This is a genomic window from Chloracidobacterium sp., assembly GCA_016711345.1.
Lineage (GTDB): Bacteria > Acidobacteriota > Blastocatellia > Pyrinomonadales > Pyrinomonadaceae > OLB17.
This window is the reverse complement of sequence record JADJTD010000001.1, coordinates 2,074,885-2,132,555: the sequence shown is the minus strand read 5'-3', so window position 1 is coordinate 2,132,555 and position 57,671 is coordinate 2,074,885. Positions and strand designations below refer to the sequence as shown.

The following is a 57,671-nucleotide window of genomic DNA, read 5'->3' as shown; positions in this document are numbered from 1 at the left end:
CTGTAATGTTGGCATTGACCGTCAGATGCATATTGCTTACAGGGTTAAATATCCAATTTCCGCTAGATGCCGTTCCGGGTAGCGAAACCGCGTAACCTGCGACCAATGCGGCATCGAATGACGAGATTCCGCCAGCACCGCTGACATCCGCCACAGTTTGCTGGGTAGCATTAAAAGGTGTGATCCCAGTAGCATACTGTGAGATCTTTGCTGCATCGAAAGAACTTATTGCGGCGTTTGTTCCGCCAGTTTTGGATGGCGTGATCGTATAAGCACCCGAACCAAATCCAGTTAGCGAATACACACCGTTCGGAAATTCGGTCAAAGCCGAGACTGGGATCGAACCTGCACCGCTGAGCAAAACATTAGAAACAAAACGCTGAGCAGGCGAACCGATCGCATTACCATAAGTGACTGTTCCCGTGATCGTAGCCGGAACAGTCGGCCTAGGTGTCGGCGTGTCGGTTGCAGTATTAGTCGCCGTACCAGTTGGTGTATCCGTAGGTTTGTTGGTTGGTGTATTGGTCGGTGTAACGGAAGGCGTACTAGTCGCGGTGCTTGTTGGTGTATCTGTCGAAGTCGGCGTGTCAGTTGGAGTTGCCGTCGGTGTATCCGCCGGCGTATTTGTGGCCGTGCCAGTCGGTGTTGGAGTTGTCTGCGCTACCGCCGGGAAGAATTCTGACGTGTTATACTCTCCATCCGTTACCGAGGCCGTCATTACATCGCTGCTTGTCCACCCACGATCTGACGCGAGGCCGAGATTGATTGTTTTCTCTCCGTTGTTAGGCCCGCTGTGATCAGGATCCAGATAGTAGTCATAACCTAGAAATATTTTTCCTTCGCCGGTCGAATCCGCAATAAAAAACTCAACATATAGCGGATAACTTGCGTTCAACGGATCGGTATCTACGCGATAAGACACTATCAGTTGACCGCCGGCATTGATACTGTAATTAATGATGTCGGGATAATTCTGCGACCGGTTTCCGCCTTCGTCAGCGTCACCGGGGTCATTAGGCGTGAATCCAGACGAGCCAAGATCAATACCAATTCCAGCGTTATTATGGATCTTGTTCGTTTCGACGAGATTTGATGGTCCGGCAGATGTATCGATCTTAACACCGGCACCGTTGTTAAATGCGATCGTATTGACCCCAGTTCGGAATGGATCTCCAACCCACGTTTGCGTGGAGGACTGGCTTATTGATATTCCACCACCACCATTTCCAAGATCGGTGCCGCTTTCATCTGTACCGATGAAATTGTTAAAAATATGACTGGCGAAACTATTTCGGATATCAATTCCTGGACCTTCATTGCCCGCGATCACGTTGGGCCAACCGGTAAATGGTCCTCCTATTCCAGTAAATGAACCGCCGTCCAGCAAAATTCCTGCAAGTCCATTGGGGCGCACAATAGTATTTGAACCGTTGCCGCGTGTCTGGTAAGTCGTGATCAAGCCAATGCGATTTCCTGTGATCTGGTTATTCGCACTCGCAGGGCCGTGAAAAGCGATCCCGTTGCTGCCGTTGCCGCCGATCTGATTGTTAGAAACCGTATTCAGCGGTGAATCGTTTATCGAGATGCCGTCAAGGCCGTTGCCCAGACCTTGGTTGCCGGATGGGTCGGTGCCGATCATCGAGTCTTTGATCGTGTTTCCCTGTCCGGCATTGGGACAGGGCGTGGAACCGTCGCCAAGCCCGTTTATAAGAATTCCTGCGCCGTTGTTGCCTGCGATCACATTTTTTAATGCACCATTGCCCGTAAGATCGCCGATATAAATTCCAGAAACGCAATTGAGCTTGATGCCGGTGCCGTTGGGAATAGCAAAATAGCTGCCATCGTATGCCTTTTGGACGCCGATGCGGTTTCCGAGAATCTCCATTGTCGAGGCTGCGACACCGTCTTGGTCACGCTTGATTAAGTCAGGACGGCTGCCGGCCGTATTTATTATCTCGATCGCGCTGTCATCGAATCCTCCTAGATCATTGTCCTCTACACGGACTTTCTCCGTTCCAATCTCCTGATACATGCGAATACCGCCAAACTGTCCACCCGGAACGATGGGCATGCCGCCCACCGGACGCGTACCGATCCAGTTAGAATCAACATCTGTCACACCGTCATTTTGTCCCTCAAACCGGATTGCGTTCTGCACGTTGCATGTAATGACGTTGCCGTGTCGAAGAATAAAACCATTGGTAGTTGTTTCGCCGATCTTGTTGGGACCGGACTGAAGCACTTGGATGCCGATATTATTCGGAATACATGTGCTCATATCCCGACTGAGGCCGATCACGTTGTCGCGAAGCCGGTTGCCCGATGGTAGAACGGTCAGATCCGGGACGCTCGACAGCGATCCGAGGAATACGCCTATCCCTAATAAAGAACCTACCGGACCGCTATGCCCAGAGATCGTATTGCCCGCTCCACCCTCGACAATAGAGGGGTCGCAGCTTCCGATGCAATTATTTTTGGCATTTTCGCCGACGATCAATCCGATCCGATTACTGAATCCCGTGTTGCCGGCAAAATCTACTCCGATACGGTTGTCGAAAATGAGATTGCCGCTGGTCGGTAAAGCCAGTGGCGACTCAGCGTTTAGCTTGCTGAGTATGGCGGAGATCGCTTGTTGGACCTCAGGTTTGCTAATACCAACCTTTGTGTACGATTCTGGCGGCACATTACCGTCGTAGACATTGCCCAAGATTAGGCCGAAATACTGATTGCCTGAAATTGTATTTGCTTTCAGGCGGTTATTTACGGCCCCACGCAGGATCATTCCCAGTGGATTTGGTATCGCGGCGTCGGTGTTAAAGTTCATCCCGATACGATTCGCCTCGAAGAGATTATTAGAAGGCCGGTCGAGGCCTGCTTGATCAGGACCTACGATCACTCCCCCAATACCGTTGCCACCGATAACATTTCCTTTGATCGTACTGCCATCGACGCGCCCTGCGATGTTCAGCCCGAACCCACCGTTTCCGATAGTAGAATGATCTAATCTGTCCGTACCGATAAAATTGAACCCGATCTTCGTAGCATCAACTTGAGCGTTGGGCGAACCGGCTGGAGCAGAAACAAGAATGCCATCGCTTTGGTTACCTGCGATCACATTCTTTTCTGCCAGGGTATCGGTGCCGTTTACTCCCGGACCGATGAGTTGGTCATCGGCAAATACAATAATACCGTAGCGGTTCGGGATCGTAAAAAATGAGTTTATGCTAACGCCAATCTGGCTCGCGACAATGGAATTCTGCGGCCCTGCATCGGGGTAAATTAATACACCGGCGGATCCGCTGTCTTGGTTGTGGCCTGAGATTACATTTTTACCTCTTACTACATTTGAATATGAGGCTCCATCGCCGATCTGATTATGATGTGCCCCTTGGTGAATATAGACGCCCCATTGTGAATTGCCAACGGCGTTGAATCCGGTAATGTCAGTGCCGATAAAATTACCTCTTATCTTGGAATAGCTCGAATTTGTGCCAAGATCAATATTCGCGCTGGTGCTTCCTGAGATAACGGTTGGCTGGGCTGTTATGTCTTTGCCAATCTCGGTATTCTGAGAATTATCGACGCTGATGCCGATAGTGTTTCCAAGCGGCGCATTTCCCGCGCGGTTTGTTCCGATGCGGGCGTTCCATATTCGTGCACCAAACGTGTTCATGACCTGGATCCCAACAAAATTGTTCGAGATCACATTTAGCTTCACCGCCTCGTCACCGCCGATCATCGCGCCAGGCGCGTTGTCAAGCCGGATGCCATTTGGCATCTGAAAATTCGGATCGGCCGTCGAACCATCGGGCGCAATACCAATGTGACAGCTCTCGATGAAAGGCACTCCTCCAGATCCGGCAAGTATGCCCGCAGCAGAGAACCCCGTAATAGCAAATCCGCGAATATATGCTGATCCGCCTGCTAGGACAAGTCCGACACTGGCGGCACTGCCCGTTCCGTTTAGCCAGATCGACGGTGTTGGTAGGCTTGGATCCTGAGTGGTTGCGTCGATATCGACGGGATCGGTAATCGTCGGCAGAAGCGATTGTGGCGAGATCGTATGAACGCCCGAACCGGGAATGGCAAAAATTATTCTCTGATAACCCGGACGATGCTGTGCCTCTTCCATTGCTGCACGAAGGCTGCACTGCAGACCGGTGTTATTGACGTCAACATCACAAAGGGCATCGTTGATATTAGCATCAGGCTCATCCGTGTCGATATTTACAACTATTGCAGCCTGACAGGTTGACGGGCTGTCGAGTGATTCTATGAGGCCGGCAATGTTCGTGCTTCCGGCAATCGCCGAAAACTCCGATGTATTTCCAAACGGGTCAGTTGCGGTGGCCATGAGAACCCAACTGGCGGGCACGGTAGCCGAGGTTGTCATATTGAATTGTCCAAACCCGTTACCATCAGTCGCAACAGTCGTCGAACCCACGTAAAGCTGTCCTTCGCCAAATCCTGACGGGTCGGCTGTTGCACTAGCGTATAAATCGATGACATACGATTCGCGAATGTGGCTCTTTATAATTCCGTCGAGGGTTTGAGTGCCGTTCTGATTTATTACGGGGGCCGCGAGCACGGGATAGTTTTGGAGGCCGTTCGGTCCCGCGTCCGAGTCGTTTTCACAGTCATCATTCGCCGTCACACCGTCGGCGTCCGTGAAAATACCGGATTGGCTGAGGTCGATCCCGAGTTGGCCGTTATTTTGGATAACATTGCCACGAATAGTGTTATACACGGACGTCGGCCCATTTAACCGGACACCAACTTTTCCATTGTTAGAGATAATATTCGAGGTCGTTGAGTTAGTGCCGCCAACTATTGTGCTGATCGCATAAAAGCCTCCGACAGTAATACCGGTGCCCGCGTTGCCCATCGCAGCGAGCGACGAATTGACTCCGATAGCATTGTTTACGATCGTTACCCCGTAACCCGAATAAATAAAGATGCCGTTACCGCTATTTCCGGCGATCACATTACGGCCTAGAGGGTCGCTGTCGCCGATATTTACTACGTTTGAAAACGACGTCCCCACATAGATGCCATAACCATTCGGCAGCGGATTGTTTCCATTCACATCGGTCCCGATCAGATTTCCCACAATATGATAATTGCCCGGGCCGCCGTTCGAATTAGCGCTGACACCGGCATTGGAACTACTGGCGACGAGATTCCCCAGCGAGCCATCGAAAGTGGTATAACCGCCGGCAATATACTCCGGCGAGGCTCCCGCTACACTCGTTGACGCCATAAAGATACCTTCACCGCTATTGCCGAGTTGCTGAGTCCCATTCCGCTTTGTGCCGACATAGTTATTGAAAACACCTGCGATGCCAGGTCCGCCGATCAGGATCCCGCCTGCTAGGTCGGCCTCGCTATCGTTACCCGAAACAAGATTGCAAAAACCAGTGCAGGCGCCGCCCGTTGTCGTCCCGCCGGGCGCTCCAATTGCCGAGAGTGAGTTGTTCGTAGATACAGACACGGCGCCACGGCCACTGGTTATCAGCAGGTCGTTGCGAGCATCGTTCGGAATACTGTAGCTCCCTGAAATATCAGTGCCAACATTATTACCCATGATCGAGCAAAACCCGCCTTCGGTTGGATTCACGGTTTCTAATGCCTCGCAAAAGACGCCGCCCCATCCGTTGCCCGAGATAATATTTCGCCCCGATTCCGAGATCGCTCCGATCGTCGTGCTCGTCAATGGGTGGGTATTTATCCCTTGCCAGCAATTGCCGAGGCCGACGCTGCCTGTCGGATCGGTCCCGATCTTATTGCCCGCGATGTTATTGTCATGGGTCAACAGTTCTTGTGTGGTCAGATCGACCAATATCGGAACTTCGATTCCGTAACCAACACACTGCGCGATGTTACTTACGACCCCGTTGCCAGATATTGTGTTCGGTGAACCGGCGATGTCGCCGCCAACTAAATTATTTGCACCGGCCAAAAACATTCCCCGAAAGTTCGGCACCTTCGCCGTTCCAGCCGCGTTCAACCCTATTATGTTGTTGGTGAAGCTATTAGTATTTCCTCCCTCGACAGCGATACCTGTGTTGTTGCCTGAAAGTGTGCTGTTGCCAACCGAGTTATTGTCGGAATCGAAGATCAAAACGCCCGTGGCCATATTCGGATGCGCAGTGGTGCCTGTCGCATCGATGCCGAGAAAGCAACTGAGTATAGTGTTGTTCGCGTTACTTGGACGGGCCGAATCGCTTTCGATCGCGATTCCGTTCCCACCCACCTGACTGCCGTTTATCGTTTGACTCTTAAAACCAGTAATGGCCAGATCAACGATGAACGCATTGCTCGTCCTGATCTTTAGTCCATCGACAGATGTTCCCGCATTGATGCCGGATATTTCAACGGTCTTTGTACCATTAGCAAGATGGTTGCCCTGTATTGTTACCGGCTGCAAAATGGCCGGAAGCGGATACAACGGCTCTATAACGGCCGGCACTGTCGGAAGATCGAAATATATAGTGCTGCTGCCGCCGATGAGATTGGCCCGACGGATGGCGTCGCGGAGACTGCACGAGCCTCCGAAATTGCAATCGGCCTCGTCAGCAGTTGTGTTTACTACAAACACGGCTGACGGAGCAGTCATGACCACCTCTAGTGAAGATGCACCCTGTCGAAGAACGACAAGATCGTGTAGGCCATCAAGATTGAGACGAATCGGCAAGATGGATTGGATTCCGCCGTTGCCTTCGACGACAGCATTTTTGACAGTTGACGTTCCGCTTTCGTCTCGAAAACGCGAGACAAACTCAACCTGACTTGTGCTCGGCGATGTGACGATAAGGTCATCAAAAGGGCTGGCGGAAACCGCTGAAGGCGTCAATTTCGCTCCATTCACCGCCATTGAGACAAAGCGGTGGTCTGTAGTTATCTGTCCAAGCGACCATTTTGCGAGTCGCGAGGTTTTTGCTGAAATACCGTGAATAAATGCCGCCTTTGTGCTCTCCTTCATCGCCGCCTTTCGTGGAGCATCTTCGGCATTTTTTCGTTTTATTTCGGCAAGATCGAGGGTTGGAACTTGGAGTGTGTCTGGCTTTTCGGCGAGTGTGTTAGCGGTATCTGTTTGGCCTGATCGGCTGGCTGTCGGGTTACCGTAAGCATTGGTTTCACTTGTCTTGCTCAAATCTTGAGATATCATCGCCATCTTTCTCCCCACGCTGCCGGCGGGTTCGAATGGACCGGCCTTTAATTCGCGAGCCATTGCGGAAGCCAGCTTTGTGGTTGGTGAAACCGCCGACTGCGAAGACTCTAAATGATAGATATTTCCGTCGACGCCCAGCAGGGCGAGAGATGTGCCGCGTTTTTCGCCAAAGCGTCCCACCGCCATCGAAGCTATCGAGAAAGGCATTCGTCGAATATCAACGACCGACTTCGGACGCTCAATGCCAGAGTTTTTGACGATGTCCCATGGATATGCATGGCCGCGTTCGTGGATGATAACTAGGTCGTTTCCGCAGGCAACGGCGATGTCTGAATAGAAGTCTTCGTCCGTATTACCGACAGCAAGCGAGCTTGCGGACGAAGGGAGTTTTATTATTTCAGGAGCATGTTTGAAGGCACTTTCGGGATGTTCGTAAACTGCTAGAAAAGCGCCATTCTTGTTTGTGTAAGCGATAGCAAGATCGGTCTGTCCGTCCGGTTTTCCGATCTCACCGGATTCGATTGAGTTTATGTTACCGCCAACTGTAATGCTTACGGGTTGTGAAAAATTTCCCAGCCCGTCGCCAACCACGACAATGATGCCGTTTGCTCCTTTGGCCGTTCCGATAATGTCTTGTTTGCCATCTGCATTAAAGTCACCTGCGAACAAGTAGTCTGGTGAAATGCCCAAAGACGCAACTGTTGCGAGCGCAGTAAACGGCTCGGGCTTTGCCTGTTCCTTTTTCGATGGATCAATCGCAAAAATAACAGGATCAACGCCTTTCAGCAGTTGAAGAGATCCACTTGTGTCCGCAGTTATCACATCAGTTATACCGTCCGAATCAAAATCCCCTGAAATGAGCGAAACCGGCTGGCCCGCCGCCGCAATGCCGCCCAGTTCAAGCGCGCGCCCGTCTTCAAAATTGACATGCGGATCGCCCTGCTTTGCTGCAAGTACCGAAGTTGGCTTGTTTTTTTCCTCAGTAGTTGACTGACTCCCAGTCGTGTTTTGCAGTCCCCAAATCAGACTTGCGGAAAAACAGATCAAAAACAAAATGGCCATTTTCTGACGGGATTTCGGAAAGTAATACATTTTTGATAACTCCTTGGAATTTGCTCGTTCACTATACAAGGCAAGAAAAATCGAAAGACCGGCTCAAAAAAAATTCAATTTTGTTTCAAAATCCTTGTTTTGGACTTATAATGACGGTTAATCTGCAATTGTTTTTATGTCCGAGCGACAAGAAGTTACAGCTTTGCTGCAAGAGATCAACAACGGAACAGTAACCGCTCCCGAAAAGCTCCTTCCGCTCGTTTACGACCAGTTGCGCAAGCTGGCGCGAAGCTATATGAAAAGCGAACGTCCGGACCATACTTTGCAGGCGACGGCGCTAGTGCATGATGCTTATATTCGGCTTGTCGATTGGGAAAACGTTTCATGGCAAAATCGCGCGCATTTCTTTTCAGTTGCGGCGCAGGTAATGCGAAACATACTTGTAAATCACGCTGTCAATCGAAAAGCGCAAAAGCGTGATTTTGGACAGCGTATCGAGCTTACTGAAGAGATAAGTTTTGCCGGCGGCAGTGAGGTGGATCTAATTGAACTCAATGAAGCACTTGAGGACCTTGCGGCATTTGAGCCGATACAAGCAAAGATAGTGGAGTTGCGTTTTTTTGGCGGTATGAATATTGATGAAACGGCACATGTTTTGAATGTTTCTCAGGCTACGGTAAAACGTGAATGGGCGATCGCAAAAACGTGGCTTTTTCGCAGGCTGAAAAGTGAATAACACCGCAAGTTGGGAAGAGATCAAAGAGATATTTTCGAGTGCCTTGGAACTGGAACCGGGCAGCAGGGCAAATTTTGTGTCTGAACGCTGCGCCGGTAATGCCGAGCTGAAAACCGAGGTTGAGTCGTGGCTCGCGTCTCATGCTGCGTCTGAAAATTTCATCGAGACGCCATTACTTTCTCAAGACGGCCTTTTCGCCGGTACCGGAATATCCGTTGGCCGCAGATTTGGAAACTACGAGATCGTTCGAGAGATTGGGCACGGCGGCATGGGCGCTGTATATCTGGCAAAACGAACCGACGGTGAGTTTGAACAGAAAACTGCTTTAAAAATTGTCAGGCAGACAGTTGCCGAAAGCCAAATGATCGAGCGGTTTCGCCGCGAACGCCAGATCCTCGCGTCGTTGAATCATCCAAATATTGCCAGGCTCCTAGACGGCGGCGTATCAGAAAATGGAGAGCCATTCTTTGTAATGGAATACGTTGAGGGTGAACCGATTACCGATTTTTCCAAACATGAGGCAATATCCTTAGACGAAAAACTACAGCTTTTTCTCCACGCATGTTCAGCTGTCGGATATGCTCATCGAAATTTAGTTGTTCATCGCGATATCAAACCTGGAAATATTCTCGTAACTGCGCAAGGCGAACCGAAATTGCTCGATTTTGGCTTGGCAAAACTGCTCGATGAAGATCTGTCAGGCGACACAACACAAACAGCATTTCGCGCTTTGACGCCGGCTTATGCCTCACCCGAACAATTAAGAAACGAGCCGATCACTACCGCTTCCGACATTTATAGTCTCGGCATTGTCTTGTATGAATTGCTGACGAGCGAGCGACCCTTTCATTTTGAAGGCAAGAGCTTGGATGAAATTATTAGAACAGTAACCGTAATTGATCCGCCACCACCCTCCTCAAATCCGGAATCAGCGATCCGCATTCCGCAGTTGAAAGGCGATCTCGACAATATTGTTTTGATGTCCTTGCGAAAGGAGCCGGAAAGGCGCTATCAGTCGGTCGAGGCCTTTGCGGAAGATATTGAAAGATATCTAAAGGGATTGCCGGTTGCTGCGCGCTCCGCAACCGTTAAATATCGCGCTTCAAAATTTATCCAGCGGCACAAGGTCGGCGTCTTTGCCGCAGGTTTGATCTTTTTAAGTTTGATCGGCGGAATTATAGCTACGATCAGGCAGACCCGTGCCGCCGAACGCGAAAAAGAAAAAGCCGAAGCTGTAAATGCGTTTCTCGAACAAACGCTCAAATATTCAAACCCTTTTTTGAATAGTTTCCGAAAAAGCGGCAACGAAACGACCGTCAATGAGGCACTGGAAGAAGTGGGACGCAGACTTGAAAACGGCGATCTTGACAGTCAGCCTGAAGTCAAAGCCGAACTAGAACGCACAATTGCCTCGATCTATTACGGTCAAGGAAAATATAACCAGGCACGCCCGTTTGCGGAGCGATATGTAGTTTTTCTGCGCGAAACATTTAGCGAAGACCATCCGAAGATGATAAATGGCATGACTGTGTGGGCAGGTATGCTCTTTGAAAGAGGCGAGTTTGATGAGGCGGAAAAACTGTTTCGCAATTATCTGCCATTGCTTAGGAACGAATATCAAAAAGGAAATGTCAACACTGAATTTTTTGGCGGGGCACTCAATAATTTTGCTTACTTGCGCCGCACGCAGGGCGATTCGCGTGAAGCCGAAATACTCTTTCGCGAGACATCGGAACTGCTTCCGCAAATGTCCAATGAAGGTCGAAACCTTCTCGCCACGACGCGCAGCACACTGGCTTCCGTTATAGCCGACCAAGGCAGATTTGTCGAAGCGCTCGAAACCGCCCGTCAAGCCATTGAAGAATACCACCTACGCAACGAAACCGATTCGCCAAGCTACGGTTTTTCGTTAAATGTTCTCGGCGGTTTTCTGACTGAAAATGGCGAGTATGCTGAAGCCGACGAGGACTTAAAGAAAGCCGAAACAATTTTTCAAAAATATATTTCGCCAACATCGCTCTGGTTCGGCGACAATTTCCGCAATCAGGCAACGTCGCTTTATTTTCAAAACAGGTTTGATGAAGCAGTAGGCAAGGCCGACGCCGCTCTGAAAAATTATGAAGAGGGCTTTGGCAAACATTACGATAATTATCCTACTGCACTTATCATCAAAGGATTGAGTCTTACAAAATCGGGCCACTCCGGCGAGGGCGAAAGGATCCTACGCGAGGCACTTAAACTGCGAACAGAGACATTAGCTGCCGGTCATTACTGGGTGGCTGCGGCTCAAGGAGCCTTGGGTGAGTGCCTTGCGACTCAGAGACGTTTTGACGAGGCCGAACCTCTTTTGGTTGAAAGTTACGAGAGTTTGAAAGCCTCCCAAGGAGACGGGAATCCGCGCACATTGTTGGCACGAAACCGCCTTAGCAATTTGTATCTCAGCCGGGGTAAATAGGATCTCAAGCTCGCTAAGCGCAGATTGACCATCAGTTAACTAAATAGTTATCTAGCATTCATGTGATATCCAATGTTACCCCATGATATCGGATGAGGGGGCAACAGAACCAAAAATGCCAATGAGGAAGGGGGTTATGTAACGTTTTCATGCGTTGAGTGTTATCTGGTGATATCGTATGTTACAAAGTTAATCTGGCTGTTAACCGAAGGGTTGTAAGTTCGAGTCTTACCTGCGGAGCCAATTTAGATAAAAATTGAGGCTGTCTGGAATCTTTGTTCCCAGACAGCCTCTTTCGTTGTGTTTGTAATTAACGAGCGATTGCGGGTATGTCGCCGTTTATACCGAAATGGTATTGTTGGAAACTTCCATCGGAGGTTCTTAGAACATACCAGTAGCCATTCGATGGACGGAATACTGCGATGTCGGTCTTTCCGTCGGCGTCGTAGTTGCCGGCAACCGGAACATCTCCGTCCATGCCGAATTGCTGTGCTTGATAGCCGCCGTCGGAACTTCGCTTGGTGTACCATGTTCCGTTCGACGGGCGAAAGACAGTGATGTCGCCTTTGCCGTCACCGTCAAAGTCTCCGCTGACTGGGATGTCGCCCGCCGTTCCGTAGTTTGTCACGACGAAGCGTCCTTGCAGGCTTCGCATCCAGTACCAGTTGCCTTCGCTCGGACGGTACACTACGAAATCGTCTGTTCCGTCGCCATCCATATCGGCAGGCACAGGAATGTCTGAGGCATTGCCGAAGTAGATGTAACGGTTTCCTGTGTTGTTGCTCTGTTGGATGCACCACAGGCCTTCAGATGGGCGATAGACCGCAACGTCGATGCGTCCGTCACCGTCGAAGTCTCCTCGAAGCGGCACGTCGGTCGACAGTCCCCAATTGACTCGGGTCACGCCTGCATCAGAACTGCGGGCGATCTCCCAGACACCTTGACCGTTTTCATTACGATAAACTGCCGCGTCCGTTCTGCCGTCGCCATCAAAGTCAGCCGATACGATCTTGTCAGATGCTGAACCATGTGACTGCGACGAGAAGCCATTGCTATTTTGCGAATACCACGTTCCTGTCGAGGGACGAAATACTGCAAAATCGTGTATACCGTCACCATCGAAGTCGCTATTACGTGAACGATTCCTAAAGCTTCCACTGATCTCGCCCGTAGGATTGTTTACGCTCGTGATTACTGCGGACCAAAGGCCTGCTCTCAACTGCTGAACCTGTGCAGGTGTTACTGCAAACGTTACGGGCGGGAAGTTGCCGTTTCGTCCACCAACAACGCCGAGGTCACGAATGGTGGTGGTTGTTCCAAATGCTGTTTCGATTCGGGCACCGGTCTGATTGCTCGACAGATTGTGAAATTCGCCAAAGACCGTTGCCTGGGTTTCGTCTGCACTGAGCGTGACCTTTAACTCACCGTTTGCAGATGTTGGGACGGGCGGAACCACTTGGCTGCCGTTCAGGTGTGTTTCAAACGATCGGCCAGACGGTGTTGAGGTCGGTGTGCCGCTTGGTGTGCCGTTTGGTGTTCCTGTCTGTGAAGGGCTTGGTGTGTTGCCGGGCGTTCCTGTTTGCGTCGAACTCGGTGTGCCGAAGCCGCTGAATGTTCCCGACAGAATTGTTGAACCGCTGCTCGTTATAGCGATAGTCGATCCAACCACGATCGTAGGAACGTTCTGGCCATCATCACTGCGCAATCTAAGTCTGCCTTCGCCACCGCTCTCCAGAGACATTTGGCCTGCGGCTGTGCCGTCAACTATAACCGTGAGCGATGTGCCGATCGCCAGATTTACCTGACGCACACGCACTTCAAGCTCGGTACGGCTGCTGTGGATTTCGTACTCTGCAAAACCCGTTGGCAGAACGCCGTTCAATGTCGGACCGGTCAACCCTGCGAAAAGTTCGCTTTCATTGTTCGGTGTTCCCGTAGCGGATGGTGTTGCCGTTCCAGTACCTGATTGTGAAGGCGAAGGTGTCGCTGTTCCTGTTCCCGACTGTGAGGGTGAAGGCGTTGAAGTTCCTGTGCCTGATTGCGAAGGGGTGACGGTTGGAGTCGATGTCGAGCCGTTGCCAAATATGCCGTTGACCAGCACAATATCGCCGTTGCGAACCTCTACAGTTGAACCGTTATTTACAAATGGAACTACCTGACCGTTTTCGGTTCTGAGTTTGAGTTTGGCTTTTTGACGGTCATCGACGATAAGTGTGCCGATATTTGCCCCATCAACGAACGCCATCAGCGCAGTGCCCTGAGCAAGGCTGAGATCTTCGACCTCGACCTCGATCTCGCGGTTGCCGTTCGAGTAAAGCTGCCATTCGGCATGTCCGTGCGGATTTACGCTTCCGGTCGGCGAGTTGAGTGATGCAGAACGAACCAAAATCGGTGTTCCGCTCGGTGATGGTGACGGCGTTCCTGTTCCTGTACCTGTACCTGTGCCTGACTGTGAAGGTGAAGGCGTTGAGGTTCCGGTTCCAGATTGCGACGGCGAAGGTGTCGCGGTTCCCGTTCCCGTGCCTGACTGTGATGGTGAAGGCGTTGCCGTTCCTGTACCTGATTGCGAAGGTGATGGCGATGCCGTTCCGCTGCCGCTTGGTGTTGGTGTCGCGCCGTCAAAGTTGCCGGCGACGAGAATTGTGCTGCCGCTTTGAACGTTAACAGACGAGCCTGCGTTGACTGTCGGTACGGCTTGCCCATCTTCGGTCCGGAGTTTGAGTTTGGCCTTCTGCCTGTCGTCCACGATGGCCTGGCCGATAAGGTTTCCATCGACGTAAACGCCGAGGCTTGTGCCCATCGAAAGATTGAGGTCCTCGACCTCGACTTCGATCTCGCGGTTGCCGCTTTGATAGAGTTGCCATTCGGCTGCTCCATGCGGATTGATACTGCCCGTCGGTGAAGATAACACCGCTGTCCGAATGAGAATGACCGGCGTGCCGTCAGCTTTGACGCTGCCTGTAAGCGCCGGTAGTGACACCCAGGCCGCGAGCAATAATGCGAAAGCAATAGCTTTCCAATAGTTCTTGTTTGTTGATCTCATGTTTCTTTTTTTCATTTTATTACCTGCTAATGTTTTCATTACCCCAGCTTTTGAGGTGTCGTCAGATATACAGTGCAGGTTGAGAATGCAAAAAGACATTAATAATGAGTTTCTTGCTCCGGGCTGTCTGAAAAATGGCGATTCTGCTCCCTTCGTTCGTACGTGTGTCCTCCGCTGTCCCAAGTGTCCCAAACAGAGTGGGACAGCTAAGTTGTTGATTTTATTGGGTGCCCCATAAAGTGTCCCACTGTCCCACTGTTTTTTTCACAAAATTTCGAGGGGTCGCGGCGGCGAGTTAACCACCCGCTGCCGCTGGTGTTTCTGACAAATCGTTCCACCATCGTTCCACTATTGAGTGGAACGGTCTAAACCTTACAGGTAAACGATTTGCGGCCACAAAATTCCGCCATTCCACTACTTTTGCAAAAAAATCGGGCATTTTCTTGAAAAATGTAAATGTTGTAATGATTGCTGTTACAGCTATCACACATCGAAAATACTGAAATCTTCGCTGGAACGAGTCTATAACTCTACCTAGAGGTGGAGCGAAGCGTAACCTATAGGGCCAATTGCGAAAACCTGAGAGCGTGTCGCCTGCAAAGCAGGGCTGGCTCGGCCATAACAGATCATTCGATCTCTCAATTCACGATCAATTTTCAAAGAGCAAAATCTTAGTAATCACAAAGATGTACGTCTCAATATAGCACATTGTTGCATCTATGGGAAACGAATCTCTTGAAAATGAATGAATGAGAAAGAGGTTGCCGGTAAACCTGGTTCACCAACAACCTCTGTCACACCTTAGAGCCAACTCCTAAAATTGACGACTATTTTATGAGAAATTGCTCAAAGCCGAAATTGGAAGGCCTCACTGAAGGTATCGGACATTTAGTATCGTTCGTAATGGCGCACAGAGCGTCAACACGATTAAGGCGGATTTCATCGGTATCACCCCATGGCGGCGGCGCAGGATAATCTTTGTCCACCGATGTTTCTTTGACATGTTCAAGCAAAAGGTGCGGCGATGCGAAAGTAGTTGGATACCTTGCTTTTACTAAAGCTGTGATGCCCGCAACGATTGGTGCTGCCATTGATGTTCCAGTCCACATTCCATATCGCCCGCCGGGAAGAGCGCTTACAATATCTTCTCCCGGAGCGGTCACATCAACCCAGTGACGCTCGTATGATGAAAAGCTGGCAAGCAAGTCGTAGCGAGTGCTTGCAGCGACCGATAACATTCCGTCACGCTGCTCGGCGGCGGGAAAAACCTTTGTCGTTCTGCCACCATTGCCGGAAGCTACTGATACAGCCAAACGTCGGGTTCCGATCTCAGGAAAAGTCGTTCCTGTCGGCGTTATTCCAACATCCACACAGTCGAGAAGATCGTGGAGAACACGGACATCTTCCGGGTAACCTAAGCTAAGATTTGCTACATCGGCGCCTTTATTTGCAGCCCATATCAGGCCTGCTGTTATGCGCCAAAGGTCTCCTGAGCCGTCACGATCGAGGATTCGCAGCGGCATTATTTTGGCGTCGGGAACCGTCAATGCAACTATGCCTGAAACATGCGTTCCGTGCCCAAACGCAGGATCCTGTCGAAGCACACCAACCTCGCTCGGGTCGTTGTCGCCATTCACAAAATCCCGCCAAGTCGAAGGGTCTGTGAGCTTTCCTGAAAATGCCGGATGTGTCAGATCAATGCCTGTATCGAGAACTGCGACGACAATGGGCTGGCCGTTGTCTACACGCAAACCTTTAGTGCCGGCCACTGCAAAGGCTTCGTTTAGGCGAATTCGGTTGGGGAACCACTGCTTTGCATAGCCTTTTGCGCTGCTGCCGATTGCCCACGAGCGACCGATAGCCCACGAGCGCCCTAGCGTCCAAGATAGTCCGGGCTGTTCTACCTGTGTGAGTTTGCGATTGACCTCTGCGAAGATAATTCGCGTATCAACGGGAGTGGTCATAGCGGTAACGACTTGAGTTGGTGTTTGTCCATTTGCGATACGCATCAAGTAAATCGGCGGCGACGCAACTTGTGATAACGGCGTTTGAACGAGGCCATACTGAGTTGCAATAGCCGGTAAGTTCGACGCATTGGTTAGTTGGACTATAACCTGATCCGGTACGCAGCTACAGTCTCCATCCGGTGTATTTGCGAAGGCCAAAGTCGCTGAGCCGACTAGCAGAACAAATCCTATGATCGATGCCAAAACACCTGTCTTCTTAAACTTACTCATAACCAAACCTCGTCAGGTCAAGCGGAAAAGACTGCCTGATATACCCACAGTGTATCGAAATCCCCGATAAATACACTTTATGCAAAAATTATTTCCCGATCGATACGAACGGCGACCAGTAGAAGGGGTGTTCGCCGCGTTGTATAAAACTTAACTGCGCCTTTCTTAAAGATGCTGAGATTGTTTCGTTGCGTTGCAGATTAGTGTAAAAATCTCGCATCAGACGTGCTGTTGCTGCGTCATCTACTGCCCATAAACTCACGACTAGTGAATCGGCTCCGGCTGTTAGAAATCCACGTGCCAAGCCCAATATTTCCTCTCCGGCAAATATTTTGTTTAGCCCTGTCTCGCATGCACTTAGGGTAACGAGTTTGGCTGTTAATTTCTGAGAACAAATGTCGCGGACTGTGATCCAACCGTCTGCCAAATGTAGGCTTGAGAACATTGGATTATCGGGGCGAAATTTTCCATGACATGCCAGGTGGATAAGGTCGAAGTCGGGAGCGTTTTTGATAAATGCCGAAAACGAGGCTTTTTTGCCGACGAAGCTGGTTGGATTTGGCACGAAGGGCTTAATTTTACGTATTTCATTTGCCACGAGCGGTATTCTTTCGTCAGCAAATCCGATAAGTAGTCCATTTTCTATCTTTTTAGTTCGCCGTTTTTGCAGTGTCGTCCAGACGCGAGCGCTTGGTGCGTAATTAACTTCAAAAACCTCGATCAAGTATTTATTGCCATCGCTCAGAGCTTGAAACGGAACATAGTTGAGACCGCCGACCGGAACGATTATCAGACGGCTTCCCGAGAGATGATCTCCTATCGGACGCACAAGCTGCTCGTAAAGTCTTTCGAGGCATTTATCAGCGCGGGATTTCAGGCCATCTAAAAATTTCGCGAGCTCCACGTTTCCGTATCGCAGCGCTCCAAATTGAAAATGCAATTCTTCGAGTGTCTCGCTTACATCCGATGTTGTGGTCAGGTCGCGAACAAATCGGATCTTGTTTCTTGTAATGATGAATGCAGAGATGCTGTCTTTGAACTCAACAAATTCTATAAGCGTAGTCGCATCGTCGAGCTGATTCTGCACAGTCTTAACGTTAAATGCCTCGCTCCGATTGCCATTGCCACGCGATCCTGATAGTTCCAGGCTTGTGATCTGCCGCATCGTGTCAGTGAGTTTTGTTTCGAGGCGATTGATGTCGGATGTGAGTCGCTGCGTTTCCGACGCATCGGCACTGTCAAATTTTTTGTAATAAAAATTTAGTTCCGCCCGCAATTCTTTTAGTTTGTCAGAGAGTTTTTTGGAGACTTTTGAGTCTTGACGGTCAACTGATGCAGAATCCAGCAAAGATCGCGCGCGGCCGCTTTCTATGACGCGGAATGCCTCGGAGAGTTTGTTTTCGTTCAACAAAAGCTGTGAGAGGTTTTCAAACGGTTCAAGCCTTGAACCAAAAAATGCCATGCTGATCTCTTCGGCGGCTAACGGCGAACGCAGATGTTCGATCGTTCGTATCGCGTCCTTGAAAAAAGACTTGGCTTTAGCATTTTCACCACGCGAGAGTGAAATTTTTCCAAGCGAATTTAATGTAAACTGCTTTGCATTTGATTGCCGATATTTTTTTGCAAGTGCATTTGCCGCGTTAAGTTTTTTGATTGCTTTATCAAATTTACCGGTCTTTCTATGCAATTCGCCTTCGAGAAGATTCACTTGAATTTGGTGTCTTGGATTCTCGCTATGCCGCAGAGCAGCGGTCGCATCGACCAAATATGAATATGCATTCTCAAAGTTCTTTTGCCGCGATGCAAATTCCGTAAGCGAGAGCAGTGCCGACGACCTGCCTGTTTGATTCTTCTCTTTCTCAAACAGTTTCAGCGCGCCCTTTAGCTCACGTTTTGCAGCCGCATCATCGCTCTGCAAAACAAGCGTACGGCCGTAATTTAGCCTTGAACGTGCCTCCTCTGCACGCAGGCCCAATTTATGAAATGCGTGCGTCACACGTTCGTATAGAGCCACAGCCTCAGCGCCAAGATTCAGTTCCGAATATATATCGGCGATCTCAAGATCGGCGATAGCAGATTCGTGCGGCAACCCAAGATCGTCATATTTTTGACGCGACAGTTCAAGAAAATTAAGTGCCTCGGCATAGCGGCCGCGAAGAAGTGCGAGATTACCCAAATTCGCTTCGATCTCGGCCTCAGTCACGCGCATTTTTTCCGCTCGTGCGGTTTCGAGCGCCACTCGATAATATCTATCTGCTTTTTGAAAATCGTTTAGTTCGGTGTAAGTATTTGCGAGGCCATTCTCGGCCATCGCCTTCCACGAATTTTCTTTTGCTTTGATAAAACGCCGCCGGGCGGAAAGACAGTATTTTTCGGCTTCGTGATGGAGCGAGCGGCGGGAGACGATGTTGCTTAGATTCATCTCTATCTTTCCGGCCGCAAGCTGATCGCCTTCTTTAACAAATATTTTTAGTGCTTTTTCGCCTGTAATGATCGCCTCTTCATAACGTCCGAGCATCGCTAGCGCGAGAAGTTTTGCGACTTGTGTTTGGGCAGAATCTCCGAATCTTCTGATTTCGGTAAAACGTTTGCCGGCATTTTCAAGATTATCGACTGCGGACTTAAATCTTGCCTTGGTGATGTCGGAAATGCCGGCAATCCACGAGTTGATTGCCTGGATCTCATCATCTTCGTTGATCTTTGCGAGGACACGCATTGCTGCGGAGCCGCGTTGAGCTTTGATCGGATCAACCGTCCACACGGCGTAGCAAGCCTTTCTGATCGCTCTTGCAAGACGCACATCGGCAAAGCGCATATTCTGAGCAAGCAGATTTTTACGCTCTGCTTGGGTTGCCGCTGAGATCAGGCTTTTTGCCAGGTCTGCTCGTCGCATATATTGTAATTATACAAGAGGAAACGACGAAGGTTCGCGACCCTTCGTCGTTTAGAGGCAGGGAAATTCTGAATTGGGGACTATTTGATATTGATTTTGTCAATCTGTATCTCTGTATTTTTTCCTGTGATCGTCAGATCATATTCGCCTGCGGCCAGTTCCGAGACACTGAACGAACTTGCTTTGTCGATTTTGACTCTTACCTTGAGTTGGACGCCTGTGATCTCGATCTCGCCATTTTCAAATCCTTCTCCGAGGATCTGCCCGCGAATATCAAATTTGTCATCGACGGCAGTGACTCGGAGATCGACCGCGTTGTCGCCGGATTCAAACAGCATTTGTCTTGCCTGACTGCTCGAAGAAGAACGCTCGCCGAATGCGGCACGGTTCGGTGCGAGATCTACTTGCATTACAGCAAGGACGCGTCTAACTATCGACGCTTTTGGTTCTAAAGCTCGTGTGCGGTAAAGGTTTCGAGCATACGTTACAGCATCACGCGGTGCGTCGACCGAACGATCCGTGAGCATACGCCGGATAATGTGCTCAATATTTTGTTCTTCCGAATTCTTCATGCCTTTTTAAGACCCGATTAATAACGATCTCCAATCAAACAGTGCCGACAAAGATAGAAAAAAGACACTGAGCATCATTTTGTCAGCATTTTTTCGAGTTTCTTTAAACACCTCGAACGTAAAGGGCTAATGCTTGTTTCGCCGACACCGATGGCCGCGGCGACTTCGGCATAAGTAGCCGACGGGTCGCATAAATAGATCATGGATAGGATTTGCTGACATCGCTCTTCTAGTAATTTCAGCGCTGTCCTTATCACATGCTGCTCTTCCAACTCGATCAGCAAGTCGTCGGCAAGAGGTGATTTGTCTTCAATTCGGGCCATCTCGGCTTCCATTTCCTCTTCCGTTCCCGGTGAATAAAGGCCTTTTGTGCCACGAATTATCGCCCAGCTTTTGAACTTAGCTGTCGTAACTATCCAAGACCGTATCCTTTCTGGCTGTTCGATGGAATCTATCTTTTCGACGAGAGTGAGGAAAACTTCCTGAAAAACATCAGCGGCTTGTTCTTCGCTCAGGCCGGCACGCCGCGGTATTGCAAAGATCAATCGCTGATAGCGTTCAACCAGCGTATTCCACGCTGTCTGGTCACCTTTCCGACACCCTTTTACGAGCGCGGCATCGGCTTTTGCTAATTCAGTACAATTGAAATTGGTCTCATTTTTTTGAGTCGGATTCATCGTGCCATTTCGATTCTGAAATACGAAACAGCATTTAGCAAGGGTCTTACTAAGGTATCGCTTTCAATTCAATGCGTCCACTGGCCGAAACAGGCCTGATATTTTCGTTGAATATCAGCCGTTCCCAAACAAGCTGCGACACCGAGCCTGTGGTTCCGACTGCTGTGAATCTGAGATTCAAAAGAAGGCCGTTTCCGGTGATCGGCGTTGGGCCGTAAACAGCGACTCTTAGTAAGCCCGGCGTTTCGGAGTTAGACACTGCGATAAGGCCGCTGCTGACCGTTTCCGCAACATCGACCGGAACCGTCTGCGGCCTTATCACGAAAGGATCATATCTGAGATCGAATTCATAGGCGATGATCCCTTTGTTAGCGGCTCCCTCAACCCGGATCGGTATCACGACTTCGTTTTTAGCAGATGCAATCATCTGCTGTGCTCTCACAGTGATGCTTCCATCCGATTCCTTGGCCGGACGAGCCCCTCCGTCGAGCCAGTTTCCGGAAACCTCGCCCATTAGGAACGCCGTGTAGTCCTCACCGACAATGCTACTATTGACCGCAACGTGGAAATTACTTAGTGGATCAAATTTCCAGTTTCCGGTCGCTCCTATTGGCGGACTTGCAACTACATAGTGTGCGATGTGCGCCGCATCGAATGAAGAAATATTACCGTTTCCACTAACATCTGCGACGCTCAATTGGTTCCCGGTCAGTTGAGGGAACGGAGGCCCAACCATATGTTGCGAGATCAGTGCCGCGTCAAATGAGGTTATCGCGTTATTCTGGCCGCCGGCCTTTGACGGCGTGATCGTGTATGCGCCGGAATCAAAGCCGCTGAGAGAATATTCTCCATTACCGCCTGTTGCTGTAGTCATCGAGATCGTCGTGCCCGCCGCGTGGACAAGAGCGTTTGAAACAAAACGCACTGCCGGAGCGTCGATGGCGTTGCCATACGTTATCGTCCCGTTTATCACAGGCTCAGGAGTCGGCGTGGACGACGGAGTTGGCGTCGGAACAAATCCGCTCGCCACAAACTCCGATGTATTGCCGTCTGCATCGGTCGCGGCGGCCGTTAGCGAATCGCCGAGCTGAAATCCTAACTGTGCAGCGTTACCGAGATTTATCTGTTTAAAACCGCCGTTATTGTAGTCGCTAATTGCCCAGAACTCACTCGATGTGATCGGGAGCCTGCCTTGGCCAGTGGCGTCCGATATAAAGAACTCAATCTTGATTCCGTTAGCGCCGTAGTTTGCGTTTGACGGATCGGTATCCACGAGATAAAAAACTATCAGGTCGCCGTTGCCGTCGATTGAAAAATTGTCTATCTCAGGATAATTCTGGCCGCGATTAGGCCCGCTATCTCCGTCACCGCCGTCATTTGGATTTACGCCCACCGGAAAAATATCGATCCCGAGGCCGGCATTGCCGAAAATAATGTTACGGGTGAAGCGGTTGTTTTGGGTTGATTGCGTGCCTTCGGTTCGGGGAGCGGGTTCACCGTCTTCGACAAAGATGCCGCTTCCGCCATTTCCGCCGATCGTGTTGCCTGCGTCCGGATCGTCGCCTCCAACGATATTGTTGCTCGCGCCGCCGGCCAGGTGAATTCCATGCAACGTATTGCCGAATGCGCTGCCGACAGGGCTATTGCCGACGAGATTGCGCCTGATAAAGTTGCCGACCGACCCTTGGCCACTGACAAAAATGCCGCTGCGCGTATTACCTGAAATTTTGTTGCCCAAGGTTAAATTGGCGCCGCCGATCGTGTTGTTCGGCGCGTTGATGATCGCGACGCCGTTCTGGCCGTTGGCAACGCGGAGATACGCGGCTCCGATATGGTTTATGACGCCTATGTCGGCGCTTAAAAGGCTGTTGTACTGAACGCCGAGTCCCTCTAACATCACGCCGTTCCCGACGTTGCCCCCGATCGTTATTCCGCCCGAGCCTTGACCGATAATATTATTGGATGAGTTCACGATCTTTACTCCGTCGCCGCCGTTGCCGATGCCGAGCGTGCCTGCGCTGTCGGTGCCGATGATCGCATTGTTGATCTGATTCGAGTAAGAATTTGGCCCTTCGATCAACACGCCCGGTCCGTTATTGCCGCTGATAATATTCTTAGGTTCCCCCGGTTGAAAGGTGCCCACAAGAACATTTTGGACGTTCGAAAGTGCAACTCCGGCGAGAACATTTGGAGCCTCTACTGGAAATTCGAACCCGAGCCCTTTGAAGATGCCTATAGTATTACCGCTGATCCGTGTCAGAGGCGTACCAAGCTCGCGCTTGACCGGCTGCTGACCGATCTCGTTGAACGCAGGAGCATTTCCGTCAACAAGAATGCCATTCGCTCCGCTATTGCCAATCGTGTTGTTAAGTATGGTCGTGTTCAACGCTTGGTTGACAAATATCCCGTCGGCTCCGTTGCCAATTGCCGTTCCATCGGGTGCGACGCCGATGTAATTAGAAACGATGGAATTATTGGCTGCGAACGCACCCTCCAGCCAGATGCCTTGCTGCGTATTGCCGCCGATGATGTTTGCGTAATCATCTATTTCGCAACCATTATCCGGAATACAGTTCTTGGTGTCACCGCCGATCAGGTTGTTATTGCCAAGTTTGATCTTGATGCCGATATTGTTTGACACCGCAGCATAACCGGATGATTTAATTCCGATCCGGTTGCCCTGTATCTTATTGCCGGTCGGATGGTCTTCTACATCGAAGTCGCCACCGAAGATAAGGGTGCCGATAGCGATGCCGATACCTGGAGTTTGATCATTGCCAGAGATAACGTTGCCTTCAAAAGCGCTTCGCTTGCCGCCTATCTGGTTATTGAATGCATCGACAGCAAGAAAGACACCCGTTTTTCCATTTCCCAACCCAAAGGATCCGCTGCTGGTTGTCCCTATACGGTTTCCGGTGACCGTATTATTCTCGATGGGCAGGGTTTTGGTCAGCTCTTCCCTGCCGAGGATGTGAGCCAAATCCAGTGCCAGCTGCGAACCAACGCCGCCGCCCCCCAACTGCAAACCACTATAGGTATTTCCTGAAATTGTGTTCCCGGATACAGTGGAGTTGTTTGTGCCTGAGAAAAGAATGACCCCGTCCCTATTTGGCAAAGGATCGGTGCCGTTTTGCTTTGTGCCGATCTTGTTATCGGAAATCGAAACGTTTGACGGCCCTACGGTGATGCCGCCGGTTAGGATTCCCTGCTCTGTGTTTCCGGAGATAAGGTTCTGTGAAATTGACGCATTTGTAACATTTTCTAGGAGAACGACGCCTTGCCTGTTAGGGATTGCATTGTTGCCGGATGGATCGGTTCCGATCCGGTTGTTAATAACATTTGCACTGCTTAAGGGTGCGCTCTCTCCTGAAAGAACAACGCCTAATTCATTACCTGAAACGATATTCGGCGGCCCTGTAGAGCTTCCAACTGCGTTACTTGTGTCAAGTAATGCCACTCCCCATTTATTCGGCAAGGCGGCTGTTCCGGCTTTATTTATTCCAATATAATTGCCGGATATCGTATTTTGGCCGGCTCCGTTCCCAATGACGATGCCGTTGTTCGGGGCATTGCCGGAGATGATATTTCGTCGGTCGTTCGACCCACCGATAGTATTGTTCGCGGCAGAGCTTAGAATTACTAGTCCCGCAAATCCATTTTTCAGTGGGGCATTGCCGGTTGTGTCGGTTCCGATCATATTCCCTTCGATGCGATTGGTGTTTGATCCCGCGGTTATGTCGATTCCGGCGGTTGTGTTTCCCGAGATCAGGTTTGTGTCCTCATCGAGAATGCCACCGATCGTGTTGCCATTAGATGCGGCGATTGCGATTCCAATGCCATTCGGCAAAGAGCCAGTTCCGATCTTGTTGGTTCCGATCTTGTTATTGATCACCGTATTTGCGTTCGCCCCGCCCTGAAGAAAAATACCGGCCTCGCTGTTTCCGATCACGTTTCCATTTTCCGATACGGCTCCGCCGATCCGGTTCCTTTGCGAGGAGCTTCCCGAAATTGCAATTGCGCTGATTGCTTGTCTGGTATTGTCTGCAGTCATCCCGTCCGGAAATATTCCGAGAAAACAAGATTCCACCACGTTGTCGCTACCCTGAATTAAAATGTCCGCTCCAACAAAACGATGTATGGCAAGGCCATTAATCGTCACATTATTGGTTTGGATAGCAATGCCGTTTCCGGAGTTGTTCCCGTCCCTGATTTCAATTAGCGGAGAATCCAAATAGCCCGGCTGAGATGTACCGTTTACCATCACGCGTTCGGTAATTGTAGGGAGAGCCGTCATCGGCTGTATGGTACGAACGCCGCCGCCCGGAATGTCGAAGTTGATTACGTCAAATCCATTGCGTGCATTCGCTTCCTGTATCGCTGCTCGAAGCGAACACTGCAGCCCTGTGTTACTTGTATCAACATCACAAAAGCCGTCCGCCGTATTAGGATCGCTTTCATCGCTGTCGATTGTTACGACGATCGGCTCGATACAAGTAACCTCAGGACTTTCCAACGCCTGTTGAAAAGTTCCGGTCGTGCAAACACCTGCAGCACACGAGAACTCTGAGGTGTTTCCAAATAAGTCGGTTGCGGTTGCGGTAAACGCCAGTTGTGTCGGTATGACCGGATTCGCTGACACGAATGTAAAGCCCGCAAAGCCATTGCCGTCGGTTTGCACATTTACCGAGCCTATATAATTTGACCCTTCGCCGTAAGTCGATGGATCGGCTGCGGGACTCTGATAGTAGTCGATCGTAAATTGGCTCGCGGGAACGCTCCTTAAAGTCGTAGGAATTGACACTGTTCCGTTGCCGTTGATCACCGCCTCAAACAACTCGGGAAAATTCTGATATCCGTTGGCTCCGTCGTCTACGTCGAAGCAATCATTCGTTGTTACGCCGGACGGATAAGGATCAGACAAAGTTGCGTTGACGAGATCGATGCCGAGTCCGCCGTTGATAGCGATGGCGTTTTTGCTTATCGTTACATTTCTTGCAGGCGATATGCCGGTCTGCGGATGAGTAAATTGTGAAACGACAACTCCTCCACGGCCATTGCCGATGATGAAGTTCATTTCGCCCGGGTTATATCCGCCGATCGTGGTCCGTCCGTCGCCAGAAGCTTCTATACCATGACCGGAATTACCTGCAAGATTTCCAGACTTGTTAAGGCCGATGAAATTATTGAAGACGGTCACCGAAGCCCCGGCGAAGGTTGATATACTAAGGCCTGTGCCTCGTGTCCCGTTGTAATATGGATCACTTGTCTCAGCCGCGATGTAATTACGCTGCAAGTTGCCGGTGCCGCCGATCGCAGCCGAAGTTCCTCCAAACGAACGGGAGCAAACGCCGCAGGAGACGGTCCCGCCAACCCCATTCCCAATCGAAGTATTTCCATCGGATGACAAACCCACTATATTGCCTCGGATCTCAAAAGTTCCACCGCCCGCGATGTGCGTTGTAGAGGCGCCGGACTGGTCGTTACCCGATGCGATATTGCCACCGTCAACCGTGCCTCCGTTGCCGTCACTTAGTTCGGCTCCGAAAACATAACTACCGTAGTATGAATTGAATCCTTGTCGATTTGGCAATGCGGCTGTTCCCGAACGGTTTACGCCGAGATAATTGTTTACCGCAAACACAAAGCCATAACCCGAGCGATAAAGACCGCCACCGCCAAAACCGCCCGGATCGTTGTTTCCGGATATAAGGTTGCACATCCCAGTGCAGTCACCACTGGGCGAGGTTCCGCCCGGCGATCCAACAATAACGAAAGCAAGATCACTCGGCGTAGTCCAAACCGTGTCGGTTATCAGACAAAATCCGACGCAGCTATTATTCCTTTGGTCGTTCCGCATCGCGGTCGTGCCGGTGATATCTGTTCCAATATTGTTTCCGATTATGTAGCAGGCACCGCTGAGTCCGAACGTACTTTGGCTGGCATATCCGCAATACAGAGCATCCCAACCGTTATCCGAAATAACATTGCGACCGTTATGGGCGATGGAACCGATGGTCGTATTAACATCGGCAGGTGAGCTAACCCCGACGCCACAATTTCCAAGAGGACCGACGCCGTTCGCGGTCGTGCCGATCTTATTACCCTTTAAAACATTAGAATCAGTTTGAAGGCTGCCGTCTTCCAGTGAGATCAGGCCGAACATGTATATGCCTCCGCCCTGACATTGGCCAAAGGTATTTTCAGGTCCACCGTTGCCTGAAACAACGTTGCCCTCGCCAAATCCATCGCCACCAAAACGATTATTAATACCGGTAAAGAAAACGCCGTACGAGTTGCCGACTTTGATATTGCCAAGCGAATTAGTTCCTATGTAATTACCATAAATAAAATTGTTATTGCCGCCGGTTATCGCGAGTCCGACACCCTGCTTGTTTTCGTCGGGATTCCCGTTACCCGATAGAATATTTCTTGCTTGCGCGGTCGTTCCGCCGATAGTGTTGTTGTCGGCGTCAAAAATATGAACGCCGTTTGCATCGTTGCCTTTCTTAATTTCGCCGGTCGGATCGGTTCCGAGAAAATTGCCTTCGATGATCACATTTCCAACATTAGGAAAACTAGATGTGCTTAACACCGTAATCCCGCTCCCGCCGATCTGTGAGCCGCTATCGTCGTCGTAATAGCTCGGGATTTGATTGATCGCCAGGCCGCGCACGAGCGAATTCGATGCTTTGATCTTTAGTCCTTCGTGGCCGCCGGCCATCAGATCACCGGAGATTTCGATGAGCGGAGAGCCGGCAAACCCCGGCTGCGTCGTGCCGTCGATCGTTGTCTGCTTATTGATGTCGGTAAAATTTGATGACGGATGTAATGTCTGTACACCTGAGCCTGGAATATCGAATACGATGAGGTTAGTACCGCCGATGTTTGTATTGGCCAGAAAGAGCGCTCTGCGAAGCGTACAAACCTGATTTGGCGTCACGCAATCACCTCCGCTGTCGGCATCGGTCGAGTTAACAGTAAACGTGGCCGCGGGCAGCGACATCATCACAATCGGTGAGCTGCCAAGCACAACAATATCGCTCAACGCGTCTGCGTTAAGACGCATTGGCACAATAGCGCTTGAGCCTGCACCGGCGCTGATCGAAACCGTGTTTGCTCTGCCCATTTGTTGAGAACTGTTCCATTTTCCAACGATATGAATGTTGTTTGTGACGGCATCAATAATCGCGAGATCATCCAGACCGGAATCGGAGAATCTGCCTTTTATGAGTTGATTCGGCCGACCGTTCGAAACAGCCGCTGCTATAGCCGGATCGGCAGCAACAGTTTCTATCCGGAATTTAGAAAACGGCACAGGCTTTGGTGCTAAGGTTGCTTCAAACGCGACCTTTCGTCGGGCGTTCGTGTCAAGTGTTTTTTGAATATCGTCGCTCAATTTTTTTGCCCGTTCGGCTGGAGTGAGCTTTGCCGATTCTTTTTGCAGAGCCGCAAACTTGTCGTTAAACACTTTTTCCCGATCTTCTTTTATCGCAGACGCATCGGCCATGAGCTGGCCTCGCTCGTCGGCTTCTGCTTCGGTCTTTGGCAGATCGTTTTTGATCATGCCATAGTTTCCAATGTCGGCATCAACAGGCCGCATGCTAGTTGCTCCGGTTTGTCGAATCTCATCGCGCGTGAGTTTATTTGTGGTAACTGCGACGTCACTTCTCCGCGGTTCAAGCAAACTGATCCTGCCGTCTGACGAAAGCAGGGCTATGCTCTCGCCGCGTTCCTTGCCGAAACGCCCAATCGCAAGATCGACGATCGAGAACGGCATTTGCTTTGATTGCAAAAAAGCAGAGGGGCGCTCTATGTCGAGGTCGGCCTTCAGATCAAGCGGGTACGCCTGTCCCCGACCGTGTATCAAGGTCAATGATGAGCCTCCAGCTGCTGCCACATCACCATAAGGGTCTTTATCAAGATTGCCGATCGCAAGCGATCTTGCGGCTGTCGGCAAAGCGAATTTCTCGGGCTTTCGCGCAAATGCTCCTTCAGGATGTTCGTATACCGCGACAAAAGAACTGCCCTTGCCCACATAGGCGACAGCGATGTCGGCTTGCTGATCCGGCCGGCCTATTTCGCCCGTCTCAAGTGCCGTGATCTGCCCATCAACGGTAATTGCACTCGGAGCTAAAAATCTGCCGTTTCCATCGCCAGCAGCGCAATATATGATGTTTGTTCCCCTAGCCGCGGCCAAAATGTCCGCCTTGCCGTCTGCATTAAAATCGCCAGCCGAAATGAAATCAGGTGAGATTGGCAGGGACCGGTCCGGCACAGCTTTCGAAAATGCCGTTGCTTCCCCGCTTTCGGCACGACGAAGCTTTGCCTCAGGAGAATTTGGATAGATCGTATCGGCGTTGCCCTTATAAAAAGTGATCTTGCCGCTTGTATCAACCGAGACAAGGTCTTGCACCCCATCAAAGTCAAAATCAGCAGTCACGCCGGCAACTGCCGGAGAGTATACAGATTTTGCATCTGCAGGCAATGAGAGCAGAGGATCATCGTAATTTACATGCGGATAACCGGGCTTGTCTTTGTCAGCGACCCTAGGCAATAAAGGAGCGTTTTCGACTGCCAATGAAGCCCGTTGAATGCCGGTGATAAATTCCATCAATCCAAATGACACATTTGGATAAACGACTTTTACCAAACCCAAGAAAGCTATGACGATAATTAAACCCGTGATTTTTCGCATGACGTTACCTCGCAAATCAATCTCTTTACTTAGTAGGGCGAGAATATTTGCCGGAAACGCTCACCAATGGTCAAAAAAAACCTATTTTTTTACGGGATAGTAAGTATAATTGGCTGTTATTCAGGATTAGTGAAATGAAAGCGGATATTGAGATAACAAAACTTCTGAACGAGATGAGCGCCGGCGACGAAGCGTCGCCCGATAAGTTGCTGGAGCTCGTTTACGACGACCTTCGCAGTCTGGCGGGTGCGTATATGCACAATGAGCGCAGCGATCACACGTTACAAGCGACGGCCCTCGTTCACGAAGCCTATATGCGGCTCGTGGATTGGAAAAATGTTTCGTGGCAGAATCGAGCTCAGTTTTTTTCAGTTGCGGCAGAGGTGATGCGGAAGGTTTTGATCGATCATGCCCGTGCTCGAAAAACACAAAAAAGAAGCGGCCACAAACTTGTCCTTGACGAGGCCATCAGTTTGCCTAATCGCCGTCCGATCGACCTGCTTGCCCTCGATGAGGCACTGCAAAGTCTCGAACAACTAGATCCGCGACAGGCAAAGATCGTCGAGCTTAGATTTTTTGGCGGACTTTCGATCGAGGAAACTGCATATATTTTGAAGATCGGCGAATCTACGGTCAGGCGCGAATGGACTTTTGCAAAAGCGTGGTTTCAACGCGAACTCGGCAAGGAATCAACGAAATAAAAAAAGAACCGGACTGAATAATCCGGCTCCTACACGAAAGAATCCCTAAAACATATTACGGCATGTAAATGGATGGAACTGGCTTATCGGTCGATAGTCCATAGTTGACGGCATACGCTTGGCCGTTTGAGCTTTTTAATATCCACCAAACTCCATTTCGATAGATTGCAATGTCCGTTTTTCCGTCGCCGTCGTAGTCTGCCGGTACCGGCACATCGGTCGATATGCCAAACTGCGTTGCGTTGAAATTCTGTGCCGGCACACCGGTTGGTTTTGCAATGTACCATGATGATGCGGACGGACGGTACACAGCGAGATCTGACTTTCCATCACCGTTAAAATCACCGCTCAAAGGAATGTCGCCGTTCTGGCCAAAAGCATCGCCTCGTGCCAAACCGTTAGAACTCTGAAGTATGTACCAAGCACCGTTGGATGGTCGGAAGACTGCCTGATCTGCCTTGTAATCTCCGTCAAAATCACCAATCAGTGGAACGTCACCGCTTTGGCCCCAACGCACTGCAATTACCTGTTGATTTGAGCTGTTCTGCCTCCACCAAGTGCCGTCCGACGGACGAAAGATGCTGATGTCCGCAGTTCCATCACCGTCAAAATCTGCCGGCACGGGAATATCATCTGCCAGGCCAAAAGTCACGGAGCGAGTACTGCTTGCGGACGACTGGAATATCCACCAGGTTCCTGCACGATAGATCGCATCATCTGGTCTTGCGTCGCCGTCGTAATCAGCCGGCACCGCTTTGTCCGTGGACAATCCCCATTGTCGGTACGATACAAAATTTGAAAATTGCGGGTTGATCGCACCTGTACTCATCGAACGAAACAAGCCCATGCGTCCGTTGCCGTCGGCATCAGGCCGAACTACGGAAAAATCGGAAATGCCGTCATGGTCAAAGTCAGCAACTGCACATTGCGATGGCGAAGTCGGATTAATGAAGGCCGCTACCGCTGTGCTTTCCTGACTGATTGATGCGTTAGTGCCTTTTCCGGCAACCATAAAGCCCCCCCCGGATGTTGCCGTGATCGCAAATCCATAGGCTGATGTTCCGGGACCGTATGTCGATATAAGGCTACCGTTACAACCAAATGATTTATCGACAGAGCCATCTGCGTTGTAGCGAGCGATCCCAGCGCGTGTATTTATCGTTCCTGCCCAATAACCCGTTGTTACGATCTTTCCGCCCGCAACAAGTGTTGCATCTTGAATTAATTCCTGACTGTTTCCAAAATAGCCGCCTGCCACGCCACTCGTTCCGAATGTCGGATCGAGGACACCGGCCGCTGTGTATTTCAACAGCAAATGACGCTCAAATCCGGTCGGGGATCTGACACCAATCCCAATCACGGCACCAGCCGCATCTACCATCACTTTTCGCAAATAGTCCGGGTTTGTAGAAACGTCATTGAATATCTTGCCGGTGCCGGCAAATGAAGTATCAAGATTTCCATTGCTCAGGTAACGGGCGAGAGCACACGCGTTACCAGAACTGCCGCCAAGTGTTATCGAGCCGGTTGTTGGATGAACCGCTATCGAAAATGCATTGTCCGTGCCGCTGTTGAAATCGGTCGTGACGACTCCGCCCGTTCCGAAGGTCGTGTCGAGAGCTCCGTTTGCAGTCACCTTAGCCAGAAAGAAGTTTCGTCCCGAGCCGGTTCCCAGGCCTCCTGCGACGTACATTGAGCCATCCGCAAGCATCCAAATGTCCTGCACGAACGAGGTCGTGCTGTTGAACTGAGTGATAAGTGAACCACTAGTGCCAAAATTGGTGTCGAGTGTACCGTTGTCGTTTAACCGTGTGATACCCGAGAAATACGCCGACGAGGTCAAAATGTTACCTATCGCAATAATCTTGCCAGTGGTTGGCTGAATTGCAACGCCGGTCGCCTGAGAATCCTGAGCAACACTGCCGCTTGAAAAGATGACAACTGACGTTCCGGTTGGGCCGAATGTTGTGTCCAGTTCGCCAGTCGATGAAAAACGCGAGACCGAAAAGCCGTAAGCCGAACTTGTCGCGACCTGTCCCGCTCCGGCTGTGACGATCTTTCCAGTTGCTGCATCCTGCGTTATCGCATTCGCCTGACTCAAGCCGTTAGGATTGACTGCACCGACTATTACAAGTTTTCCTGCAGCACCAAAACTGTTGTCAACGGCGCTTGCCGCCGGAACTTCGACGCTGAGCGAGATCATAATAATTAAAGAAAGGATCGTCGAGATCGATCGGAATACTGATTTCTGCATATGTTTACCCCTTGAACAATAATAAAATTAGTCTTCACCCATATAAGGCGATATCTCCTTTCGAAAGCGCTCACAATTACTTTGCGGCTATGCAATTATTTTGGTTTTTTAGGTGTTTTACCATTATTTATGTGAAAATATTGCAAGCATATCGATAGTCAGATCAGCCAATGAAAAATTCAGATTGGCAGCAGGTAAAGAATATTTTTGCAGAGACTCTGGAACTGCCGGCAGTCCAACGTCTGGAATTTCTCAAAGAAAAATGTAATGGCCGTGAAGATCTTTTTCACGAGGTCTCCTCTCTACTTTCTGCCTCCGTCGAAACCGAAAATCTGATCGAAACAAACGCCATTGATCTCGCTTCAAGGGTCGGCGCGAAGGAATACGATTACACTCAGCAGCATTTTGGAAATTACAAGATTTTGCGCGAGATCGGTAGCGGCGGCATGGGAACCGTTTTTTTGGCGACACGTGACGACGGTGAATTTTCGATGCAGGTCGCTCTTAAGATCGTACGTCAGTCCGTCGCCGATCGTGAGATCATTGCCCGGTTCAAACGTGAGCGTCAGATTCTCGCGAATTTAAATCATCCAAATATTGCTGTCTTACATGACGGCGGCGTCAGCGAAAAAGGCGAGCCTTTTTTGGCAATGGAATATGTCGATGGCGAAACTCTCACAGACTATGCGGATAAAAATGATCTGTCGATCAAAGAAAAACTCAGGCTTTTTTTGAAGATATGTTCGGCGGTCTCTTATGCTCATAGGAATTTGGTTGTTCATCGTGACATTAAGCCCTCGAATATTCTCGTAACACGCGAAGGCGAGCCGAAGCTGTTAGATTTTGGTTTAGCAAAGGCCTTCGAAATCGACAACTCAAAAACACAAACCGCTTTGCGTGCTTTTACACCTGCCTATGCATCACCGGAACAGATACAAGGGCAAAAAATTACGACCGCAAGCGACATATACTCGCTAGGCGTTGTTTTTTATGAGTTGTTAACCGGGACCAAACCTTTTAATTTTGAGAACAAAAGTTATGAGGAAATTCTCAGAACGGCAACACAGTCAGCGCCGCCGCTGCCCTCCGCAAATCCGCGATCCGTGATCCATGATCCGCAGTTGAAGGGCGACCTGGATAACATTGCTCTCACCGCACTTAGAAAGGAGCCCGAACGCCGGTTCAAGACCGTTGAAGATTTTTCCGAGGACGTCAGGCGGCATTTAGCCGGACGTCCTATCTCGGCGAGGCCTAATACATCGCGTTACCTGGCCGGGAAATTTATTCAAAGAAACAAAATAGCTGTCGGCGCGGCCGCACTGATAATCATTTCGCTCGTGACCGGACTCGCCCTTTCGTTGTGGCAAGCTGATCGTGCCCGTAAGGAAAGAGATCGCGCCGAAAAGCGATTTCAGGATGTGAGACAGCTTTCTAATTCCTTGCTTTTTGAGATCTCGCCGAAGATCGAGAGACTGCCAGGTTCGATCGAGGCCCGTGAATTGCTAGTTCAAAAGGCTTTGGAATATTTGGATAGCCTCGCGGCCGAATCGCAAACCGACATCGTGCTAAAGGCGGAACTCGCTTCCGCCTACGAAAAGGTTGGTGACTTACAAGGTAACATTGACAAACCGAATCTGAGCGATTTCGTTGGCGCCGTCTCGAGTTTTGAAAAGGCACAGGCGATCCGCCAATCTCTCCCAGCCGAGGCGGATAATCGTTTACGCCTGGCACAAAATTTAAAGGTCGTGGGTTCAATTCGCAACAGGCAGAATGATGTAAAAGGCTCAATTAGGGATTTGGAGCAAGCTGAGATCATTTTCTCGGCTCTCGTTTCACAAGCTCCTGATTCTTTCGATCTTCGCATCGCGTCAATCGAAGCTGCAACTGAACATGCCCAGATCTATTCACTAAATAACCAATATGCAGAGGCGATCCCGCTCTTTCGAAAAGCGGTGGACGCACTCGAAAGGATCGATCCGAACCAGCGAAAATCGCGACTGCTCATGGTCAAAGTTCATGCGTATTTTGGCAATGCATTGTCATGGGACAACCAACAGGCCGCGGCGGAAACCGAAATGGCAAAAGCTCTTTCAATTTCCGAAAAACTAGGCTCTGAATTTCCAAACGATTCGGAGATCAGATCGGTCGTTTTGCAAGCCTACAATTTGGCAAGCAGTATTTACGAAGGCATCCAAAACGACCTTTCGCTCCATCTCGGAAGAATGGCATTGGCGACGGCTGAGAAGGCCGTCGAAGCCGATAAACTGGATTCTCAGGCGACCTACAATTTGGCACGCGCATTTTCCCGGATGGGAATTACATTCACTAATGTTGGCAAACTCCCTGAGGCAGTCACAAACCTGCGGAGATCCGAAGTAATATTCAACGAATTAATCAAGAGAGAACCAAAAAATGTTATCTATCAGCGAGACCTAGCCAAGCTCTACGTCAGGATGGGTGACACGAGCCAAAAACGCAGGGACCTGACTGATGCACTATTGAAATATCAAAACTCTGCCGTAATTTTTGAAAGGATCGCCATTGAAGATGAGTTAAATACGCTGGCACAGCGTGACCTTGCACAATCTCTAAAAAGCGTTGGCAAAATTCAGATAGGCCTAACCCAGACATCCTCAGCCAAATTAACACTCCAACGCGCAAAAGATATCTTGATTCGATTGAAAGAAAGAAATGCTCTTGGCGGTTTTGATGAACAGCTATTCGATGATGTCAAAAAGACGCTGGAATCGATCTAGGTTCTTTCTTCTGTTTTGTTTTCTGCTCTACCGTACGTCTCTGTGAGTTCCTTTAGTTTTAAGGCGATCTCCGCAGTAATCGAGTCTTTGGCCAAACACCATTGCCAGTTGCCTGTTGTAGTGGCAGGAAGATTCATTCTCGCTTCATTTCCAAGTCCGAGGATGTCTTGCATCGGCGCCATCGCTGTGTCGGCAACAGATGCCCAGACTGCCCGAATAAAATCCCAGTGAATTGTAGCACCGTCCGAATTGAGATATTTCAGACAATGTTCCTGCACACGACTCACTGCCATTTCGTCTGAATCTGAGTCCGCATTCAATTGAGAAGTGAACCATCCAACTACCGTATCGTTGTCGTGGGTTCCGGTGTATGCAACACAATTGCTGATGTAGTTGTGCGGTAAATCTAGATTTTTGGCGTCACCCCCAAAAGCAAACTGCAATATTCGCATTCCGGGAAAGCCAAATGAATCGCGTAGAGCTTCAACCTCAGGAGTGACAAAACCGAGATCCTCGGCAATTACCGGAAGCTTATTCAAAGAAGACTTTAGCCTGGTAAACAGTTCCTTGCCTGGTACATTTACCCATTGGCCGTTTTCGGCGGTCTTGTCGCCGCCGGGAACTTCCCAAGCAGACGCGAATCCGCGAAAATGATCGATGCGAACGATGTCAACCATCTCCAGCGTCGAACGGAAACGCTCGATCCACCATCCAAATCCGTCATCGCGCATTGCATCCCAGTTGTAGATTGGATTGCCCCAAAGTTGGCCCGTCTTTGAAAAATAGTCCGGTGGAACACCTGAAACAACTGTCGGCGTGCCGTTAGGATCGAGTTTGAACTTATCCTGATTGCACCACACATCTGCCGAATCGAGTGCGACGAAAATTGGAATGTCTCCGATGATCTTAACGCCGCACTTGTTTGCGTATTCTCTTACTGCCTGCCATTGCCGGAAAAAAAGAAACTGGTAAAACTTTTCGGCTTGAATCTCTTTGTAAAATTGTTCAGAAGCGGCGCCAAGAGATTGCTCTTCACGAAGCTTCAAGGAATCCGACCATTCAAACCACGGCTTTTGGTCTTGATGACTCTTTATTGAACGATAGAGCGCATAATCATCGAGCCACCATTGTTTTTTCCGACAAAACACTCCGAACTCGTCACGAAGTTCCGCATCTGCGGAAAATTGAAAGCCCTCATATGCCAACGACAGCATCTGAGATTTCCATTTATAAACCGCGCCAAAATCGACTTTATCCGTCGGCATTTTCGGTGGATCGGCGATGACTTCTTTACCGATCAATCCATCATTAGCCAATTTTTCTTGCGAGATCAACAGCGTATTCCCGGCAAACGCGGAAAAACTCTGATAGGGCGAATCGCCATAACCTGTCGGCCCAAGCGGAAGTATCTGCCAATAAGTCTGTCCCGTCTCAGCAAGAAGATCGACAAAACGAAATGCCTCAGGACCAAGATCGCCAATACCGAACTCGCCCGGCAGAGATGTTGGATGCAAGAGAATGCCTGACCGTCTTGGGAAACTCATAGTAAATGAAAAGCTATTATTCAGCCAGCGACCAGCGCATTTCCTCGACAGTGGGTTGGGTTACTGTGCCCGGAAAAACTATCGCCTTCATCGTGCGGAAAATAATGCTCACGTCCTTTTTCCATGTTCGGTTTTTTACAAAATGGACGTAGCCGCGAAGTTTGTAAGGCTGAAGTATGTTCTTGTAAAAATCTTCCCGATCGCTCGCCTGAGCAAGCAATTCTTCTTCATTGCGAAGTTGCAATGTAACCGGATCGGTCAGTCCAGGATTGGTTTCAAGGATCTCATCCCAAAGCGGATTTTTTAGATCTACTAATTCCGGCACCTCAGGACGCGGACCGACGATGCTCATTTCTCCTTTGACGATGTTCCAAAGCTCGGGAAGTTCGTCGATCTTGGTGCGTCGCAGGATGCGTCCGATCTTTGAAATACGGTTATCGCCGGCAGCCGTCACAAGCGCGCCGTCATTTGCCACATACATCGAGCGGAATTTTAATAGTGTGAACGGTTGTCCATTGCGGCCCATTCTGGACTGACGAAATAGGATTGGTCCGCGCGAGTCGAGCTTTATAAGAACGGCGGCTAAGAGCCATAGAGGTGCTGTAACAACCAGGCCCGTTATGGCCAAGGCAATTTCAACACTTCTCGGAAGCCCAGCGGCCCGCGCTTTTTTCATTACGCTCCTTTAGAATTCTCTGCACAGATTTGCTTAACGGTATCAACCACCTTGATCGCCTGATCCATACTCATCGACGAAGAGATCGGCAGGCTTATCAATCGCTCCCAAACTTCCGAAGAAACCGGTAGATCGCTTTCTCTCCATCCGAGTCCTTCATACAGCGGATGGAGTTGAAGCGGACGCCAGTGAACAGAACAACCAACACCTCTTTCCTTTAATTCGACCATGAACTGATCACGATCTATCGTAAGCGATTCGAGATTGAGCCTTATCGGAAAAAGATGCCACGAATGCAGTCGGTCGTCGCTGACCGGTGGAAGTTCGATCTCGCCTCCGGCAAAAGAGTCGAGATAAAATCCCGCGATCGACTCACGCTGCTGTCTCATTTCTTCGGCCCTCGCAAGCTGGCCACGTCCGAGCGCCGCCGCGATGTCGGTCAGATTATATTTATACCCAGGGGCAACGATTCTATAATCCCAGGCACCGCCGGAGTATCTTCCCCACGCATCATGCGACAATCCGTGGAGCGACATCAGACGCATACGGTCTGCAAGTTCCGAATCATTTGTAACGGCCATGCCGCCTTCACCGGTCGTCATCGTTTTGTTTGCGTAGAATGAATAACAGGTGACGTCGGCAGTATTTTCTCCGCAAAATTGCCAGTCACTGTCTGCACCCATTCGCCAAGCCGCGGGAAAAGCATGAGCAGCATCTTCCACGACCCAAAGTTTGTGCTTATCGGCAAAATCCCTGACATTGGCAATATCTAGCATATATCCGCCGACATGCACCGGAATAATTCCAACAGCCTCAATATCTAAGCCAGTGGAAACTGGCAGATCACCGCTTTTTAATCTCGCGAGCTTAGCTTCGGCGTCCGCGAGATCCATATTTCCCGTAATCGGTTCGCAGTCAACGAGGATCGGAATCGCGTTCTTATAAAGAACTATCTCAGCGGTCGCTGCGAAGGTCATTGCCGGTACGAGCACCGCTTGGCCCGGTTGAAGGCCGAGAGCTTCCACGGCCAAATGAAGAGCTGCGGTACAGGAGTTTAATGCTATGGCGAAGTCGGCTTTGACGGCTTCGGCAAACTCGCGTTCGAACTCTTTCACCTGCGGCCCACTGGTCAGCCAACCGGAACGAAGCGTTTCAGCCACATCGTTGATCTCTTTTTCGGTCAAGTGCGGCTTAAAGAATGGGACATTTGTATCAGATTTATCAGCAGTTTTTTCTGAAATTGATGGTTGATTTGAGGTATTACTTGTCATGATTATGAAACGGTTAACGATAAAAACCTTTCGATCTAATAATTTTGAACAGCAAATGCCTATATCGACACTAAAAACATATTGTCTCACAACATCGTCTCAAGACAATTCCTGTTTTTCTGGCTTATCAAGTCACATGCATTTCAGCATAAAAGGTGTAAATAGTTCAGAATTCCTGAATAAGACTGAAGCCAATCAGATCAATTAGGCGAGATTAGGACTTAAAGGTAATGCTATAAGCTATTTCTCCTATATCAAACATGAGCCACATAAATAAGAACGCCTATGACAAAAATCATTTATACCATATAAGATAGTCTGAATAGCATATAGAACAATCGTGGCGCAATCGCGCAGAACGCCCATTAAAACTATCGTTCACCCTGATGTGTCGCCGTATCTCCCAGGCCTAAAATTAAAGGTATCGTTCAATGTTATTCCTTATTCCGACGGGCTATCTTTTTATCGAGGTCCTGATCGTGAGGCCTAAGGTGTCACTAGGGATAGAAATAACAGGATGAAAAAACGAATAAAAGAGATGTTATTAGTAGACAGTTTGAAATCGGCAAGACTAAAAAATCTCCGACTTCAAAGACACAACCTTACATTTAGAGTATTCCAATCCTCGGTTGAGATAGCCTGTCTCCTAGGCGCTTTCATTCTGGCCTATCTTTTGCGTTTTGACTTCTCGATCCCATACGAAGAGCAGGTAAATCTGCTTGTGCAGCTCCCGTTTGTTGTCACTTTGCAGATCATTGCTCTTAGAGTATTTGGTGCCCATCGGTTCATTTGGCGTTATACCAGTACCAGAGATGCTGCGACGATCGCGAAAACACTCGTCGGTGTTTTGATGCTGTTGTTCGCTGCCAGATCTCTTTATTTGGTATTGCCTGCAACGGTTATCGTGCCGATCTCGATCTCAATACTCGATTCTGTTTTGGCGTTCATTGGCGTTCTCGGTGTCCGAATGATCCGCCGAGAGATGTATGAACGCTCAAACCGGATGACGGCTGATAAATCACTCAAGAAACCGGTCATTCTCGTCGGTGCAGGACAGGCCGGCGTACTAACTCTTGCCGAAATAAAAAGGCGCGGCGACATCGACATTGATGTAAGAGCATTTGTTGATGATGACGAAGCAAAGCTCGGAGCTGTCATAAACGGCGTCAAGGTTAAAGGCAACGTCAATAATCTGCCCGAGTTGGTAAAAAAACTGGGTGCCGACCATGTAATTATCACGATCGCTCAAGGCAGCCGCGAACAATTTCAAAAGATCCTCAAAATTTGCCAGGAAATACCGATCAAGGTCCGTACGATTCCGGGTCTATACGAGCTTCTCCAGGGCAATGTAACGGTCAGCCGAATCAGAGACATTGAGGTCGAAGATCTGCTCGGCCGTGAGCCTGTTGAACTCGACCATAACAGCATCAATAAGTTTCTAAAGAATAAGGTTGCTATGGTCACCGGTGCTGGAGGCTCGATCGGCTCGGAATTGGTTCGTCAGCTTGTCAATAGCAAGACAAAACAGCTTGTTCTTGTCGAACGTTCTGAATACGCTCTATTCCAGATCCAGCAGGAAATTTTGGAAAAGTTCCCTGATGCTGATGTCACCGCCGTTATCGCTGATATATGCGATCTCGAACGAATGGAAAATGTATTTTTCCAGTTCCGGCCCAATGTTGTTTTCCATGCCGCCGCTCACAAACATGTTCCTTTGATGGAAACCAATTCTTCCGAAGCACTAAAAAATAATGTGCTTGGAACAAAAGTGGTAGGCGATCTCGCGGGCCAATACGCAGCAGATGCCTTTGTCCTGATCTCGACCGATAAAGCTGTCTCACCGACGTCGATAATGGGTGCAACAAAACGTGTTGCCGAACTTGTTATCCAAGATCTCGATCGTGAATATGACACTCGTTTCCTGGCCGTTCGATTTGGCAATGTCATCGGCTCAAACGGTTCGGTAATACCGACCTTCAGGGAACAGATCAGACGCGGTGGCCCTGTTACAGTCACGCATCCGGATATGACTCGTTACTTTATGACCATACCTGAGGCAACACAGTTGGTGCTGCAGGCCGGCGCCATTGGAAAAGGCGGCGAGATTTTGATCCTTGACATGGGCGAACCTGTAAAGATACTTGATCTTGCCCGGCAGACGATCAAGCTTTCCGGCCTCAGGCCCAATGTGGATATCCATATCAAATTTACCGGTATGCGACCCGGTGAAAAATTGTCCGAGATCCTCGAATCAAAGGATGAAAAACTTGAAAAGACTGCGCATCCTAAGATTTTTGTTAGCAGGATCGCCCCTTATCCCGCTTCGCTGGTGCAGGAAATGACAAACAGCATACCTGAACTTTGCCGCACAGAAAACGAGGTAAGTATCAGGGAGTTTTTGGCAGCTTCATTGCCCGAAGCAACGATAGCCATAAAGCCCGGAAAAACAAAGAAAAAACCGGATATCGTCATCCAGCGTTTCGAAACTAAATCCGCCGCAATGTGACCTTCAAACTTGCCAAAGCCTACCCGTTTGTAACAGCGGTGTGGCACTTTGGTTGTCAATAAACCCGGATAAGACCAGATAAGTGTAAAAAAACCCATTTTTTGTCCCCCAAAGAGCCATCGGAACACCCCAAAAAAGCCATCTTAGAACCCCAAAAAGCCATCGAAAAATATGCTAGTCGTCCTTAGCTGATATGCTCGTTCATCATTTAGCAGGCCGCGACTCATCAGACAGCTTGATAGTACCGTTTATCACGATATTAATGTCCTTTGGATTTCTTTGTTGTTTCGACCTCTCTGGCAGGAAAAAGATCTCCCGCCAAATAAGTTTTCAAATTCTCCCATCATCAAGAGTTAAAATATGTTTACCTTTTCGTTCGATACAGGTACTATGGAGATGACGACACTTTATATTTCAGGCAACTCATCTGTGATCGTCGCAATCCAACCACACGTCGATAATTGATACGCTTTTACGTTTTTGGCGATTTTTATTGACCCTGTGGCTCAAAAGCGAATGGCTTTCATGCACTGACCCTGCCTGATTAGACCTTGGAAAATTAAGTTTATTTTGTTTTGCCTTCCACCATCACTCATGTTTAGGCCGCTTTGAAGTTAGTTCTGCGCCCTGACCAAAATATAGGCGATCCTTACAATTAAGGACCCGCTTCCCCGACGAGACAGCCTATCCGACCACTGCTCGTAAAGTCCTAAAACAATAAAATAGGTATAAATATGAGCGTAAATATTAGATCAGTAGTTAATTCTGTGCGAACCATCGCATCGAAGCTATCTTATTTTCCAATCGCAGTCATTCTTGCATCCTTTCTTTCTCTAACTGCGATAAGCCAAACCCGCGCAACTCTCTACGATTTTGACGGTGACAGTAAAGCCGACATATCAGTGTTTCGCAGCCTAGGAGGCTTTTGGTATCTTTCGGAAAGCGAGACGGGTATTCAGGCGACGCAGTTTGGCATGAAAGGTGACGAGCCAGTCTCGGCGGATTATGATGGCGACGGCAAATTTGATATCGCCGTTTTTCGTAACGGAGTTTGGTGGCGGCTTTTGAGTGCCACAAACACCCTTGATTCCATACATTTGGGTCTTCAGGGAGACATTCCTGTTCCTGCTCAGCTTGATAGTGACAATTTGGCAGATGTTGCTGTTTTTCGACCGACTACGGGAATTTGGTATTGGGCGGCCTCCGGCGGCGACGGCTCCGTCTCGCATCTTCAATTTGGACTCGAGGGCGATGTTCCGCTTCCCGCAGACTATGATGGAGATGGAAGGTCGGACATTGCGGTTTTTCGCCCGTCTAACGGATTTTGGTATCGAGTCAATAGCTCAGATCAGCAGTTTGATGCTCGGCAATTCGGGCAACTCGACGATATGCCTGTACGAGCTGATTTTGATGGTGACGGAAAAACGGACATGGCCGTTTGGCGCCCTTCGACGACGACTTGGTACATAAATAACGGGCCCGACTCAAACCCGACATATAGCTATTCTGTTTTTGGACTCGAAGACGATATTCCGGTTCCGGCTGATTACGATGGAGACGGTAAATCGGATATTGGGGTTTTTCGGCCCACTGACGGAGCTTGGCATCACATAAATAGCAGCAACGGGTCTTATGTCGCTTATCAGTTTGGAATAAATGCGGATATTCCTATTCCGGCATCTCAACTGGCATTTCGTTTTTGCAGTAGGCGTTATTGCCCTGTAATCGTGGACACACCTCCTCCGTCATCAACGCCGACAACCACTTCAACACCGACCGCGACAAGAACTGCGACGGCTACCCCGACAAGAACAGCAACTGCAACTCCAACCAGAACTGCTACGGCAACACCGACGCGCACAGCGACATTCACCCCAACGCGAACGGCGACGCCGACAGCAACGTCGACGAATACACCAACAGCGATACCGAGCAGTACACCGACATCAACACCGACTTCGAGCCCGACACCGCCGACATCTTTTACATGCGATTACTATGCATCGCCGACCGGTTCGTCGTCGGGGAGCGGAACTCTGTCGAGCCCCTGGAGTTTGCAATATGCATTAAACAGGAGCAGCGTTATCGTTGCCGGAAAGACACTGTGTCTGCAAGGCGGTACATATCGCGGCAAGTTCAAATCAACATTGAACGGCGGTACAGTTCGCGGGTTGAGCGGAGCGATCATCGATGGTTACCAGTATTCGCCGCTTTCGAGTGCGATCACTGCCTCGCAGACTTCGATTCCAGTGGCAAATGCCTCGCTATTTGTAACACCTTTTCAATCGGGCGGAGTCGACACTTTGATCGTGGACGGCGAAGCTCTGGAGATACTTAGCATCAGCGGGAACAACGTAACGGTCAACCGTGCAGCTTCAGGAAGCAGTACCGGAGCGGTTTCACACACTGCCGGAACGCTTGTCAGGCTTGCGGGAAGCCAGCTTGTCACCTCCGGCAGCAATACCACTTACCGGGACATCGAGATAACGAACAGCGACCCGTTGCGAAACTGGCTCACCGACGGTGCAGAAGGCCTGCGCGGTGCCGGCATATTCAACACAGGCAGCGGCAATAAGTTTATAAATCTCAACGCTCACGACAATCTCAACGGCATATTCTCAGGAAGCTCAAGCTCGAACACCGAGGTTTACGGCACACTCAGCTACAACAATGGGATTTTCGACCCCTCGAGTGATAATAAGGGCCACGGTATGTATCTTGAGAACGCGTCGGGTTACTCGCGTATCTACGACAATATCGTTTTCAATAACTTCGCTCACGGAGCACAGCTTTACGGGCGAACGGCGGCATATCCCGGAGGCGACCTGCAGGGTAATGTCATGGCGAATTCAGGATCACCTGCCGGGGCGACAGACAGGCGCCGAAACTTAATTGTCGGGCCTGAGTCACAGCCGATACCGGATATACTGATCCAAAACAACTACTTTTTCCATCCGCAGAACAGCAACGGCTACAACATAGTGTTTGGATATGGAGCGGGCGCGAATAACGGCCGCATCCTAAACAACTACTTCGTCGGCGGCGGCGGCATCGGGCTTGAAATGCAGGATGTCGCAAATGTCACTGCTACCGGCAACAAGTTCTATACATCCAATTCGTCAGCCGTGAATATTCAGTCGGAAGTGTCCGCTTATACTATCAACAACAATACGTACTACGGTACGAGCTCGGGCTCGGACAAATTCGGCAATACAAGTGCTCATCAGAACCAGACGTTCTCGCAATGGAAGTCGGCAACCGGTTTTGACTCGGCCAGCACGATCATCTCCGGTGCACTGCCCGATACCGTGATAGTGCGCCCGAATATTTATCAGCAAGGCCGGGCCAACGTGATCGTTTTTGTTTCATCGGGAGCAGCATCTATAAGTATTGATCTCAGCCAAACTGGACTCACGAACGGTCAGGCGTTTGCGTTCAAGAACGCTTTCAACTTCAACGGATCGGACGTCATATCAGGTACGTACAATTCGGCATCGCCGACGATCACGATTCCGTTGAACGGTCTTACAGCCTTAGTCGCAACACCGGTCGGTTCGTCCTTCACTCCGCCAACTACTTCTCCTAACCTGGCAATTTTTGTTGTGGTTCCCAGATAACAGATATCCTGATCCGCACTTAGGAGCCTCTCTCGTAATCACATTGCGAGAGAGGCTTTTTCTTTTTAAATTACCCTCATTTGCACCGCCAAAATCGTTCCAACCAATAATATGATAAAAAAATTGAAATATGTTTAATATTGTTTATTTCTTTTAAATAGACAATTGGGTCTACCTTCAGATCCCAACCAGATCCGAAGACATCAACAAACAACTTTACATTCGCCAGATAATTCAGCGAACGAGATAGCCACCGATCCGTATATGCAGAATTTTCCCTTACGCAACGTTTCTCCGCGCGAAACGTTTCTATCGAATTCTCTTTTTCACATTTTTTCAGTTGTCCTTTTGAGCCTGATCGCAACGTCGAACGGGCAGGGCCAAAGTGTGCAATTTGATTTTGACAATGACCGCAAAGCGGACATTTCAGTATTTCGGCCAGAGAGCGGTATGTGGTACATCGTTCAAAATAACGGTGCCGTAGCAGCCACGAATTTTGGTTTAGCCGGCGACAAACTGGTTCCGGCAGATTACGACGGTGACGGAAAATCAGACATCGCGGTTTTTAGAAACGGCGTTTGGTGGATCCTTAAAAGCACAACGAGCACTATCACGAACATCGACTTTGGAATGAACGGTGATATTCCCGTTCCTGAAAAATTCGATTCTGATGCGCGTACCGATCTGGCAGTCTTTCGGCCATCCACAGGACAATGGTTCTGGACTCGAAGTTCTGATGGCGTTATTACCTCGGTAAATTTTGGATTAGCCGGCGACGTTCCCCTGCCTGCTGACTATGATGGTGACGGCCGCGCAGATATTAGTGTTTTCAGGCCATCAACAAGTTTCTGGTACCGGACCAATAGCTCAGATGCCAGTTTGAATGCAGTTCATTACGGACTTGCCGGCGACATACCGGTTCAGGGCGATTTTGACGGTGATGGTAGAACCGATATAGGTGTCTGGCGTCCGTCAGAAGGAAATTGGTACGTGATAAAAAGCTCGAATTCCAGTTTTAATGCGACGTCGTTCGGTTTGACGGGAGACATTCCCGTTGCGGCTGACTATGACGGTGATGGAAAAACGGATATCGCAGTTTTTCGTCCGTCAAATAGCTATTGGTATCGTTTGAACAGCAGCGATGGTTCCTTTTTTGCATATCAGTTCGGCCAGAACCTCGATATGCCACTGCCTGCATGGTTCTACTCTACGTCGGATATGACCCCGACCACCACGCCGACGGAGACTGCGACAGAAACACCAGCTAACACGCCTACAGACTCTCCGACTGCGACGGCGACGAGCACTCCGACAAACACACCGACGACTACGCCAACCAATATACCTACACCCACGAACACCGCGACGAATTCGCCGACTGCGACAGCAACTGTAACTTTTACGCCAACACCGACAAATACAGCCACAGCGACAATGACCGCGACTGGCACAGCAACCCGGACCGCGACAAACACACCTACGGTAACGCCGACATTTACGCCAACAGCTACATCGACAAATACACCGACGCGAACGGCTACAAATACACCTACTTCTACGTCGACCAGCACGGCAACCACAACATCTACTGCGACAGCAACTGCGACAGCGGCAGCCACGTTTACGCCAACCAATACACCGACAGAAGTTCCGACACCGTCACTTGGCGTACTGATCAACGAAGTAGATTCGGATACGAACGGTAATACCGATACGGCAGAATTTATCGAACTTTACGATGGCGGAGCAGGCAACACATCGCTCGACGGCCTTGTTGTTGTTTTGTACAACGGTGGTAACGATCGCTCGTACGCTGCATTTGATCTGGATGGGTTCAGCACAAATTCAAACGGTTACTTTACGTTGGGCAATTCATCCGTTTCGGGCGTCGGTTTGAACTTTGCAAACGGCGCTTTGCAAAACGGACCGGATGCGGTTGCTCTCTACGCAGCCGATGGAATCGACTTTCCAACGAACAGTGCTGTAACTTTAACTGATCTTAGAGATGCTTTGGTCTATGACACAAGCGATGCAGACGATACTGGATTGTTAGTCTTGCTAAATCCGGGAGAACCGCAAATAAATGAAGATGCCGGTGGAATCGGAGCAGCAGTTTCAATGCAGCGATGCCCTGATGGTTCGGGAGGTTTGAGGAACACTGCTACTTACGGATCATTCGCCCCAACAGCCAATGTGCCGAATGTATGTGTCGCACCTACTTCAACCCCGAGCAATACACCAACCAGTGCTCCAACGGCCACAGCGACATTTACACCAACACCGACAAATACAGCCACCGCAACAGCGACAGTAACACCGACGCGAACAGCAACTTCAACACCTACAAACTCGGCAACTCCAACTATTACACCGACCAACACACCAACGGCGACAAGTACACCTTCCGCAACGGCAACGCAGACGTTTACTCCAACATCTACGCCAACTATTACACCCACGGCGACAATGACGGCGACAAGTACGCCGATGTTTTCGCCAACAACTACCCCAACAGCAACGTCAACACCGACCAATTCGGCAACCCCGACATTTACGCCGACGGCAACAATGTCAGCAACGAACACTCCGACCTGGACACCAACTAATACTGCAACTCCGACCTTTACACCGACAGTTATGCCCACGGCGACGACAACCGCAACCTTTACTCCAACGTTCACACCGACCGCAACAATTACTGCAACGAGCACACCAACTCGAACACCAACAAACACGCCTACGGCAACAGCAACGTTTACACCGACATTCACGCCGACTAATACGCCAACGGCGACAATGACCAGTACTCCAACGTTCACACCGACGGCAACAATTACTGCAACGAGTACACCGACACGAACTGCCACAAACACACCGACCGCAACGGCAACGTTTACACCTACATTTACGCCGTCTAATACACCGACGGCGACAATGACAGCCACCAGCACACCGACCAGAACGGCGACGAGTACGCCGACAAACACGCCGACGGTCATGGTGAGCAGCACTCCAACATCGACGCCGACGGCAGTGCCGACTCCGCCGACATCGTTTACTTGTGATTATTATGCAGCGACGACGGGTTCGCCCAGCGGAACCGGAGCGATATCAAGTCCGTGGAATCTGCAGACAGCTCTTTACAAGACATCCCTCGTCGTTGCCGGGAAGACGCTTTGCCTACAAACAGGCACCTACAGAGGCAAATTCAAATCGACACTCAACGGCGGAACGGTCCGCGGGCTTGGCTCGGTTGTGATTGACGGGTATGCATTTACAGCTTTGTCGAGTGCGATCAACTCGTCACAGACCTCGATACCGGTAGCAGACGCATCTGCTTTTGCTGCGGCATTTCAGGCAGCAGCTGTCAATACACTGATAGTAGACGGAGAGGCATTGTATATCAACGGGATCAGCGGGAATACGATAACGGTCAATCGTGCGGCGGCGGGAAGCAGTACGGGAGCGGTCTCGCATAGTGCGGGAACGGTTGTAAGGCTTGCGGGAAGTCAGCTTACCGTCACTGGTAGCAATACTACTTACCGGGACATCGAGATAACGAACAGCGACCCGTTGCGAAACTGGAACACCGATGGGGCAGAGGGCCTGCGTGGTGCTGGCGTATTCAACACCGGAAACGGCAACAAGTTTGTAAATCTCAGCGTTCATGACAATCTCAACGGTATTTTCTCGGGAAGCTCAAGCTCGAACACTGAAATTTACGGATGCCTGATCTACAACAACGGTGTGTTTGACGACACGGATCAGGGTAAGGGACACGGGCTGTATCTTGAGAACGCTTCGGGCTACTCGCGTGTTTACGACAATATCGTCCTCAATAACTTTGGCCTCGGAGCACAGCTGTACGGGCGAACGGCAGCCTATCCGGGCGGCGATATTCAGGGCAATGTGTTCTCCAATTCAGGATCGCCTTTGGGCTACGATCTGCGTCATTACAATCTCCTTGTCGGCACAGAGACCCAGAGAATATCCGATATTCTCATCCAGAACAACTTCCTATTCCATCCTCATAATATCAACGGTTACAACATGACCTTTGGTTACGGCGCAGGCGTCGATAACGGCCATGTTCTGAACAACTACCTTGTCGGCGGAGGAGGCATCGGGCTTGAACTAACTGATGTCACGAACGTCACTGCAACGGGAAACAAATTCTTTTCCAACAATTCATCGGCAGTCAATATTCAGTCCGAATCACTTCCATACACGGTCAATAACAACACCTACTACTCGACCGCCACATCTTCGGATAAATTTGGCAATACAAGTGCACATGAGAACCAGACATTCTCTCAGTGGAGATCGTCCACGGGGTTTGATGCCGCGAGTACTATCAATGCGGGTACCATGCCGGATAACGCTATCGTTAGAGCAAACTCTTATCTGTCCGGACGCGCCAATGTTGTCGTCTTTGTTCCTTCCGGGGCTGCTTCGATCAGTCTAAACCTTACTCAGGCCGGACTCGCAAACGGGCAGTCCTTCTCTATCAAGAACGCATTCAACTTCAACGGCTCAGCGGTCTTCTCCGGTGTCTACAACTCTGCCTCCCCTACCATCTCACTTCCTCTCAACGGTACTGCCGCTGTTGTTGTTCCCCCAGTAGGCTCCTCGTTCACGCCAGCTACCACTTCCCCTCAGTTCGCTGTTTTTGTCGTCGTGCCGACTTCGTAATGAGATAGCGGATGAAAACCTGGGATCGTTGAACAACGGCCCAGGTTTCTCATCTGCGATCCGTTCGGGGTAAAATTCACTATTGAGTTTTAGACGACTGATCGTTTTAAATGAACATTCCGAAAATCGAGTGGGCCATGGCATCTCAACCGCCCGATATGAGTGGCAAGGATGTTCATGTTTGGCGTGTCGATCTATGCGATCCCGCCGATGTACAGCCACGCTTAAACGAACTCCTTTCACCGGATGAACTGAAAAGGGCGTCTCGATATCACTTCGACAAGGATCGCAGCAGCTACAAGATCCGCCGAGCAGTGTTGAAAATGATTCTTGGATCGTATGTAAGAGAAAAAGCGGAAGATCTGCAATTTACCTACAACAATTTTGACAAGCCTAAGCTGAAAGCAAAACTGCCGATAAGGTTCAACGCATCATCGTCGAACTGTGTCGGCATCATCGCTATTGCGCTCGACACAAGAATTGGGATCGATATTGAATTTGTCGATGACACATTTCCTACACTAGAACTTGCTGAAAAATATTTCTCTGCAGATGAGGTTCGAGCGCTCGGCAATCTACAGCCCGAGCTGCAAACTGCTGCATTTTTTGATTGCTGGACAAAGAAGGAAGCTTATGTAAAGGCCGTTGGTGATGGTATGTCGCATCCGCTTCCTGAGCTTGTAATCTCGTCAGACGAACAAGGTCAATTTTCGGTAGACGCGATCTCTGGTAAGGCAGCGGACTGGTGTTTTACCAGCTTTATACCGCAGCAAAATTATATAGCGTCACTTGCTTATGAGGGCGAGCGGAGAGCGGAGAGTTATTTTAGTTGGCAGATGTCTTGATATTATCTGAAAGAAATAGTCCCAACCTTTAGAAACACATTACTCTTCGTTCCGTCGGTTCACATGTTCTAAATAAATATTTAGCTTCTCGACAAGTCCGCGAACATAAGGCTCGGCAACTATCGATGTATGATGGCCGATGACTTCGCACGCCTCGACTGACGAAACGTATGCATCCCACCCTAAATGAGGATCGGGAGCCAAACCGTATGGTTGAATGCTTGCTCTGAACAAGGTTATTTTTCCGGAGTATGGCTGCGGCGTAAATTTCCGCTGTGCGCGCATCAATTGGTCCTCTAACTGAATATAGCTTTTCGGGATGGCGCCTTTGCCTTTGAATTTTGTGATCAGATCGCGAACGATCTTCTTTCGTGTGTTTTGAAAGCTCCGTTTGTATCTGGAAAAACCTTTGTCTTGCTTTTTTGACAACATAACCTATTTTTTCAGTTCCACTCAAGGCGCCAATATTTGCTTTATGCAGATGGATGCGTTCTATGAACTCATGCACCTTGATATTGATCTTTGAGTTGTCCTGAATACGCGCTTTCTTATATTCCGGCGTACCTGTATCAAATAATGCAAGAAGCCCAACATCCTTACCTTGCCGCGAAAGTTGCCGCGCCATCTCGTAAGCAACGAGGCCGCCAAATGATGAGCCGCCTAAACAATATGGCCCGTCGGGCTGATGTTCGAGGATCTCTTTGATATAGAATGCGGCCATTTCCTCGATCGTTCCGTGTCCCACTTGTCTTCCGGCTAAACGCCGTGCTTGCAATCCATAAAGCGGCTGATCTTTATCCAGATATTTTGCCAGGTCGCTATAGAACATCACGTTGCCGCCTATCGCGTGAATACAATAGAAAGGAATTTTATTTCCACCGGGTTGAATCGGTACGAGCGATGCTTCAGGTTCTTCCCAATCTTCCTTACTGAGAATCTCGGCCAATTTTTCAATTGTTCCGGCTTCAAACAATGTCGCAAGCGGAACACTTTTTTGAAACGTCTCTTCAACGGCGGAGAACATCCTTATCGCGAGCAGTGAGTGGCCGCCGAGATCAAAGAAATTGTCCTGAACGCCTATTTTGTCAACACCGAGCAGTTCACCCCAGATCTTAGCAAGTTTTGTTTCTGTTTCCGTCCTCGCCTCTACGTAGCCATCTCTGCCGGACGAGGTTTCTTTCTCAGGTGCCGGAAGTTTTTTTCTATCGACCTTGCCGTTCGGTGTCAGCGGAAGCTTCTCAAGCTGTATAAACGCGGACGGCACCATATAGTCCGGCAGCTTTTCTCTCAAAAAATTGCGCAACTCGGCAGGTTCGATCTTTGAGTTTGTACGGCTAACCACATACGCTATCAGCCGCTTGTCGCCTTTCTGTTCTTCGCGCGTTGTGACTACCGCTTCGCGCACGTCTGTAAAATGGCTGATCACAGATTCGATCTCGCCAAGCTCGATGCGGAAACCGCGGATCTTAACCTGATCGTCGATCCGGCCGAGATACTCCATCTCGCCATTGGGAAGATAACGCGCAAGATCGCCTGTTCGATATAAACGTGCACCTTTTCCTTTGCTAAAAGGATCGCTAATAAACCGTTCCTCTGTTAGATCAGGGCGATTTAAATAGCCTCGTGCCAGGCCGCTTCCGCCGATGTATATTTCTCCATGCACGCCGATCGGAACGACCTGAAGACTTTCGTTCAGGATGTACGTAGTCGTATTGGCCGCCGGTTTCCCGATCGACGCCGAGGCAAGGTATTCACTCTCGATCTTGTCAATATACGCCACTGCAGAACCGACAGTCGATTCGGTCGGGCCGTATTCATTGATGACCACACATTTACGTTCATTATCGAGAATTCGCTTGACTAGATCCCACGAGAGAGCTTCGCCGCCAACGATCAGACATCTTTTAGGAAGTTCTAATCCGTCGTTGGTCTCACCCAACAATGCGCTCAGGTGAGAAGGAACGATCTTCAAAACATCTATTGAGTTTTTGATCGCGTATTCACGAAATAGATCGGGATTGGTTAAGACATCATAGCTGATAACGTGAACAGTTCCGCCCGACGCGAGTGCCGGATAGATACATGAGTTGCCTAGGTCCGCCGCTATGGTCGAAACATTCGCGAATTGGAGCGGGCGATCAGTTCCCAAAACTTCGAGAAGATGTTGAGTGTAGTTGTTAAGCGAACTATGCTGGATCGCAACTCCTTTCGGAACGCCCGTCGAACCCGACGTGTAATTAATATAAGCAAGGTTTCCCATGCCCACGCCACTCTGCGGGTTCTCGAATGCGTCACCGTCCGACACAATTGACGGATCATCCATATAGATGATCTCGAATCTCTTAGAATCAAGGTCTTTGGCTAAGTTTTGATGGCTGACGATGATCGACGCTCCAGAATCCCCAAGCATCAAATTCAAGCGATCAATCGGATACGAAGGATCAAGCGGCACGTAAGCCGCGCCCGTTTTGAGAATACCGTAAACACCGGCGACCATTTCGACCGAACGCTCTACACATAGCCCGACAAGACTGTCGGGGCCAATATTAAATCTCCGCAATCGATGAGCTATCGCATTAGCTTTCTGATTCAGTTCCCGATAGGTTAATTGCTGATCCTGATAAACGACCGCGATTGCGTCCGGTGAGCTTTTTACCTGTTCTTCGAAAAGCTGATGAACGCATTTATCGGTTGGGTAATCTTTTGCTGTGTCGTTAAATTCGTCGACTATTAGCTTCTGTTCCGTCTCAGTCAAAATTGGCAAAATAGATATGACTTCTTCAGGATTTCTGAGTATTCCCCGCAAAAGAACTTCAAATCTCTCTATGAATCTCTCAATGGTCGATTCGTCAAAAAGATCGGTCGAATATTCGGCTAACACCCCAAGGCCGTCCGGATTTTCTCGAACAAGAACCTCAAGATCGAATCTCGACGTTCCGGTATTCATTTCGATTGGAGTCAGATTCAATCCAGAAAGTTCCGGCTTTAACGGTGGCGTGTTATGCAATCCAAACATCACCTGAAAGATCGGATTGTGACTAAGGCTGCGTTTTGGATTTAGATATTCGACAAGTTTTTCAAATGGAACATCCTGATTGTCGTATGACTCGAGTGCTAGGCCTTTAACCTGAGCGAGAAAAGTTCGAAACGTAGGCGCGCCGGAAAGATCAGCACGTAGCGCTAGCGTGTTTGCAAAAAATCCGATGACTCGTTCGATATCGCTGTAATTGCGATTAGCGATAGGAACGCCAAGGACCAGATCGTCCTGATTCGCATGCCGATAGATCAATGTATAGAACGCTGCAAGAAGCGTCATAAATAGTGACACTCCTTCGTTGCGACTAAAAACTCGCAGCTCTTCAAGAAGTTCCGGCGAAAACGTCCTTCTGTAGTTTGCACCTTTGTACGTTTGAACAAGCGGACGCTGACGGTCGGTTGGAAATCCCAGCAAAGGTTCGGCATCCGCCAATTTTTCACCCCAAAACTCAAGCTGTTTCGCAATTTCGGCTTCGGCCAAAGTCCCGCGCTGCCAAGATGCAAAATCTGCATACTGAAGTTTTAATTCTGGAAGATGAACATCAATGCCTTGCGTGATGCCGCCGTAAACTTCGCTCAGCTCTTCAAAAAAGACTGCGAGTGACCAACCGTCGCTTATTACGTGATGCATCGTAACAAGCATCACGTATTCGTCAACTTTCAATTTCAGAAGCTTTGTGCGAAACAGCGGCGAGGCCGCAAGGTCGAATGGACCCGAAGCTTCTTCGGCAGACAAAGCGCGAACTTGCGCGTCACGCTCCGCACCAGAAAGATCGGAAATATCGATAACCGACAAGTTACATCGAAGTTCGTCAATGATCTCTAAAGACGCCTCTCCATTAATCGTTTTGACTGTCGTTCGCAATGATTCATGGCGAACAATTAGCTTATCGAGCGCCCGTCTCAGCGCTTCAATATTGACTTCACCATCGATTCGCATCCCGAATGGAATGTTGTAGGCAGCGCTGTTTGGTTCGAGTTTGTCGAGGAACCACAAACGCTGCTGAGCAAACGAGAGCGGCATCTTACCCGCGCGAAGCACGAGTGGTATCGTGCTCGTTTTCGCAGTTTGGTTCGCTCCGCCAAGCTTGCGAGCGATATCGGAAATGGTCGGCGTGTTGAAAAGGTCCGCAACACGCAAAAGTACGCCCGTCTCATTAGCAACTTTAACGAGTGCCTGTGTAGCGAGCAGCGAGTGGCCTCCGAGATCAAAGAAATTGTCGTTAATACCGATGTCGTTAACGCCAAGCATCTCACTCCATATCCGGGCAACCGTTTTCTCAGTCTCAGTTGTCGGCGCTACGTATCCTTCTCTCTGTGTCGATACATTTTGTTGCGGTGCGGGCAACGACTTTCTATCCAATTTGCCATTGGGCGTCAGCGGAATTTTTTCGAGTTGAATAAAAGCAGACGGAATCATATATTCCGGCAACTTTTGTTTCAAAAACCTGCGTACCTCGTCGGCGCCAAACTTCGAGCCCGAAGCACTAACAATATAAGCCGCAAGACGTTTGTCACCCTCCTGCTCGTATGCTGTCACCACCGCTTCTCGAACATCTGTAAACTTGTTAATTACCGATTCGATCTCTCCGAGCTCGATGCGGAAACCTCGAAGTTTTACCTGATCGTCGATCCGTCCGAGATATTCGATCGCACCGCTTGGCAGATAATGTGCGAGATCGCCGGTACGATAAAGTCGAGCATCATCGGCTTCACTAAACGGATCTTTGATGAATCGTTCCTCTGTCAGTTCCGGACGATTGAGATATCCGAGCGCGACTCCGGCTCCACCGATATACAATTCACCTGCGGCATCGTCACTCATCGGACTTAAATTCTCATCGAGAATATGCATCGTGGCGTGTGAGATCGGACTGCCGATGGGCATAATTCCCGAATCGTTTATCATTGCGGAGTTAATCGGGAAAAACGAAATGATGCCTGTCGTTTCCGTTTGTCCATACATATTTATTATGCGGACATCGTCATTGAAGATCGTTTTAAGCTCTTTGCAAACAGATGTAGGAAACGGTTCGCTGGCCGATAGCAGCAGCTGAACGTTATTGTCGGACATTTTCTCGCTGAGCGCGTGGACGCAACTCCGCCAAAACGAAGGCACGAAATCCAAAACCGTCACGCCTTCTTGTGCAATAAACTCGAATAGCGAATGCGGATCTCTCAGATGCTCTGTCGAGGCAATAACTACCGAAGCTCCAAGCGAAAGCGGAACCATCAACTGCCTTACCGACGATGAAAAGGAAATCGATGCTGAATGGAGATATTTGTCAGTGGGTCTTAAGCCGAGTGCCTCAGGAAGGGAGTTAACATAGCTTGTAAGGTTGCGGTGAGTAACAACAACACCTTTTGGGTTGCCAGTCGTTCCAGATGTGTAGATAACGTAAGCCGCGTTCGCAGAATCAATCGACACAACCGAAGGAGATTCCAACTTGTCAATATTGGCCACGGAATCTAAACGAACAATATTATCTATGCTATGTTCGAATCGCTGCGCATAATTACCTTCGGTCAATAGAACCGATGCTCCCGCATCTTCGTCCATGTATTCGAGACGGTCCTGCGGATAGTTTGGATCTAACGGTACGTAGGCGGCTCCGGTTTTGAGAATGCCCAGAATACCGACCGCCATATTTACAGAACGATCTACACAGATCGAAACCAGATCACCGCTTTTCACGCCTGAGGTTTGCAAACTGCGCGCGACACGATCCGCCTGACCGTTCAGTTCGACGTAGCTCAATCGGTTAGCGTTGTCATCAACCACAGCGATTGCATTTGGGTTACGGTCAGCGATCTCTTTGATCAATTGATGGATGCAGTAGTTGTCAGTCAAAGGATTTATTTTGTTTCCGTTGGAAACATTTTTTTTCGTTCGAAGATCCGCGATCTCTGGATAAGTCTCGGCTTGCATACGCCTAATTCCTGGCTCTATTGGTCAACCGGCAGAACGCCGCCCGTTCTTGGTTTAAACCAATATCCTACAAAGGAAAAGACGCCTAATAGAAAGCCAAATCCATACGAAAGATGCAAAATTACAAAACTAAGCGAAACCAACGGTAATAGAGTAATTTTCGTCTTACCGGCAATAACAGTAGCTACAAGATTTGCTGCTAAATAGCTTAAAACGACACTTGCAAAAGCCAGCCAGCCAAAAGGCAATAACAACGATAATATCGCCGTCACGATCAAGGATGTGACGAAAACTAGCGGAACAAACTGACGCATGCTCATCTGACGCGGATGCATCTGCAGAACACGCACTTTCCAATAGCCGTATTGGAAATATTGCCGCCAAAGAGTTTTGAACGAGCTGCGATTGTAGTATATCGATTTGATACGCGGCGAAAGCAGTATTTTTTCGCCGGCGGCCCGAAGCCTGTAATTAAATTCGTCATCTTGATTTCTAACGAGTTCTTCGTTGAAGAGGCCATAGCGGTCAAATATTTTTTTAGGCCATGCACCGAGATAGACCGTATCGACATATTCCTCACTGTCAGAATAATGAAATCGCGCATTTCCTATGCCAAATCGCGAGCTGGTCGCAATTGCAATCGCCTGTCCGGCCGAACCCTCAGTAACGGCGTTCATTTTTCCACCGGCATTGGCGGCTCCGCTGCGCATTAAGGCATCAACGCATTCGCTTACATAATCCGGCTCTACAATGGTGTGACCATCAACACGAACAATGATCTCGCCTTTGGCAACGCCCAAAGCCAGATTTAAACCGGAAGGAGCGATCTTCCTCACATTGTCGACAAACCTAACGGGGATCGTCGATTCACTTGCAATCTGTTCGGCAAGCTGTCGTGTGTTGTCGGTGGACATTCCATCGGCCAATATGATCTCCATACGATCCTTTGGATATGTCTGATCAAGCAGCGCTCCCAAACTTCTCAGAATAAAATTCCCTTCGTTGTGAACGGGTATTATTACCGAAACAAAGGGATATAATTGTGCATCTATTTTATTCATTTCCGACATTCAACGTGCTTCCAACGCCGACTTTTCTTCCATCGATAACTCACAGATCACGGCCCGGAACTTTCCTCGGCTGGTTCTCGGCACGACTTCAACTTCTTCAAACTTCACTTCAATATCACCCATGCGCTCACGGATGAGTTCTGTTAACACCTTCAAAGCTTCGTTCGTAAAATTGTGAGCTGGAACATATTTAACATTCACTTGCTTCAGTGATTTTTGAATTATCTGAGCCTCAATGATCG

General features: G+C 49.4%; 22 protein-coding genes (2 of these 22 only partly in view). 8 read left to right on the top strand and 14 right to left on the bottom strand.

The window, feature by feature from the left end; all coding sequences use genetic code 11:
• Positions 1-8,233, bottom strand: partial view of a CSLREA domain-containing protein gene (locus tag IPL32_08780; protein ID MBK8465912.1) — the 5' portion only. Its footprint begins 530 nt before the window's first position; the window shows 8,233 of its 8,763 coding nt (coding positions 1-8,233); it begins with the start codon at positions 8,231-8,233; its stop codon lies beyond the left edge, outside the window.
• A 166-nt stretch (positions 8,234-8,399) separates the two neighbouring features.
• Here IPL32_08780 and IPL32_08775 point away from each other — a divergent pair, with 166 nt between their 5' ends.
• Positions 8,400-8,960: a sigma-70 family RNA polymerase sigma factor gene (locus tag IPL32_08775; GenBank protein MBK8465911.1), complete on the top strand. Its 561-nt coding sequence runs from the start codon at positions 8,400-8,402 to the stop codon at positions 8,958-8,960.
• The gene (locus IPL32_08770) at positions 8,953-11,415 is read left to right on the top strand and encodes a protein kinase (GenBank protein MBK8465910.1); all 2,463 of its coding nucleotides are present in this window, start codon (positions 8,953-8,955) and stop codon (positions 11,413-11,415) included. The genes IPL32_08775 and IPL32_08770 overlap by 8 nt, the downstream gene beginning before the upstream one ends.
• 310 nt (positions 11,416-11,725) lie before the next feature.
• Here IPL32_08770 and IPL32_08765 read toward each other — a convergent pair whose 3' ends face one another.
• From IPL32_08765 to IPL32_08740, 6 genes are all read right to left on the bottom strand, one after another.
• Positions 11,726-14,473, bottom strand: coding sequence for a VCBS repeat-containing protein (locus IPL32_08765; protein MBK8465909.1), 2,748 nt, complete (start codon positions 14,471-14,473; stop codon positions 11,726-11,728).
• An 812-nt stretch (positions 14,474-15,285) separates the two neighbouring features.
• Entirely contained in the window at positions 15,286-16,695 is a 1,410-nt protein-coding gene (locus tag IPL32_08760; GenBank protein MBK8465908.1) for a S8 family serine peptidase, read from the bottom strand.
• A gap of 88 nt (positions 16,696-16,783) precedes the next feature.
• On the bottom strand, positions 16,784-19,588 hold the full coding sequence (locus IPL32_08755) for a CHAT domain-containing protein (GenBank protein MBK8465907.1): 2,805 nt from the start codon (positions 19,586-19,588) through the stop codon (positions 16,784-16,786).
• A gap of 80 nt (positions 19,589-19,668) precedes the next feature.
• Positions 19,669-20,160 (bottom strand): hypothetical protein, encoded by a 492-nt coding sequence (locus IPL32_08750; protein MBK8465906.1) that lies wholly within the window; start codon positions 20,158-20,160, stop codon positions 19,669-19,671.
• Positions 20,161-20,234: 74 nt separating this feature from the next.
• Positions 20,235-20,837, bottom strand: coding sequence for a sigma-70 family RNA polymerase sigma factor (locus tag IPL32_08745; protein ID MBK8465905.1), 603 nt, complete (start codon positions 20,835-20,837; stop codon positions 20,235-20,237).
• Positions 20,838-20,886: 49 nt separating this feature from the next.
• Positions 20,887-29,532 carry a hypothetical protein gene (locus IPL32_08740; GenBank protein ID MBK8465904.1) on the bottom strand — a complete coding sequence of 2,882 codons (8,646 nt, stop codon included), beginning with the start codon at positions 29,530-29,532 and terminating at the stop codon, positions 20,887-20,889.
• 134 nt (positions 29,533-29,666) lie between these two features.
• Between IPL32_08740 and IPL32_08735 the strand changes: the two genes are divergently transcribed.
• A complete protein-coding gene (locus IPL32_08735) occupies positions 29,667-30,233 on the top strand; it encodes a sigma-70 family RNA polymerase sigma factor (GenBank protein MBK8465903.1) in 567 nt (188 codons plus the stop codon).
• Between the two features lie 55 nt (positions 30,234-30,288).
• Here IPL32_08735 and IPL32_08730 read toward each other — a convergent pair whose 3' ends face one another.
• Positions 30,289-32,487, bottom strand: a complete 2,199-nt coding sequence (locus tag IPL32_08730; GenBank protein MBK8465902.1) for a VCBS repeat-containing protein — start codon at positions 32,485-32,487, stop codon at positions 30,289-30,291.
• Between the two features lie 170 nt (positions 32,488-32,657).
• On the opposite strand from IPL32_08730, the gene IPL32_08725 reads away from it, so the two are divergent.
• The gene (locus IPL32_08725; protein MBK8465901.1) at positions 32,658-35,243 is read left to right on the top strand and encodes a protein kinase; all 2,586 of its coding nucleotides are present in this window, start codon (positions 32,658-32,660) and stop codon (positions 35,241-35,243) included.
• On the opposite strand, the gene malQ is transcribed toward IPL32_08725, so the two are convergent.
• The 3 genes from malQ to IPL32_08710 are packed head-to-tail and all read right to left on the bottom strand — an operon-like array spanning position 35,240 to position 38,734.
• Complete coding sequence (gene malQ / locus IPL32_08720; GenBank protein MBK8465900.1) at positions 35,240-36,787, bottom strand: 4-alpha-glucanotransferase; 1,548 nt, start codon at positions 36,785-36,787, stop codon at positions 35,240-35,242. The two genes, IPL32_08725 and malQ, sit on opposite strands and share 4 nt — an antisense overlap.
• Before the next feature lie 16 nt (positions 36,788-36,803).
• The gene (locus IPL32_08715; GenBank protein MBK8465899.1) at positions 36,804-37,463 is read right to left on the bottom strand and encodes a sugar transferase; all 660 of its coding nucleotides are present in this window, start codon (positions 37,461-37,463) and stop codon (positions 36,804-36,806) included.
• Positions 37,463-38,734 carry a DegT/DnrJ/EryC1/StrS aminotransferase family protein gene (locus tag IPL32_08710; protein ID MBK8465898.1) on the bottom strand — a complete coding sequence of 424 codons (1,272 nt, stop codon included), beginning with the start codon at positions 38,732-38,734 and terminating at the stop codon, positions 37,463-37,465. Before IPL32_08710 ends, IPL32_08715 begins: the two co-directional genes overlap by 1 nt.
• Before the next feature lie 517 nt (positions 38,735-39,251).
• Between IPL32_08710 and IPL32_08705 the strand changes: the two genes are divergently transcribed.
• The 4 genes from IPL32_08705 (at position 39,252) to IPL32_08690 (ending at position 50,394) form a co-directional block, all read left to right on the top strand.
• Complete coding sequence (locus IPL32_08705; protein ID MBK8465897.1) at positions 39,252-41,240, top strand: polysaccharide biosynthesis protein; 1,989 nt, start codon at positions 39,252-39,254, stop codon at positions 41,238-41,240.
• A gap of 734 nt (positions 41,241-41,974) precedes the next feature.
• Positions 41,975-44,857: a VCBS repeat-containing protein gene (locus IPL32_08700; GenBank protein MBK8465896.1), complete on the top strand. Its 2,883-nt coding sequence runs from the start codon at positions 41,975-41,977 to the stop codon at positions 44,855-44,857.
• Positions 44,858-45,121: 264 nt separating this feature from the next.
• Positions 45,122-49,549 (top strand): VCBS repeat-containing protein, encoded by a 4,428-nt coding sequence (locus IPL32_08695; GenBank protein ID MBK8465895.1) that lies wholly within the window; start codon positions 45,122-45,124, stop codon positions 49,547-49,549.
• 110 nt (positions 49,550-49,659) lie between these two features.
• On the top strand, positions 49,660-50,394 hold the full coding sequence (locus IPL32_08690; protein ID MBK8465894.1) for a 4'-phosphopantetheinyl transferase superfamily protein: 735 nt from the start codon (positions 49,660-49,662) through the stop codon (positions 50,392-50,394).
• 28 nt (positions 50,395-50,422) lie between these two features.
• On the opposite strand, the gene IPL32_08685 is transcribed toward IPL32_08690, so the two are convergent.
• The 3 genes in view from IPL32_08685 to IPL32_08675 are tightly spaced (at most 17 nt apart) and all read right to left on the bottom strand, a layout consistent with a single transcriptional unit that may run on beyond the window.
• Positions 50,423-56,359 carry an amino acid adenylation domain-containing protein gene (locus IPL32_08685; protein MBK8465893.1) on the bottom strand — a complete coding sequence of 1,979 codons (5,937 nt, stop codon included), beginning with the start codon at positions 56,357-56,359 and terminating at the stop codon, positions 50,423-50,425.
• Positions 56,360-56,376: 17 nt separating this feature from the next.
• Complete coding sequence (locus IPL32_08680) at positions 56,377-57,420, bottom strand: glycosyltransferase family 2 protein (GenBank protein ID MBK8465892.1); 1,044 nt, start codon at positions 57,418-57,420, stop codon at positions 56,377-56,379.
• A 9-nt stretch (positions 57,421-57,429) separates the two neighbouring features.
• Positions 57,430-57,671: the end of a phenylacetate--CoA ligase family protein gene (locus IPL32_08675; protein ID MBK8465891.1), read on the bottom strand. The gene runs 1,150 nt beyond the window's last position; only the last 242 of its 1,392 coding nucleotides appear in the window; the start codon falls outside the window, past its right edge — the gene reads right to left on this strand; the stop codon is at positions 57,430-57,432.

Excerpts from the sequence above, each read along its gene's own strand:
- IPL32_08775 (MBK8465911.1), top strand. The coding sequence starts at position 8,400 with ATGTCCGAGCGACAAGAAGTTACAGCTTTGCTGCAAGAGATCAACAAC.
- IPL32_08765 (MBK8465909.1), bottom strand. The coding sequence starts at position 14,473 with ATGAAAAAAAGAAACATGAGATCAACAAACAAGAACTATTGGAAAGCT.
- IPL32_08760 (MBK8465908.1), bottom strand. The coding sequence starts at position 16,695 with ATGAGTAAGTTTAAGAAGACAGGTGTTTTGGCATCGATCATAGGATTT.
- IPL32_08755 (MBK8465907.1), bottom strand. The coding sequence starts at position 19,588 with ATGCGACGAGCAGACCTGGCAAAAAGCCTGATCTCAGCGGCAACCCAA.
- IPL32_08750 (MBK8465906.1), bottom strand. The coding sequence starts at position 20,160 with ATGAAGAATTCGGAAGAACAAAATATTGAGCACATTATCCGGCGTATG.
- IPL32_08745 (MBK8465905.1), bottom strand. The coding sequence starts at position 20,837 with ATGAATCCGACTCAAAAAAATGAGACCAATTTCAATTGTACTGAATTA.
- IPL32_08740 (MBK8465904.1), bottom strand. The coding sequence starts at position 29,532 with ATGCGAAAAATCACGGGTTTAATTATCGTCATAGCTTTCTTGGGTTTG.
- IPL32_08735 (MBK8465903.1), top strand. The coding sequence starts at position 29,667 with ATGAAAGCGGATATTGAGATAACAAAACTTCTGAACGAGATGAGCGCC.
- IPL32_08730 (MBK8465902.1), bottom strand. The coding sequence starts at position 32,487 with ATGCAGAAATCAGTATTCCGATCGATCTCGACGATCCTTTCTTTAATT.
- IPL32_08725 (MBK8465901.1), top strand. The coding sequence starts at position 32,658 with ATGAAAAATTCAGATTGGCAGCAGGTAAAGAATATTTTTGCAGAGACT.
- malQ (MBK8465900.1), bottom strand. The coding sequence starts at position 36,787 with ATGAGTTTCCCAAGACGGTCAGGCATTCTCTTGCATCCAACATCTCTG.
- IPL32_08715 (MBK8465899.1), bottom strand. The coding sequence starts at position 37,463 with ATGAAAAAAGCGCGGGCCGCTGGGCTTCCGAGAAGTGTTGAAATTGCC.
- IPL32_08710 (MBK8465898.1), bottom strand. The coding sequence starts at position 38,734 with ATGACAAGTAATACCTCAAATCAACCATCAATTTCAGAAAAAACTGCT.
- IPL32_08705 (MBK8465897.1), top strand. The coding sequence starts at position 39,252 with ATGAAAAAACGAATAAAAGAGATGTTATTAGTAGACAGTTTGAAATCG.
- IPL32_08700 (MBK8465896.1), top strand. The coding sequence starts at position 41,975 with ATGAGCGTAAATATTAGATCAGTAGTTAATTCTGTGCGAACCATCGCA.
- IPL32_08695 (MBK8465895.1), top strand. The coding sequence starts at position 45,122 with ATGCAGAATTTTCCCTTACGCAACGTTTCTCCGCGCGAAACGTTTCTA.
- IPL32_08690 (MBK8465894.1), top strand. The coding sequence starts at position 49,660 with ATGAACATTCCGAAAATCGAGTGGGCCATGGCATCTCAACCGCCCGAT.
- IPL32_08685 (MBK8465893.1), bottom strand. The coding sequence starts at position 56,359 with ATGCAAGCCGAGACTTATCCAGAGATCGCGGATCTTCGAACGAAAAAA.
- IPL32_08680 (MBK8465892.1), bottom strand. The coding sequence starts at position 57,420 with ATGAATAAAATAGATGCACAATTATATCCCTTTGTTTCGGTAATAATA.